General features: G+C 69.2%; 46 protein-coding genes (2 of these 46 cut by a window edge). 23 read left to right on the top strand and 23 right to left on the bottom strand.

Going from position 1 to position 57,671, the window contains the following annotated elements:
- The 3 genes from OC490_RS05885 to OC490_RS05875 all read left to right on the top strand — a co-directional run.
- Window positions 1–1,789, top strand: partial view of an acetate--CoA ligase family protein gene (locus tag OC490_RS05885; protein ID WP_262056706.1) — the 3' portion only. Its footprint begins 356 nt before the window's first position; the window shows 1,789 of its 2,145 coding nt (coding positions 357–2,145); its start codon lies beyond the left edge, outside the window; its stop codon occupies window positions 1,787–1,789.
- A 120-nt stretch (window positions 1,790–1,909) separates the two neighbouring features.
- Window positions 1,910–3,298 carry an OFA family MFS transporter gene (locus OC490_RS05880; RefSeq protein WP_262056705.1) on the top strand — a complete coding sequence of 463 codons (1,389 nt, stop codon included), beginning with the start codon at window positions 1,910–1,912 and terminating at the stop codon, window positions 3,296–3,298.
- Between the two features lies 1 nt (window position 3,299).
- On the top strand, window positions 3,300–4,697 hold the full coding sequence (locus tag OC490_RS05875) for an OFA family MFS transporter (protein ID WP_262056704.1): 1,398 nt from the start codon (window positions 3,300–3,302) through the stop codon (window positions 4,695–4,697).
- Window positions 4,698–4,787: 90 nt separating this feature from the next.
- On the opposite strand, the gene OC490_RS05870 is transcribed toward OC490_RS05875, so the two are convergent.
- From OC490_RS05870 to OC490_RS05855, 4 genes are all read right to left on the bottom strand, one after another.
- A complete protein-coding gene (locus tag OC490_RS05870; RefSeq protein WP_262056796.1) occupies window positions 4,788–5,465 on the bottom strand; it encodes a GntR family transcriptional regulator in 678 nt (225 codons plus the stop codon).
- Window positions 5,466–5,694: 229 nt separating this feature from the next.
- Entirely contained in the window at window positions 5,695–6,633 is a 939-nt protein-coding gene (locus OC490_RS05865) for a beta-ketoacyl-ACP synthase III (RefSeq protein WP_262056703.1), read from the bottom strand.
- A gap of 149 nt (window positions 6,634–6,782) precedes the next feature.
- Complete coding sequence (locus OC490_RS05860) at window positions 6,783–6,917, bottom strand: hypothetical protein (RefSeq protein WP_262056702.1); 135 nt, start codon at window positions 6,915–6,917, stop codon at window positions 6,783–6,785.
- Window positions 6,886–8,229: an OFA family MFS transporter gene (locus tag OC490_RS05855; protein WP_262056701.1), complete on the bottom strand. Its 1,344-nt coding sequence runs from the start codon at window positions 8,227–8,229 to the stop codon at window positions 6,886–6,888. The genes OC490_RS05860 and OC490_RS05855 overlap by 32 nt, the downstream gene beginning before the upstream one ends.
- Window positions 8,230–8,491: 262 nt before the next feature.
- On the opposite strand from OC490_RS05855, the gene OC490_RS05850 reads away from it, so the two are divergent.
- Window positions 8,492–9,463, top strand: a complete 972-nt coding sequence (locus OC490_RS05850) for a 2-dehydropantoate 2-reductase (protein WP_262056700.1) — start codon at window positions 8,492–8,494, stop codon at window positions 9,461–9,463.
- Window positions 9,464–9,598: 135 nt separating this feature from the next.
- On the top strand, window positions 9,599–10,447 hold the full coding sequence (gene fdhD, locus OC490_RS05845; RefSeq protein WP_262056699.1) for a formate dehydrogenase accessory sulfurtransferase FdhD: 849 nt from the start codon (window positions 9,599–9,601) through the stop codon (window positions 10,445–10,447).
- 73 nt (window positions 10,448–10,520) lie between these two features.
- Here the strand turns inward: fdhD and OC490_RS05840 are convergent, their stop codons facing one another.
- Entirely contained in the window at window positions 10,521–11,351 is an 831-nt protein-coding gene (locus OC490_RS05840; protein WP_262056698.1) for a LysR family transcriptional regulator, read from the bottom strand.
- A 146-nt stretch (window positions 11,352–11,497) separates the two neighbouring features.
- Between OC490_RS05840 and OC490_RS05835 the strand changes: the two genes are divergently transcribed.
- Window positions 11,498–12,217 (top strand): SDR family oxidoreductase, encoded by a 720-nt coding sequence (locus tag OC490_RS05835; RefSeq protein WP_262056697.1) that lies wholly within the window; start codon window positions 11,498–11,500, stop codon window positions 12,215–12,217.
- 42 nt (window positions 12,218–12,259) lie between these two features.
- Here the strand turns inward: OC490_RS05835 and OC490_RS05830 are convergent, their stop codons facing one another.
- Both OC490_RS05830 and OC490_RS05825 read right to left on the bottom strand, forming a co-directional pair.
- The gene (locus tag OC490_RS05830) at window positions 12,260–12,808 is read right to left on the bottom strand and encodes an isochorismatase family protein (protein ID WP_262056696.1); all 549 of its coding nucleotides are present in this window, start codon (window positions 12,806–12,808) and stop codon (window positions 12,260–12,262) included.
- A gap of 19 nt (window positions 12,809–12,827) precedes the next feature.
- The gene (locus OC490_RS05825; protein ID WP_262056695.1) at window positions 12,828–13,265 is read right to left on the bottom strand and encodes a MarR family winged helix-turn-helix transcriptional regulator; all 438 of its coding nucleotides are present in this window, start codon (window positions 13,263–13,265) and stop codon (window positions 12,828–12,830) included.
- Between the two features lie 83 nt (window positions 13,266–13,348).
- Between OC490_RS05825 and OC490_RS05820 the strand changes: the two genes are divergently transcribed.
- The 3 genes from OC490_RS05820 to OC490_RS05810 all read left to right on the top strand — a co-directional run bounded on the left by OC490_RS05820 (window position 13,349) and on the right by OC490_RS05810 (window position 17,553).
- Window positions 13,349–14,266, top strand: coding sequence for a zinc-binding alcohol dehydrogenase family protein (locus OC490_RS05820; protein WP_262056694.1), 918 nt, complete (start codon window positions 13,349–13,351; stop codon window positions 14,264–14,266).
- A 163-nt stretch (window positions 14,267–14,429) separates the two neighbouring features.
- Complete coding sequence (locus OC490_RS05815) at window positions 14,430–16,304, top strand: sialidase family protein (protein WP_262056693.1); 1,875 nt, start codon at window positions 14,430–14,432, stop codon at window positions 16,302–16,304.
- A gap of 10 nt (window positions 16,305–16,314) precedes the next feature.
- Window positions 16,315–17,553: a hypothetical protein gene (locus tag OC490_RS05810; RefSeq protein ID WP_262056692.1), complete on the top strand. Its 1,239-nt coding sequence runs from the start codon at window positions 16,315–16,317 to the stop codon at window positions 17,551–17,553.
- Here OC490_RS05810 and OC490_RS05805 read toward each other — a convergent pair.
- Entirely contained in the window at window positions 17,486–18,502 is a 1,017-nt protein-coding gene (locus tag OC490_RS05805; protein WP_262056691.1) for a bile acid:sodium symporter family protein, read from the bottom strand. The two genes, OC490_RS05810 and OC490_RS05805, sit on opposite strands and share 68 nt — an antisense overlap.
- Before the next feature lie 183 nt (window positions 18,503–18,685).
- Here OC490_RS05805 and OC490_RS05800 point away from each other — a divergent pair, with 183 nt between their 5' ends.
- On the top strand, window positions 18,686–19,555 hold the full coding sequence (locus OC490_RS05800) for a LysR substrate-binding domain-containing protein (protein ID WP_262056795.1): 870 nt from the start codon (window positions 18,686–18,688) through the stop codon (window positions 19,553–19,555).
- Between the two features lie 150 nt (window positions 19,556–19,705).
- On the opposite strand, the gene OC490_RS05795 is transcribed toward OC490_RS05800, so the two are convergent.
- Both OC490_RS05795 and OC490_RS05790 read right to left on the bottom strand, forming a co-directional pair.
- Window positions 19,706–20,851 (bottom strand): DUF3500 domain-containing protein, encoded by a 1,146-nt coding sequence (locus OC490_RS05795; protein ID WP_262056690.1) that lies wholly within the window; start codon window positions 20,849–20,851, stop codon window positions 19,706–19,708.
- 234 nt (window positions 20,852–21,085) lie between these two features.
- The gene (locus OC490_RS05790; protein WP_262056794.1) at window positions 21,086–22,090 is read right to left on the bottom strand and encodes an Lrp/AsnC family transcriptional regulator; all 1,005 of its coding nucleotides are present in this window, start codon (window positions 22,088–22,090) and stop codon (window positions 21,086–21,088) included.
- A gap of 117 nt (window positions 22,091–22,207) precedes the next feature.
- On the opposite strand from OC490_RS05790, the gene OC490_RS05785 reads away from it, so the two are divergent.
- On the top strand, window positions 22,208–23,707 hold the full coding sequence (locus OC490_RS05785) for an MFS transporter (protein ID WP_262056689.1): 1,500 nt from the start codon (window positions 22,208–22,210) through the stop codon (window positions 23,705–23,707).
- A 240-nt stretch (window positions 23,708–23,947) separates the two neighbouring features.
- The gene (locus OC490_RS05780) at window positions 23,948–25,774 is read left to right on the top strand and encodes an AMP-dependent synthetase/ligase (protein WP_262056688.1); all 1,827 of its coding nucleotides are present in this window, start codon (window positions 23,948–23,950) and stop codon (window positions 25,772–25,774) included.
- Between the two features lie 12 nt (window positions 25,775–25,786).
- Here OC490_RS05780 and OC490_RS05775 read toward each other — a convergent pair whose 3' ends face one another.
- From OC490_RS05775 to OC490_RS05760, 4 genes are read right to left on the bottom strand one after another with little or no spacing between them, the layout of a single operon-like run.
- Window positions 25,787–27,820, bottom strand: coding sequence for a PQQ-dependent sugar dehydrogenase (locus OC490_RS05775; protein ID WP_262056687.1), 2,034 nt, complete (start codon window positions 27,818–27,820; stop codon window positions 25,787–25,789).
- Window positions 27,817–32,373, bottom strand: coding sequence for a glycosyl hydrolase family 28 protein (locus OC490_RS05770; protein ID WP_262056686.1), 4,557 nt, complete (start codon window positions 32,371–32,373; stop codon window positions 27,817–27,819). Before OC490_RS05770 ends, OC490_RS05775 begins: the two co-directional genes overlap by 4 nt.
- Window positions 32,374–32,385: 12 nt before the next feature.
- On the bottom strand, window positions 32,386–33,174 hold the full coding sequence (locus OC490_RS05765) for a polysaccharide lyase (RefSeq protein WP_262056685.1): 789 nt from the start codon (window positions 33,172–33,174) through the stop codon (window positions 32,386–32,388).
- 4 nt (window positions 33,175–33,178) lie between these two features.
- On the bottom strand, window positions 33,179–34,354 hold the full coding sequence (locus OC490_RS05760; protein ID WP_262056684.1) for a glycoside hydrolase family 105 protein: 1,176 nt from the start codon (window positions 34,352–34,354) through the stop codon (window positions 33,179–33,181).
- 587 nt (window positions 34,355–34,941) lie between these two features.
- Here OC490_RS05760 and OC490_RS05755 point away from each other — a divergent pair.
- Together OC490_RS05755 and OC490_RS05750 are read left to right on the top strand one after the other, a co-directional pair.
- Window positions 34,942–35,778 (top strand): aldo/keto reductase, encoded by an 837-nt coding sequence (locus OC490_RS05755; RefSeq protein ID WP_315986655.1) that lies wholly within the window; start codon window positions 34,942–34,944, stop codon window positions 35,776–35,778.
- A 165-nt stretch (window positions 35,779–35,943) separates the two neighbouring features.
- Window positions 35,944–36,636 (top strand): glycoside hydrolase family 75 protein, encoded by a 693-nt coding sequence (locus tag OC490_RS05750; RefSeq protein WP_262056683.1) that lies wholly within the window; start codon window positions 35,944–35,946, stop codon window positions 36,634–36,636.
- A gap of 94 nt (window positions 36,637–36,730) precedes the next feature.
- Here the strand turns inward: OC490_RS05750 and OC490_RS05745 are convergent, their stop codons facing one another.
- Both OC490_RS05745 and OC490_RS05740 read right to left on the bottom strand, forming a co-directional pair.
- A complete protein-coding gene (locus tag OC490_RS05745; protein WP_262056682.1) occupies window positions 36,731–37,435 on the bottom strand; it encodes an SDR family oxidoreductase in 705 nt (234 codons plus the stop codon).
- Between the two features lie 100 nt (window positions 37,436–37,535).
- Complete coding sequence (locus OC490_RS05740) at window positions 37,536–38,423, bottom strand: class I SAM-dependent methyltransferase (RefSeq protein WP_262056681.1); 888 nt, start codon at window positions 38,421–38,423, stop codon at window positions 37,536–37,538.
- Window positions 38,424–38,547: 124 nt separating this feature from the next.
- Here OC490_RS05740 and OC490_RS05735 point away from each other — a divergent pair, with 124 nt between their 5' ends.
- Entirely contained in the window at window positions 38,548–39,333 is a 786-nt protein-coding gene (locus OC490_RS05735; RefSeq protein WP_262056680.1) for a phytanoyl-CoA dioxygenase family protein, read from the top strand.
- A 116-nt stretch (window positions 39,334–39,449) separates the two neighbouring features.
- On the opposite strand, the gene OC490_RS05730 is transcribed toward OC490_RS05735, so the two are convergent.
- Both OC490_RS05730 and OC490_RS05725 read right to left on the bottom strand, forming a co-directional pair.
- Window positions 39,450–41,159, bottom strand: a complete 1,710-nt coding sequence (locus OC490_RS05730) for a glycoside hydrolase family 6 protein (protein WP_262056679.1) — start codon at window positions 41,157–41,159, stop codon at window positions 39,450–39,452.
- Window positions 41,160–41,234: 75 nt separating this feature from the next.
- Window positions 41,235–42,716, bottom strand: coding sequence for a cellulase family glycosylhydrolase (locus OC490_RS05725; protein WP_262056678.1), 1,482 nt, complete (start codon window positions 42,714–42,716; stop codon window positions 41,235–41,237).
- 278 nt (window positions 42,717–42,994) lie between these two features.
- Between OC490_RS05725 and OC490_RS05720 the strand changes: the two genes are divergently transcribed.
- Window positions 42,995–45,913, top strand: a complete 2,919-nt coding sequence (locus OC490_RS05720) for a glycoside hydrolase family 48 protein (RefSeq protein WP_262056677.1) — start codon at window positions 42,995–42,997, stop codon at window positions 45,911–45,913.
- Between the two features lie 244 nt (window positions 45,914–46,157).
- The gene (locus OC490_RS05715; protein WP_262056676.1) at window positions 46,158–48,827 is read left to right on the top strand and encodes a cellulose binding domain-containing protein; all 2,670 of its coding nucleotides are present in this window, start codon (window positions 46,158–46,160) and stop codon (window positions 48,825–48,827) included.
- A gap of 46 nt (window positions 48,828–48,873) precedes the next feature.
- Here the strand turns inward: OC490_RS05715 and OC490_RS05710 are convergent, their stop codons facing one another.
- Both OC490_RS05710 and OC490_RS05705 read right to left on the bottom strand, forming a co-directional pair.
- Entirely contained in the window at window positions 48,874–50,781 is a 1,908-nt protein-coding gene (locus OC490_RS05710) for a rhamnogalacturonan lyase (RefSeq protein ID WP_315986654.1), read from the bottom strand.
- A gap of 39 nt (window positions 50,782–50,820) precedes the next feature.
- Window positions 50,821–51,783 (bottom strand): helix-turn-helix transcriptional regulator, encoded by a 963-nt coding sequence (locus OC490_RS05705; protein WP_262056675.1) that lies wholly within the window; start codon window positions 51,781–51,783, stop codon window positions 50,821–50,823.
- Window positions 51,784–51,822: 39 nt separating this feature from the next.
- On the opposite strand from OC490_RS05705, the gene OC490_RS05700 reads away from it, so the two are divergent.
- A complete protein-coding gene (locus tag OC490_RS05700; RefSeq protein WP_262056674.1) occupies window positions 51,823–52,302 on the top strand; it encodes a hypothetical protein in 480 nt (159 codons plus the stop codon).
- Window positions 52,299–52,766, top strand: a complete 468-nt coding sequence (locus OC490_RS05695; protein ID WP_262056673.1) for a hypothetical protein — start codon at window positions 52,299–52,301, stop codon at window positions 52,764–52,766. The genes OC490_RS05700 and OC490_RS05695 overlap by 4 nt, the downstream gene beginning before the upstream one ends.
- Here the strand turns inward: OC490_RS05695 and OC490_RS05690 are convergent.
- Together OC490_RS05690 and OC490_RS05685 are read right to left on the bottom strand one after the other, a co-directional pair.
- Complete coding sequence (locus tag OC490_RS05690; protein WP_262056672.1) at window positions 52,744–53,493, bottom strand: class I SAM-dependent methyltransferase; 750 nt, start codon at window positions 53,491–53,493, stop codon at window positions 52,744–52,746. The two genes, OC490_RS05695 and OC490_RS05690, sit on opposite strands and share 23 nt — an antisense overlap.
- Window positions 53,494–53,552: 59 nt before the next feature.
- Window positions 53,553–53,858 carry a 4a-hydroxytetrahydrobiopterin dehydratase gene (locus OC490_RS05685; protein WP_262056671.1) on the bottom strand — a complete coding sequence of 102 codons (306 nt, stop codon included), beginning with the start codon at window positions 53,856–53,858 and terminating at the stop codon, window positions 53,553–53,555.
- 172 nt (window positions 53,859–54,030) lie between these two features.
- Here OC490_RS05685 and OC490_RS05680 point away from each other — a divergent pair, with 172 nt between their 5' ends.
- From OC490_RS05680 to narJ, 4 genes are all read left to right on the top strand, one after another.
- A complete protein-coding gene (locus OC490_RS05680; protein ID WP_262056670.1) occupies window positions 54,031–54,852 on the top strand; it encodes a helix-turn-helix domain-containing protein in 822 nt (273 codons plus the stop codon).
- 85 nt (window positions 54,853–54,937) lie between these two features.
- Entirely contained in the window at window positions 54,938–55,801 is an 864-nt protein-coding gene (locus tag OC490_RS05675) for a helix-turn-helix domain-containing protein (RefSeq protein ID WP_262056669.1), read from the top strand.
- 65 nt (window positions 55,802–55,866) lie between these two features.
- Entirely contained in the window at window positions 55,867–56,682 is an 816-nt protein-coding gene (locus OC490_RS05670) for an SAM-dependent methyltransferase (RefSeq protein WP_262056668.1), read from the top strand.
- A gap of 181 nt (window positions 56,683–56,863) precedes the next feature.
- On the top strand, window positions 56,864–57,361 hold the full coding sequence (gene narJ / locus OC490_RS05665) for a nitrate reductase molybdenum cofactor assembly chaperone (RefSeq protein WP_262056667.1): 498 nt from the start codon (window positions 56,864–56,866) through the stop codon (window positions 57,359–57,361).
- Here narJ and dnaK read toward each other — a convergent pair.
- Window positions 57,358–57,671, bottom strand: partial view of a molecular chaperone DnaK gene (gene dnaK, locus OC490_RS05660; protein WP_262056666.1) — the final stretch only. 1,561 nt of this gene lie beyond the right edge of the window; only the last 314 of its 1,875 coding nucleotides appear in the window; the start codon falls outside the window, past its right edge; it ends in the stop codon at window positions 57,358–57,360. The genes narJ and dnaK overlap by 4 nt on opposite strands.

Here is a 57,671-nt window from a genome sequence, read left to right as displayed (position 1 = left end):
GCTGCCGCAGGGGCAGGAGGTCATCGTCGGGGCGGTCACCGACCCGACGTTCGGGAAGGTGGTCGCGTTCGGGCTCGGCGGGGTGCTCGTCGAGGTGCTGAAGGACGTGACGTTCCGGCTGGCGCCCGTGAGCGCGGACGAGGCGTTGTCCATGCTGGACTCGATCCGAGCGGCGGAGATCCTGCGCGGAGTGCGCGGCGCACCGGCCGTCGACCGATGGGCGATCGCCGAGCAGATCCGCCGCGTGTCCCAACTGGTCGCGGACTTCCCGGAGATCGCCGAGGTGGACCTCAACCCGGTGATCGCGACTCCGGAGGGCGCGGTCGCCGCGGACATCCGCGTGATCCTCGCCGAGTCGCAGCCGGTACCCCGTCGACGGTATACACGCGACGAGATCCTGACGACCATGCGCCGCCTCATGGAGCCGACCTCCGTCGCCGTGATCGGCGCCTCCAACGAGCAGGGCAAGATCGGCAATTCGGTGATGCGCAACCTTGTCGACGGTGGCTTCGCCGGCGAGATCCACGCGGTGAACCCCAGGGCCGATGACATCCTCGGCCGCAAGGCGTACAAGAGTGTCACGGACGTTCCCGGTGAGGTGGATGTGGCCGTCTTCGCCATTCCCGCCAAGTTCGTGGCAGCGGCACTGGAGGAGGTGGGTCGCAAGAACATCCCCAACGCCGTCCTCATCCCCTCCGGGTTCGCGGAGACCGGTGAGGTCCGACTCCAGGAGGAGATAGTCGAGATCGCCGAACGCTACGGCGTCCGTCTCCTCGGGCCGAACATCTACGGCTACTACTCGACCTGGCAGGACCTGTGCGCCACGTTCTGCACGCCGTACGACGTGAAGGGCGGGGTGGCGCTGACCTCGCAGTCCGGTGGCATCGGCATGGCCATCCTGGGGTTCGCGCGGACCACGAAGACGGGTGTGTCGGCGATCGTCGGGCTCGGCAACAAGTCGGACCTGGACGAGGACGACCTGCTGACCTGGTTCGGGGAGGACCCGCACACGGAGTGCATCGCGATGCACCTGGAGGACCTCAAGGACGGGCGCGCGTTCGTCGAGGCGGCCCGAAAGACCGTGCCCCGCAAGCCGGTTGTGGTCCTCAAGGCCGGTCGTACGGCGGCGGGCGCGAAGGCCGCGGGCTCGCACACGGGCGCGCTGGCCGGCGACGACGCCGTGTACACGGACATCCTCAAGCAGGCCGGTGTCATCCGTGCCCCCGGGCTCAACGACATGCTGGAGTACGCGCGTGGCCTGCCGGTGCTGCCAACTCCCCAGGGCGACAACGTCGTTATCATCACGGGCGCCGGCGGCAGCGGTGTGCTGCTCTCGGACGCGGTGACCGACAACGGCCTTTCCCTGATGGAGATTCCGCCGGATCTCGACGCGTCCTTCCGGGAGTTCATCCCGCCCTTCGGGGCCGCGGGCAACCCGGTCGACATCACCGGGGGCGAGCCGCCGTCGACGTACGAGGCGACGATCCGGCTCGGGTTGGAGGATCCCCGCATCCACGCGCTGGTCCTCGGCTACTGGCACACCATCGTCACTCCCCCGATGGTCTTCGCGGAGCTCACCGCGCGCGTGGTCGCCGAGTTCAAGGAACGCGGCATCGAGAAGCCGGTGGTGGCGTCGCTCGCGGGTGACGTGGAGGTCGAGGAGGCCTGCCAGTACCTGTACGAGCGCGGGGTCGTGGCGTACCCGTACACGACGGAGAAGCCGGTGGCCGTGCTCGGCGCGAAGTACCAATGGGCGCGTGCGGCAGGGCTGTTGGGCGGTGGTTCATGACGTGATTCGACGCGGGGCCGGCCGACAGTGCGGTCGGTCGGCCCCGGGGACCCGTGCGCACACGAAAGGCATTGGACAGGGGGCGCTGGCCAGAACTTTCGACGCAAGGGGCACTGAGCGATGGCAACAACGGACTTCCCGACGTCCGTCTCCTACAGGGAGGTGACGGACCGTCACGGCCGCGTGTACCGCATCGGTGAATCCGATGTCGACATCATGGGCCGGGCGCGCAAGTGGATGGTCGTCCTGCCCTGGGTGGGCATGATGGGCATCAGTTCCGCCGAGTACGCGTTCACGTCGGCGGAGGACACGCTTCACGACGCGCATCTGTGGAGCAGTGGACACATCTTCTGGCTGATGGGCGTCTGGATCTTCTTCCAGGCGGCCGTCGCCTTCCCGGCCGGGCAGCTGCGCGAGAGCGGCAGACTCCCGGCCCGTACGGCCATGTTGATCGGCGCGCTCGGCACACTGCTGGGCTATCTGGCGCTGGCGTTCGCACCGAACGTGCTCGTCGCATACCTGGGATTCGGTATGTGCAGCGGTATCGGCGCCGGTCTTGTGTATGCGACCTGCGTGAACATGGTCGGCAAGTGGTACCCGGAGCGCAAGGGCGGCAAGACGGGCTTCGTGAACGGCGGATTCGCCTACGGGTCGGTGCCGTTCGTGTTCCTGTTCACCTCGGTGCTGGATCTCGGCAACTACAAGGTGCTGCTCAGCCTGGTCGGCGTCGGACTGTGTCTGGTGGTGGCGTCGGCGGGCTGGTTCTTCCGCGATCCGCCGAAGAACTGGTGGCCCGCGCACGTCGATCCGCTGAAGGCGGCCCAAGACCCCAGGATCCGGCGGGCGTTGGAGAAGAACCCGCCCGCGATCAAGCAGTACACACCCAGGGAGGCCGCCCGTACTCCCGTGCTCTGGATGATGTGGTTCTGTCTGCTGTGCACGGCCGGCATCAACATCTTCGGCATCGCCTTCCAGGTGCCGTTCGGCAAGGACATGGGCTTCGCGGGCGGGATCGTGGCCACAGCGATGTCCCTCAAGGCGATCGTCAACGGCACCGGGCGCGGGGTCATCGGCTGGATCTCCGACCGTTTCGGCCGCCGCCACACGCTGATCATCGTGTGTCTCGTGCTCGGTACGGCCCAGTTCGGTGTGCTGGTCTCGGGCCAGATGGGCAGCATGCCGTTCTTCCTGTTCTGCTCCATGGTCTCGGGTTTCGGCGGCGGGGCGATCTTCCCGCTGTTCGCGGCCATGACGGCGGACTACTTCGGTGAGAACAACAACGCCGGCAACTACGGGATGGTCTACAGCTCGAAGCTGATCTCGGGGCTCGTCGGCTCCGGTCTGGGCGCGGTCGTCGTCGGTGAGTGGGACTACCACGGCGCGTTCGTGCTGGCCGGTTCCGTGGGTCTGGCCTCCGCGGTGCTGGCGCTCTTCCTCAAGGCTCCGGGCAGGCCCAGCGCCCGGCGTATCGCCCCCAACCCGCACCCGCTCGGCGAGGAGATGGCGTGACATGACCGCAGATCCCATCACCACGAACGAATCCGGCGCCGCGAACCGTCCCTACCGTGAAGTGACCGACGCCAACGGCCGCGTCTACCGCGTCGGGGAGACCGACCGCGACATCCTCGGCCACTCACGCAAGATCATGATCTATCTGCCGTGGATCGCCATGATGGCGATCAGCGTCTTCGAGTACGCGTACGGCTCCGCGGAGGACACCCTGTCCAGCGCGCACGGCTGGACGCAGAGCAACACCTTCTGGATCCTGAGCATTTGGGTCTTCTTCCAGGCCGGCATCGCCTTCCCGGCGGGCTGGCTGCGGGAGAAGGGCATCCTGACGGCCCGCAAGGCGATGTACGTCGGCTCCGTCATGTGCGTGATCGGTTTCCTCGCACTGTCCCACCTGGACAATGTGTGGCTGGCGATCGTCGGCTTCGGCGTCATCGGCGGTGTCGGTGCCGGTCTGGTCTACGCGACCTGCATCAACATGGTCGGCAAGTGGTTCCCCGAACGGCGGGGCGCCCGCACCGGGTTCGTCAACGGCGGCTTCGCGTACGGCTCGCTGCCGTTCATCTTCATCTTCAACTACGCCTTCGACACCGGGAATTACCATCGGGTCCTGGATCTGATCGGCTGTTACATCCTGATCGTGGTGTTCGGGTGCGCGTTCTTCTTCAAGGCCCCGCCGAAGAACTGGTGGCCCGCCGACATCGACCCGCTGACCTACGGCGGCAACGACAAGAGCGCGACGAGCCTCGCCAAGAACCCCCCTGCGGTACGGCAGTTCACGCCCAAGGAGGCCATCCGCACCGGCATGCTGCCGTTGATGTGGCTGTCGATCGTGCTGACCGCCGGGGTGTCGATCTTCGGGATCTCCTTCCAGGTCGACTTCGCCAAGGACGTGGGCTTCGGCCCGCTGGTGGCGGCCTCCTCGATGGGCGTCATGGCCGTCATCAACGGCATCGGCCGCGCGGTGGTGGGCTGGCTGTCCGACCTGTGGGGCCGCAAACTCACCCTGGTCTTCGTCATCCTGGTCCTGGGCTTCGCCCAGTTCGGCGTGATCTGGGCCGGGCATCTGCGCAGCGAGTGGCTGTTCCTGTTCTTCGCGTTCCTGTCCGGTTTCGGCGGCGGCGCGTTCTACCCGATGTTCGCGGCCCTGACCCCGGACTACTTCGGCGAGAACTTCAACGCCACCAACTACGGCCTGGTGTACAGCGGCAAGCTGATCAGCGGCCTGTTCGGCGGCGGTCTCGGCTCCATGGTGGTCGCGGCCTGGGGCTACAACGGGGCGTACGCGCTGGCCGGCGGGGTCTCGATGGTGGCGGCGGCGATCGCGTTGCTGTTGCGCCAACCGGGGCGCGGGGACAGGGAGTTGGCTCCCGTTCCCCAACCGCAGCCCGCGACCTGACAGTTCACCTCACGGCACCGGCGCAGACCTGCCTGGACCCACCCGATGGCCCTCCTCGATGCGGGAGGGCCATCGCCCGGCTCAGGCGGCTCAGGACTTCTCGCGCTCGTGGTACGACCGCCGGGTGTGCTCGGTGTGTTCCCGCATCAGAAGGCTCGCGCGCAGTTCGTCGCGGGCCGCGATCGCGTCGATCAGGTGCCGGTGCTCGATCCAGGACGTCAGACCGCGCTGCCGTGCCACCGGCGTGTAGTACCAGCGCACCCGGCGGTCGACCTGCGCGGCGAGTTCGGCGAGGACGGCGTTGCCGGCCAGTTCCATGACCTTCGCGTGGAAGCGGGCGTTCATGGCGACGGCGGCGTCCACGTCGTCGGCGTCGACGGCCCGCTCCCCCTCCGCGCACAGCTCCTGAAGGACGGCGATGCCGGCGCTGCCCGCGTTGGCGGCGGCGAGGCGGGCGGCCTCGGCCTCCAACAGGGTGCGTACGGTGAGGAGTTGGTCGGCCTCCTCCTCCGTCGGCTCGTGCACGAACGCGCCCTGCGCGGGCCGCAGATCGACCCAGCCCTCGGTGTTGAGCCGCTGCAACGCCTCCCGCACGGGCTGCCGGGACACCCCGAGGTGCCCGGCGAGTTCACTCTCGACGAGATGCTGGCCGGGCTGCAGGGCGCGCGTGGTGATGAGTTCGAGCAGCGCCTCGTAGACACGGTCGCGCAGCGGGCCCGGGCGTTCGAGCTTGGGCACCGCTCCCTGCGGCAGTCCTGCGGACAACATCACGGTCCCCTCCTTGGCGGCGCCCGGCCTTGTGCATATGGACCCGCGTATACGGGTCGGTGCATGCGGGCTTGTGCATACAGACGTGTGCAGACGAGTTTTCGCATACGGGCGACACGGCCACAACAGCCGGAAATCCAGTATGGATTGTCTTTCGTCTACAGTCTACGGCGCACAGTAGCCAGAGGGTATGCCGGTCGGTCTCGTCACACCGGGACGTATGCGCAGGTCAGGGGCATCGGACGACCTGACCGGCGTACGACAGATTCCCGCCGAAGCCGAACAGCAGGACCGGATCGCCGGTGCGGACGGCGCCCTGTTCGACGAGCTTCGAGAACGCGAGGGGGATGCTGGCGGCGGAGGTGTTGCCCGATTGGACGACATCGCGGGCGACGACCGCGTTGACGGCGCCGATCTTCTCGGCGAGGGGTTCGATGATGCGCAGGTTCGCCTGGTGGAGGACGACGCCGGCGAGGTCGGCGGGGGTCAGGCCGGCCTTCTCGCAGGCCTTGCGGGCGATGGGCGGGAGTTGGGTGGTGGCCCAGCGGTAGACGCTCTGGCCCTCCTGCGCGAACCGCGGGGGCGTGCCCTCGATCCGTACCGCGTGTCCCATCTCGGGCACGGATCCCCACAGGACCGGTCCGATGCCGGGTTCGTCCGCGGCCTCGACGACGGCGGCGCCCGCTCCGTCGCCGACGAGGACGCAGGTCGTCCGGTCGGTCCAGTCGGTGACCTCGGACATCTTGTCGGCGCCGATGACCAGGGCCCGTACGGCCGCTCCCGCGCGGACGGCGTGGTCGGCGGTGGCCAGGGCGTGGGTGAAGCCGGCGCACACGACGTTGACGTCCATGGCGGCGGGCGAGGGGATGCCGAGGCGGGCGGCGACGCGGGCGGCCATGTTCGGGGAGCGGTCGATGGCCGTGGAGGTGGCGACCAGGACCAGGTCGATGTCCCCGGGCGTCAGGCCCGCGGCGGCGAGGGCCTTGGCGGCGGCGTGCGCGGCCAGCTCGTCGACGGGTTCGTCGGGCCCGGCGATGTGGCGGGTCTTGATGCCCACGCGAGAGGTGATCCACTCGTGACTCGTGTCGACCATGCCCGCCAGGTCCTCGTTGGTGAGTACCTTGGCGGGCTGGTAGTGGCCGACGGCGGCGATCCGCGTGCCGTTCATGGGTGGTCCCCCTCGTTGCCTTGGGTAGCGGGATCCACCAGTCTTGCCAGTGACTCGCGGGTACGACGGCAGGTGATGCCACAGGAAACTACCGTCCGGGTTGTCGGCTTCTGTCATCCATCCTGTGATTGACGGTGTCGCCCGAACATTCAGCCGGTGAACAGCTGCTTCGCCTTGAGGACGAGTTCGTACAGGCCGTACGCAAGGGGCGCGCCCACCCAGAGCCAGGCGAAGGCGACGAGCGGCCGTCGGTCAGGCGGACTCTGGCTGGTGTCGTTCGACATCGACGGCCTCCCTCTGGGCGGGGATGTGGTGGCGGGGGTTGACGGGCCGGACGAGTTCGTTGGCGACGAAGCCGATGACGAGGAGTCCGATCATGATCAGGAAGGAGGTGTCGTAGAGGGCGGCGCCGTGTTTGCCGGCGTCCTTCTGGTGGTCGGCGATCCAGTTCACGATCAGCGGTCCGAGGACACCGGCCAGGGACCAGGCGGTGAGGAGCCGGCCGTGGATCGCGCCCACCTGGTAGGTCCCGAAGAGGTCCTTCAGGTATGCGGGTACGGTCGCGAAGCCGCCGCCGTAGAAGGAGAGGATGACCAGCGCGCACAGGATGAACAGCGGCTTCGAGGAGTCGCCGAACAGTGCGATGAGCGCGTACATGACCGCGCCGACGCCCAGGTAGACGCGGTAGATGTTCTTGCGTCCGATCAGGTCGGAGGTCGACGACCAGCCGATACGGCCGGCCATGTTGGCCGCGGAGAGCAGCGCGACGAAGCCGGCGGCGGCCGACACCGTGACCGGTGTGGAGGTGTCCGCGAAGAAGTCCGTGATCATCGGGGCGGCCTTCTCCAGGATGCCGATGCCCGCGGTCACGTTCATGCACAGGACGACCCACAGGCACCAGAACTGCGGGGTGCGCACGGCGCTGTTGGCGGAGACCTGGACGCCGGTGAGGGCGGGGGCGCCGGGCGCGTTCGCCGGGTCCTGGGAGCCTTCGGTGCGCGGCACCCGCACGAGCAGCACACCGAGTGTCATGAAGACCGCATACGAAAGACCGAGTACGAGGAACGTCTGCGCGATGCCGGAGTTGTCGGAGCCGAACGACTTCAGCATCTGGGCAGTCCACGGGGAGGCGATGAGCGCGCCGCCGCCGAAGCCCATGATGGCGATGCCGGTGGCCATGCCCGGCCGGTCCGGGAACCACTTGATCAGGGTCGAGACCGGCGAGATGTAGCCGATGCCGAGGCCGATGCCGCCGACGAAGCCGTAGCCGAGGACGATCAGCCAGAACTGCTTCGTCTCCGCGCCCAGCGCGGAGATCAGGAAGCCGGAGGAGAAACAGATCAGGGCGACGGTCATCGCCCAGCGCGGTCCGTTGCGCTCGACGAGGGTGCCGCCGAACGCGGCCGACAATCCGAGCATGACGATGGCGAGTTGGAAGGGCAGCGCGCTCTGTGTGCCGCTGAGATTGAGTGAGGATTCGAGCGGCGGCTTGAAGACGCTCCAGGCGTAGGCCTGGCCGATGGAGAGGTGCACCGAGAGGGCGGCGGGGGGAACCAGCCAGCGGCTCCACGCCGGGGGTGCTACTGGGGGACTCATGATCCCGGACGGTAGGGAGTGGCAAGGGAGTTGAGAAGGCGGCGCGTCGACCGTGTGCGATGAGCGGTATGCAGAATGCGCCGAACGGTCGCCGCTGGAACGGGCGTTGACGCAACGGGCGCTGTCCGAACCCTTGCCGACCCTCGACTCCATACTGTAGACAATATTTCGTCGACACTGTTTTTCTGCCGTCCGTACTGGCCGGACGGCAGCAACGGCAGCCACCTCCGCGGTACTCCCTCGACCGAACGGAGAGTTCCCAGTGAAAGTCGCAGTCCTCGGCGCCGGTGCGATCGGTGCCTATGTCGGCGCCGCACTCCACCGTGCGGGCGCCGATGTGCATCTCGTCGCCCGTGGACCGCATCTCGCGGCCATGAGGCAGCACGGCGTCCAAGTCCTCAGCCCGCGCGGCGACTTCACCGCCCGCGTCCATGCCACCGACGACCCGGCGGAGATCGGCCCGGTCGACTTCGTCCTCCTCGGTCTGAAGGCCAATGCGTACGCGGCGTGCGGGCCGCTCATCGCGCCCCTGTTGCACGACACCACGGCGGTGGTGGCGGCCCAGAACGGCATCCCCTGGTGGTACTTCCACGCGCACGGCGGCCCCTACGACGGGCAGCGCATCGAGAGTGTGGACCCGGACGGCGCGGTCAGTGCGGTGCTCGCGCCCGAACGGGCCGTCGGCTGTGTCGTCTACGCGGCGACGGAGCTCGCAGGCCCGGGAGTCGTGCGCCATCTCGAAGGCACCCGGTTCTCGATCGGGGAGCCCGACCGGAGCGTCTCGGCACGCTGTCTCGCGCTGAGCGAGGCCATGCGGGCCGGCGGATTGAAGTGCCCGGTCGAGCCGGAGTTGCGCAACGACATCTGGCTCAAGCTGCTCGGCAACATCTCGTTCAACCCGATCAGCGCGCTGGCCCGCGCCACCATGCGGCAGATGTGTCTGCACGGCGGAACCCGCAGGGTCATCGAGATCATGATGACCGAGACGCTCTCCGTCGCCGAGGCCCTGGGGTGCGAGGTCGGCGTCTCCATCGAGCGGCGGCTCGCGGGCGCGGAACGCGTCGGTGACCACCGCACCTCGACGCTCCAGGACCTGGAGCGCGGCAAGCCGCTCGAACTCGACGTGCTCCTCGCTGCCGTCGTCGAGTTGGCGGAGATCACCGGCGTGGAGGTGCCCACCCTGCGCACCGTGCACGCCATCTCGGACCTGCTCGCGCTGAGAAGTGCCGCATGAGGGGTGCCGTGCGAGGAGACGTGGGTGGGCCGCCGACTCGCTCCGCACGTGCAGGACAATGAAGGCGTGAGGGTCACCTCTGCAGCAAGGGCCGTTTCGGCCACCAGCACGTACAGAACCGGGGCTGATCAGGACATGGGACGAGTCACGGAACGACGCAAGGTGATCCGGATCCGGGACGGCGCGGTCTCCAGCCGCCCGGACACGCTCGTCGCCGAGGAACCCCTGGAGATCCGGCTCAACGGCAAGCCGCTCGCGATCACCATGCGCACACCGGGCGACGACTTCGCGCTCGCGGCCGGGTTCCTGGTCAGCGAGGGTGTACTGGCGAACGCATACGATCTGCAGAACATCGTGTACTGCGCGGGGGCGACCGTCGACGGTTCGAACTCCTACAACGTGGTGGACGTACGGACCTCCCCCGACGTGGTGATTCCGGACATCACGCTGGAGCGGAACGTGTATACGACGTCGTCGTGCGGTCTGTGCGGCAAGGCGAGCCTGGACGCGGTCCGTACGACGACCCGCTGGCCGATCACCGACACTCCCCCGGTCCGTGTCGAGCCCGCGCTGCTCGCGAGCCTCCCCGACCGGCTGCGCGCGGCCCAGCGGGTCTTCGACCGGACCGGGGGTCTGCATGCGGCGGCCCTGTTCAGTGAGGAGGGTGAGCTGCTGGACGTACGGGAGGACGTGGGCCGGCACAACGCGGTCGACAAGCTGGTCGGCCGTGCCCTGCAGAACGGGGACCTGCCGCTGTCCCGGGTGATCCTGCTCGTCTCGGGCCGGGCCTCCTTCGAGCTGGCGCAGAAGGCCGTGATGGCCGGGATCCCGGTGCTGGCGGCGGTGTCGGCGCCCTCGTCGCTGGCCGTGGACCTGGCGGCGGAGACGGGGCTGACCCTGGTGGGCTTCCTGCGGGGCAGCAACATGAACGTGTACGCGGGCGAGGACCGCATCGCCCTGACGGCCACGGCCACCCAGGGCTGACGCCCCCGCCCCGCGGCACGGCGGCGGGGCCCCGGCCGGCGGGGAGCGCCCCCTGCGCCGCAGGGGCCCCGCCTCAGTCCTGACCCTCGACGCCCTGTGCGGCCCGTACGAACGCCGTGACGAGGGGTGAGCGGCGGGTCGTCTCCCAGGCGAGGATCACCTCGTCGGGTTCGGCGTCGGTCACGGGGACGTAGGTGATGTCGGGGCGGGAGTACTGCTCGGCGACGGAGACGGGGACCATGGTGATGCCCGCTCCGGAGGCGACGTTCTCGAACTTCTCCTCGATGCTGCGGATCGGTACGTCGTCGGGGTCGGGGTGGGGGTTGAGGTAGCGCAGCCAGGTCTCGCCGTCGAGGTCGGCCAGGACGAGGTCCGGTTTGCCGGCGAGCCGGTGGTCGGCGGGGAGCATGGCCACCCGGGTCTCGGTGAAGAGCGGGAGCAGGGTGAGGCCCTGTTCTCGGATGGGGCGGCGCAGGTAGGCGAGGTCGACGGTGCCGTCGAGGATCAGCTGTTCCTGGTCGTCCCATTCGACCCGCCGGGCCTTGACCTCGGCCTCGGGGTGGGCGGCGGCGAAGGCGCGCAGTGCGGGGGTGATCACGACACCGGCGCGGAAGCCGACGACGAGGCGGTGCGGCCCGTGTGCGGCGCGTTGCACCCTGCGGCGGGTGGCGTTCGCGGAGGCGAGCAAGGTCCGTGCGTCGTCGAGGAGTTGGCGTCCGGCGGCCGTCAAGGTCGCGCCGTGGCTGTCGCGTTCGAAGAGGGTGGCGTCCAAGTCCTTTTCCAGGGCCCTGATCTGACGGCTCAACACCGGCTGCGCGATGTGCAGTTGTTCGGCCGCGCGCCCGAAGTGGAGCAGTTCGGCCACCGCCACGAAGTAGCGGACCTTCCGCAGGTCGAGGTCCATGGGTGCCACCGCCTCCCTGCCGTTGCCGTTGCCGTTGCCGTCGGCGATGCCTTCAGGGTATCGCCGTCGCCGAAAGAGGTCTTGGACGGCGGGGTGGCGGCGACCGCAGGCTGGACGGCGTCACAGCAATGCGAAAGGGGCAGGACATGGGACTGCGAGGACAGCGGATCGTCGTCATCGGCGGTACGGCGGGTATCGGGCTCGCGGTGGCGGAGGCGGCCGGGCGGGAGGGCGCCCGGGTGGTGGTCGCCTCGCGTCGGCAGGAGAGTGTGGACGCGGCGCTGAAGCGGCTCCCGGAGGACGCGGAGGGCCGGGTGCTCGACGCGGGTGACGCGGACGCGGTGCGGGACTTCTTCGCGGCGCTCGGCGGATACGACCACCTGGTGTACACGGCGGGTGAGGCGCTGCTGATGGAGAGCGTGGCGGAGTCCGACCTCGGGCGGGCCCGGGCGTTCCTGGACACGCGGTTGTGGGGTGCGTACACGGCGGTGAAGTACGGTGCCGGGTCGATCCGGGAGGGCGGTTCGGTGGTGCTGACCACGGGTACCGCCGGGCGCAGGCCGATGCCCGGTACGTCCGTCGCCGCCGCGCTGTGCGGGGCGATGGAGTCGCTGACCAGGGCGCTGGCCCTGGAGCTGGCGCCGCTGCGGGTCAACGTGGTGGCGCCCGGCCTCGTGCGCACCGAGTTGTGGCGGGAGTTGCCCGAGGAGGACCGGGACGGCCTGTTCGCGTCCGTCGCCGGGTCGCTCCCGGTCGGCCGGATCGGGGAGCCGGCCGATGTCGCCGAGGCGTATCTGTATCTGATGCGCGGCGGCTACACCACCGGTTCGACGGTGGTCGTGGACGGCGGCACGCTCCTCGTCTGACAGCGGGGCCGCACTTCTCAACTCCCCTGCTCACAGGGCGTCTCAGCCTCTCGGTGTGAAACCCGCCTCCGCCGCCGTCACGACCGTCCCCAGCCGTGGGAAGTCGAGCCTGACCGACGCCTGGTGCTCGGCCGCGGTGAACGCGCTCATCGCGTCCTCGACGAAGACGAGGTCGTAGCCGAGGTCGCCGGCGGCGCGGGCGGTGGACTCCACGCCGAGGTTGGTGGCGATCCCGCCGAACACCAGGGTGTCGACGCCCCGTTGGCGCAGGCGTTCGTCAAGTCCCGTGCCCTGGAAGCCGCCGATCGTCCGTTTCACGATCTCCAGGTCGCCCTTCTCGGCCAGCCCGGGGGCGAGTCCGCTGCCGGAGGGCTGTTCGGTGATGCCGGGGCGTTCGACGCGGATCAGTACGACGAGCGCTCCGGCCGAGCGGAAGGCGGCGGCCAACTCCTGGGCCACGGAGAGGACTTCGGTGCCCTTGTAGGGTTCGAGCGGCAGCGCGACGATGCGGTCCATCAGGTCGACGAGGACCAGGGCGGTGCGCGCGGGGTCGAGGGCGAGCCGGGGTTCGGGAGTCTGCGGTGGGGTCATGACGGAACGTTAGCTCCCGTCAGCCGTCCGTACCGGAGATCCGGATCAACAGGTCCATGAACCGGTCGCGTTCGGCCGCCGCCAGCGGTGCGAGGAGCTGTTCGTTGGCCTCGCGGGCCGCCTGCTCGCAGCGCTTCAGCAGCCGTGCGCCCTCCGGCGTGAGCGACACCGCGTTCTTGCGGCGGTCCTTGGGGTCCGGCTCGCGGACGACCAGGCGGGCGGACTGGAGGTCGTTGAGGACGCCGACGAGGTCCTTGGGGTCGAGTCCGACACCGCGGCCGAGGTCGGCCTGGGCGACGGGGGCGAGGTCGCGGACGGCGGAGAGGACCACGTGGTGCCACATCTTCAGGCCTTCGGCGGCCAGGGCGTCGGCGACGAGGGCCCGGCCCCGGGCGGCGGCTCGGCCGAGGAGCCAGCTGGGCAGGGAGCGGATCGCGGGAAGGGGTGCTTCGGCCATGGAGGCAGCCTAGCGAAAAGTCGTTGGACTTCCCAATGAAATGACAAATATCATTGGGACCCCCAACGATTCCTGGAGGTGCGATGCGTCGCGTCCGCTACGAGTCCACCGGCGGCCCGCTGTTCCTGGAGGAGGCCCCCGTACCGGACCCCGGACCCGGTGAACTCCTCGTCCGCGCCGAGGCGATCGGCGTCACCCTGCCCGTCGTCCGCAAGGTCACCGAGGCCGCCGAGCCGATCCAGCTCGGCGGTGAGATCGCGGGCGAGGTGGTCGCCGTAGGACAGGGTGCGACCGGATTCCGGGTGGGCGAGCGGGTGACGGGGCTGTGCTTCGGCCACGGATACGCCGACTTCGCCGTCCTCCACGAGGTCATGGCCTCCCCCGTGCCCGACACCGCCTCCGCCGTCGACGCGGTCGCGCTCGTCCGCAGCGGGCTGGTGGCCCTGGGCGCGCTGGACGCGGCCCGCCCCGAGCCGGGCGAGGCCGCGCTGATCACGGCCGCGGCGAGCGGAGTCGGCCATCTCGCCGTGCAGTTGGCGAAGGCACGGGGTGCGGGGCGGGTGGTGGGCGCGGTCTCCGATCCGGCGAAGGGTGACTTCGTGCACGCCCTGGGCGCCGACGAGGTGATCATCTACGACGCGTTGGGCTCGGTCGAGCCCGTCGACTTCGTACTCGACGCGGTGGGCGGCGAGTTGCTCACCCCGGCGGTGGCGGCGCTCGTCCCGGGCGGGCGGCTCGTGGCGTACAGCTCGGGCGGCGGGACGATCCGGGCGTACGACCTGCTCGTGGGCGCGAAGTCCGTGATCGGGTTCCAGATGGCGCGGATCGCGCGCGGGAGGCCGGAGTTGTACGAGCGGTGGCGGCGGGAGCTGTGGCGGCTGTTCGCCGAGGGTGCCCTGAAGCCGTTCGTGCACGGGGAGTTCGGGCTGGCGGAGGCGGCGAAGGCGCACGAGGTGATCGAGTCGCGGGGCAATCTGGGCAAGGTCGTGCTGCGGCCCTGAGACGCCGATCCGTCTCTGGCGCTCCTGTCCCCGTCAACTTCCGTGACACCGACCGCTGCACGCTTCTTGTGAGGCTCCGGATGCCCCAACTAACGTCTGTGGCGTGCCCGTTGGACGTGGGATGTCCGGATGTCAAGACGAATGAAGGGCAGGTTGCACCACCATGCCGTCAAGTCTTCGCGCACGTCTGAGATCCACCCTCACCGCCGTACTCACCCTGGCCGCGCTGCTCGTTCTCCCGAGCCCGGCCCACGCCGCCGCCGCCCAAACCACCAGCCCCACACCGGAGTTCGCGCAACAGGTCCTCTTCAAGGCGTCCCAGGACCCGGGCTACGCCTGCTTCCGGATCCCGGCCGTCGTGCGGACGAACGACGGGACGCTGCTCGCGTTCGCCGAGGGCCGGGTCCTCAACTGCGGTGACGCCACCGACATCGACATCGTCGTGAAACGCTCCACCGACGACGGCGCCACCTGGAGCCCACTGCAGGTCGTCAACCACGGCGGCGGCGACACGCACGGCAACCCGGCGCCCGTCGTGGACCGCGAGACGGGCCGTGTCCTGCTCGCCGAGACGTACAACACGGGCCGTACGGACAGCGCCAGTTGCTCCGTCCCCTGCGACCGCACCCCGCATCTGCAGTACAGCGACGACGACGGTCTCAGCTGGTCGCAGCCGCGTGACCTGAGCGACGAGATCCTGCCCCCGAACTGGAACTCCTGGTACGCCACCGGACCCGTGCACGGCACCCAGCTCACCCGCGGCAAGCACCGGGGCCGGCTCGTGTTCGGCGTCAACACCGAGACCTGGGACGGGAGTCGGGTCACCGCGAACAACGCGGCACTGATCGTGAGCGACGACGGCGGCGACCACTGGAGGATCGGCGCGACCGACTCGTACCCGATCGCGGCCGACGGGACCTGGCGGCAGAAGCCGTCCGAGGTGACGCCGACCGAGCGCACCGACGGCTCCATCCTGGTGAGCGGCCGTGAGCAGGACGGCACCGCCCTCGGCCACCGCACCCAGGCGGTCAGCCGCGACGGCGGCGACAGCTTCGCGGCGCCCTTCCGGGACCTGCCCGACCTGTACGCCCCGCAGGTCCAGTGCTCGACGCTCGGCGTCGGCTCCCGGATCCTGCTGTCCTGCGACGCGGATCCCGACCGCCGCCGGACGATGATGATCCGCTCCTCCTACGACGGCGGGCGCACCTGGGACAGCGTGGACCGCGGCACGGTGGTCACGAAGGACTGGTCCGGCTACTCCGACATGGCGCGCATCGACGGGGACACGGTGGGGCTGCTCTACGAGGGCGGTGCCGTGTCGGCGACCGACGAGATCCGCTTCGCCCGCTTCAACGGGGCCTGGCTGCAACCGCGTCGGGGCCCGGACCCGACGACCGCCGACCTCGCCGACCACGCCCGCCGGGCGGCCGTGCTCGGCGGCGCCCAGGAGACGGACGGGGTGTCGGGCGGCGCGCTGTCCTTCGACGGTGTCGACGACGCCGTACGTCTGCCGTACAGCGACCGACTGCCCCTGGGGGCGAAGGACTTCACGGCGTCCCTCTGGTTCCGCTACACCGCCACGACCGGCGATCAGCCGTTCCTGTGGATGGGCGGGGTCGGCACCAGCCAGCCGCAGGTGTGGCTGCGCGGCGAACCCGCCGGCAACCACGTGCGGGCGCTGATCACCACCCGGGACGGTGCGACGGCCGTCCACACCACCTCCGTGGTCACCACCGGCGCCTACAACGACGGGCAGTGGCACCACGCCGTAGTGCGGCGCGGTGGTGGACAGTTGACGCTGTCCGTGGACGGTACGACGGTGAGCACGGCGGACGTCGTGGGGTCCGTCAGCCGCAACTCGCCGTTCGGCGTGCACCTCGGTCAACGGGTGGACAGCCTGCAGTACTTCACCGGGTCCCTCGACGAAGTCCACGTCTGGGACCGCCTGTTGACGGACGACGAGCTGGCCGCACAGCAGCCGCCGACCGCGGGGACCGTGCTGTGGCTGCCCATGGACCGGGTGAGCGGCAGCCACTAACGTCCCGGGCGTGCCCGAGGACCGACGAGCACGACAGCGGACGGGAGCCGGGGTCGGCCTGCTGCTGACCCTGGCTCTCGCGGCCGTGCTGCTCACCGCCCTCCCGAAGGACCGCGACCGGGAGGGCGGCGCCGCGTGCCCGGCCCGTACGGTGCGGTCCTGGTCGGCCGACGCGCCGCTCACCAACTCCTTCGCCGCGTACGGCGACGACGCGACCCGCACCGACGACTGGACCGGCGGTGACGGCACCCACTCGGTGCGGCTGCCGGACGGGCGGGTGCTGTGGCTGTTCTCCGACACCTATCTCGGCCAGGTGCACGGCCCGCCCAACCCGGTCGGCGAGTCCTACGTCTGGCGGGACACCACTGCGCCGCTGGTGCGCAACTCGGCGGTGGTGATGCGCGGCGGACACCCCCAACTCACGCTCCCCGCGCCGCTGTTCCCCGATCCGGGCCCGAACGAGTGGCGTTGGCCGGTCGCGGCCCGTGTCGAGCCCCGCTCCCCCGGCTCGGCCGAGTCCGTCGTCCGGGTGCTGCTGTGGACGCGGACGGCGGGGGCGTATCCGTGGATCTACGGGGTGCCGACCGCGACCGAGGTGGCCACGCTGTCGCTGCCGGACCTGCGGGTGGAGTCGATCGTGAAGGTCTTCGACCAGCGGTTGGTCCAAGACCCGTCCCGGCGGGTGCAGTTCGGGACGACGTTGGTCGCGGTGGGCGGGTGGACGTATGTCTTCGGCGGGAACGACGCGCAGGCGGCGGCGCGTCCGACGTCCTCGGCGTATGTGGCGCGGGTGCCGGAGGGGCGGCTCGGGGAGCCGACTGCCTGGGAGCACTGGGACGGTTCGGCGTGGACGGCCCGGGCCGGGCCGCGGGCGATGCTCGGGGACGGTCGACACACCGGTGTGGGGAGCGCGTTCTCGGTGGTGCGGGACGGGGGGACGTACGTCCTGTTCACGATGGCCGCGGGGAGCCGGGGGTTGACCACGGTGACCTCGTACTGGGCCTGTTCGCCCGTCGGGCCGTGGCACGGGCCGACCCGGAGTTTCCGTCCGCCGCTGCCGCCGGGGCAGGTCGCCGCGTACAACCCGCAGGTGCATCCGGCGCTCGGCGGCGACGGGCGGATCGTGCTCAGTTACGACGTCAACTGGCTGGACGCGACGGCCAGTTCGGCGGCCTGGAATCTCAGCCGGAATGTGTCGCTGTACCGACCGCGGTTCGTGACCCTGCGGCTGGGGCCGCCGTCCCTGTGACCTCGGGCTGCGGATCGCGGGCGCGGCGCTTGGCGATGACCGCGCACACCATCAGCTGCATCTGGTGGAACAGCATGAGCGGCAGTACGGCGAGGGAGGCGTGGGCGCCGAACAGGACGCTGGCCATGGGGAGTCCGGAGGCGAGGGACTTCTTCGAGCCGGCGAACTGGATGGCGATCCGGTCCTCCCGGTCGAAGCGCAGCGCCTTGCCGCCGTACCAGGTCAGGGTGAGCATCACGGCGAGGACGACGGCTTCGACGGCGAGCAGTCCGGCCAGGCGCAGCGCGCTGACCTGGTGCCAGATGCCCTGGACCATGCCTTCGCTGAACGCGGTGTAGACGACGAGGAGGATCGAGGCGCGGTCGACGTAGCCGAGGACCTTCTTGTGCCGGGTGATGAAGCCGCCGACCCAGCGTCGCAGCAGTTGCCCGGCGAGGAACGGCACGAGGAGCTGGAGCACGATCTTGACGACGGAGTCGGTGGAGAAGCCGCCCGCGTTGCCGCCGAGCAGGGCGGCGGCGAGCAGCGGGGTGATGACGATGCCGGCGAGGGAGGAGAAGGAGCCGGCGCAGATCGCGGCGGGCACGTTGCCGCGCGCGATCGAGGTGAACGCGATCGAGGACTGGACGGTCGAGGGGACGAGGGTGAGGAAGAGCAGTCCCTGGTAGAGGGGGTGGGTCAGGAGCACCGGGACGAGGCCGCGGGCGGCCAGACCGAGCAGCGGGAAGACGACGAAGGTGCAGGCCAGGACGGTGGTGTGCAGTCGCCAGTGCTTGAGGCCGTCCAGTGCCTCGCGGGTCGAGAGGCGGGCGCCGTAGAGGAAGAAGAGGAAGGCGATGGCGGCCGTGGAGGCGCCCGAGGCGACCTCGGCGCCGGTGCCTCGGGCGGGGAGGAGTGCGGCGATGCCGACGGTCCCGAGGAGCAGCAGGATGTAGGGGTCGATCGGCATCCGACTGGGCCATCGCAGGCGTTTCACTGTGCTCCACTGTCTCGCTGTACGTCCGCCCGTCCGGCGCGGACCGGTGCCCTCCCCATCGTCCTCTTCCGCCTCTTGATCGGGAATCCGTCATACCGCTCTGACTGTCATCACGGTTCGCGATGACCGGCTACCGTGTATGCCATGGTGTATGCCATGTACGACCTCTCTCACCTGCGGACTTTCCTCGCGGTGTCCCAGACGCTGAGTTTCACGCAGGCCGCGCGGCGGCTCGGGCTGCGTCAGTCCACGGTGAGCCAGCATGTGCGGCGGCTGGAGGACGCGACGGGGCGGCAGCTGTTCACCCGGGACACGCACTCCGTGGAGCTGACGGAGGACGGCGAGGTGATGCTCGGCTTCGCGCGCCGGATCCTGGAGGTGCAGGAGCAGGCGTCGGCGTTCTTCACCGGCACCCGGCTGCGCGGCCGGCTGCGCTTCGGGGCGTCCGAGGACTTCGTGCTGACCCGGCTGCCGGAGATCCTGGAGGGCTTCCGGTACGACCATCCCGAGGTCGACCTGGAGCTGACGGTGGAGCTGTCCGGGACGCTGCACGAGCAACTCGCGGCCGGGAAGCTGGACTTGGTGCTGGCGAAGCGACGGGCCGAGGATCCCCGGGGTGAACCGGTGTGGCACGACAAGCTGGTGTGGATCGGTGCGGAGCGGCTCCGCCTGGACGCGGATCGCCCGGTGCCGCTGATCGTCTATCCGCCGCCGGGGATCACTCGGGCGCTCGCCATGGAGGCACTTGAGCGGCAGGGGCGGGCCTGGCGGATCGCCTGCACGAGCGGGAGTCTGAACGGGCTGATCGCCGCCGCCCGGGCGGGACTCGGGGTGATGGCGCACTCGAAGGGGCTGGTGCCGCCGGGACTTGTACGGGTCCCGGAGCGGGCGGGGCTGCCGGAATTGGGCGAGGTCGATTTCGTGCTGGTGCACGGGCGGCGGCGGGTTTCCGCACAGGAGGCGGCGGACGCGCTGGCGGCGGCGATTCTGGCGGGTGGGGATCGGCTGCATCGGCGCGGTCCGTAATACCGACGGTATCGGCGTTCCATTGCGGGGCGATGCCGATATCGAATTCCGCGACGGCGGGAAATGAAGCCGTACAAGAAATATCGACCGAGAGAACATGCGACAGCGGGCGGCACTGTCGGTCAGGAGCAGCGCCGCCCGTTGGGCGGTTCAGGAGAACGAGAACTCTCCTCCGTAGTCGGTGTCGTGGTCGCGGTAGACGCTGCTGTAGCCGAGTTGGCTGGTGTCGACCACTCCGTCCTCGACCGAGAACTCGATCCAGACGCCGGGTCCGTCGATGCGTACGTAGTCGCCGGCGGTGTCCAGTGCGGTGGTGCCGGAGTACGAGATGTAGGTGTCGTCGAGCTCCGACTTGTAGGTGCTCAGGGTGGACGCGGCGGTCGTGTCGTCCGCGGCCTCGACCCAGGGCGTGATGGCGTCGAGGATCAACTGCTGCTGGTCGTCGGTGAGTTCGCTGGCCGCGATGCCTTCCTTGGTGGTGGGGAAGTCGCCGTCGTCGTCCGGGCCGAGCACCACGTCGGAGGTGGTGTCGGAGAGCTGCGCCTCGGTCAGCTCGTCGTCGGTCAGGCCTTCGAGCATCGAGACCATGCCGTCGTGCATGCCGGACAGGGGTGCGTAGGTGGTGCTGTCGTCGGTCCAGCTGACGGGTTCGACGCCGGCGAAGTACGGGGTGGCGCCCACGACGTCGCCGTCCTTGTAGGTGAGGTTGACGGCCAACTGGTCGCCGCCGAAGTGGAGTTGCCAGGTGCCGGTAGTGCTCGGGGTGCCCAGGAAGGCGAGGTAGTAGTTGCCGCTGCCGTAGCTGCTGTCGGTCTCGCCGAGGACGTCGTCGGCCGCGAGGATCTGGGAGATCTGGTCGTAGCCGGTGTCGCTGCCGGTGCCCGTGGCGGCCTCGACCACCGCCTTGGCCGCGGCGAGCTGGCTGTCCGTGAGCGAGCCGAGTTCGATGCCGACCCGGCAGGTCGCGCCGCACGAGAGGTTCGACCAGGCGACGACGTTGGCCTGGGTGAAGTCGAGGAGTACGTCGGCCTGTTGGTCGTCGTCCAGGGTGTCGAGGAAGGTGTTGGCGGCGTCGACCACGTCCGAGACGGAGGTGCCGGTCCCGGCGGAGTTCGAGGGCACTATGGAGGACGGGCGGGCGGATCCGGGAGTGGACGGGGAGGTGGATCCGGGGGTGGTCTGGGACGGTGTTCCGGGGTCCGACGCAGAGGCGCTGCTGGACGGGTCGGACTGGACGGACGCGGCGTTCGCGTTGGCGTACAGGCCGCCGCCGAGGAGGGCCGTCGCCGCCGCCAAGGCCCCCACCACCTTCCTGTGTCGTCCCAGGGACCTGCGGTGAGCGTTTTTGGTCTTCAATTCGATATCCCTTTCATGGGTCTCGCCCTGAGGATTTCCGAAGATTTTTTCCAGCACCGGAAAAGATCTTCGGGGAAATCCCTGCGGCATCGGTTTGGACGAGCCACATTCGATCGCCGAACACTGTGATTCACGCCTCCGAGTGCTTGGTATTGAGCATGATTTATCTTGAACTTACTTTGAGGGGGCGCGAGTTGGGGGCGAGTTGAGAGGAAGCGTCCGGTACGTCAGCTGTTTGACCCGGCGCAGGAAGGGGCTCGCCTCCACGTGCCGCACTCCGTCGAGTTGGCCCAGGGGTCCGCTGAGGTAGTCGTAGAGCCCCGCCGTGTCCTTCACTACGGCCGTCACGACGATGTTGGACGGGCCGGCCGTGGCGGACGCGTAGGCGATCTGGTCGTGCGTGGCCAGTGCCTCGCCGACCGAGTGCAGTGCCGCGGGGGTCGCCGTGATCCACAGCACGGCCGCACGCGCGTATCCGAAGACCTCGGAGTCGTACTCGATGTCGATGTACACCGCTCCGGAGCCGATCAGCGTGGCGAGGCGGCGTTTGACGGCGGACTCGGAGCGGCCGGTGGCGCGCTGGAGTTCGGGGTGGGTGGCGCGTCCGTCGCGTTCGAGTACGGCGATCAGGGCCTCGTCCTCCGCGTCGATGCGGGCGGGGCCCGGTGTCGGCGCCGGTTCGGGCAGCAGCGCGGTGACCTGGTCGTCGGTGAGGATGTCGAAGCGGCGGAGCCAGCCCGTGGGGCCGCCGTAGAAGCGGTGCAGCATCTGGTGGGCGCGGATGTCCAGGACGCTGGGGGTGCGCGGGAGTTTGCCGAGCAGGAGGTCGTCGTAGTCGGCGGGGTTGCGCGGGCGGGTGAGGCAGACGATCTCGGTGCCGCCGGAGGCGAGGCCGATCCAGGCGGTGTCGGGGCGTCTGGCGAGGGCATCGGCGATGTTGAGGGCGTTGTCGGGGGCGCAGCGCAGGCGCAGCATCCACTGGTCCTGGCCGAGGCGTTCGGCGTCCCGGATGGCGACGACGCGCAGGCCGGCCTCGGCGGTGAGTCTGCGGAAGCGGCGGGCGATCGTCTGGTCGGAGGCGCCCAGCACCGCGCCGAGGCGGCTGAAGGAGGCGCGGCCGTTGATCTCCAGGGCGGTGAGCAGCTGCATGTCGAGCCGGTCGAGGATGTCGGATTCCATCTCCAGCACGGCTGCTCCTGTCGGATTCCGGCGATGGGGCGCCCGATACGGCGGTGATCGTCCGGGAGGGGCCCATCGTACGGAGAACTGGTCATCCCGGACAGGGGAGTTGAGGGCATGCGTACATGGGGGCCGCTGACGGCGGTGTGCCTGGGCACGTTCATGTTGTTGCTGGATGTGACGATCGTGGTGGTCGCGCTGCCGGACATGGCGCGGTCGTTGCACGCGTCGCTGAGTGATCTGCAGTGGGTGGTCGACGGGTACGCGCTGGCGTTGGCCGCGCTGCTGCTGGGGTTCGGGGCCGCCGCCGACATTCTGGGGCGCCGGCGGCTGCATGTGGTGGGTCTGGTGGTGTTCGCGGTGGCGTCGCTGCTGTGCGGGCTCGCGGGCGGGCCGGGCGGGCTGGTGGCCGCCCGGGCCGTGCAGGGTGTGGGGGCGGCGGCGATGCTCGCGACCACGCTGCCGTTGCTCGGCTCGGTGTATCAGGGGCGGCGGCGGTCGGTGGCGCTCGGGGTGTGGGGCGCGGTCAGCGGTGGGGCCGCTGCGGTCGGGCCGGTGCTGGGCGGGGTGCTCACCGAGGGGCCCGGCTGGCGGTGGATCTTCTTCGTGAACCTGCCGGTGAGTGTGGCCGCGGTGTGGCTGACGCTGCGGGTGGTGCCGGAGTCGAAGGGGCCGCGCGGGATGCGCATCGACGGGGCGGGGACGGTGGCGTTCGCCGGTTTCGCGGGCGGGGTGACGTACGCGGTGGTGCGGGCCGGGGAGGACGGCTGGGGTGCGGCGCCGACGCTCGTGTCCTTCGCGCTCGCGGCTCTCGCGCTGGTCTGTTTCGTGCTGGTGGAGCGGCGGGTGGCGTATCCGCTGCTCGATCTGGCGCTGCTGCGGAAGCCCGCGTTCGTGGGGGTGATGGCGGGTGGGCTGGCCTTCAACGGGGTGGCGTTCGGCGGGATGCCGTATCTGTCGATCTGGCTGCAGACGGTGCTCGGAATGAGCCCGGTGCGCGGCGGGCTGACGCTGTTGCCGCTGACGGGGGCGGCGGTCGTGGTGTCGGTGCTCGCCGGGAAGCTGCTGCACGGGGTGCCGGCCCGGCTGACCATCGGCGGCGGGCTGCTGCTGATCGGCACGGGCTGCTTCTGTCAGGCCGTCCTGGGCGCCGGTTCGGACTGGACGGCGCTGGTGCCGGGGCTCGTCCTGGTGGGGGTCGGTACGGGGCTGGTGGCGCCGGGCATCGCCGGGGCGGCGCTCGCGGCGGTGCCCGCCGAGCGGGCGGGCATGGCGGGCGGCGCGGTGAACACCGTACGGCAGCTGGGGTACGCGCTCGGTGTCGCCGTGTCCGGGACCGTACTCACCTCGCGGATGCGGGACACGCTCCCGCACGACGCGGCGCACACGCTCGCGGGGGGCGGGGCCGGGGCGTTGCGCGGGGCGTTCTCCGAGCACGCGCTGCGGGCCGCGTTCGCGTCGGGGCTCGACGCGGCGTTCGTGACGGCCGGGTTCGTCGGGACGGCGGCGGGCGCGCTGGTCCTCGTGCTGGTCGGGGCCGGTCGCGCGGAGCGGGGCGGGGTGACGGAATCGGCCGCGCGGACGCTGAGCGAGGAGGAGACGGCGTCGTCCGGGTGACGTTGTGCGAGGGGGACGGCGGGGGTAATCGGGTCGTACAGATTCAGTGGAGATTACGGGGCCGAAACCTACGGAACCGTAAGGATTTCTGTCCGACCCTTCCCCTTGTGAGCGCATTTTCCGGCGCTGACCTGTGCGGACGTGAGGACTGCTCTGGTTCCGGCCCCCTCCCGCCCTTCCGTCCGGTGGGGTAGCTTTCACCGCGCTGTGGGGAGCGTCGACGAGAGCGGGGAGCGGGGTTTGCGCGAGTTCACCAACCCTCCGTTGGCGTTGGCGCCGCCGGTGGGCGGTCTGGCCGACGTCGTGTTCGAGCGTGCCCAGGAAGACCCCCTGCACGTCTCCCTCGGCCGCAAGGACGAGCAGGACACGTGGCGGGACGTGACCGCCGCCGAGTTCCGCGACGAGGTCCTCGCCCTCGCCAAGGGGCTGCTGGCCCGGGGCGTCCGCTTCGGCGACCGGGTCGCGATCATGTCCCGCACCCGCTACGAGTGGACGCTGTTCGACTTCGCGCTGTGGACGATCGGCGCCCAGGTCGTGCCGGTCTACCCCACCTCGTCGGCCGAGCAGTGCTTCTGGATGCTGCACGACGCGCAGGTCACGGCGGCCATGGTCGAGCACGAGGACCACGCGATGACCATCGCCACCGTCATCGACCGCCTCCCCGCGCTGCACCAGCTGTGGCAGCTGGACACGGGCGCCGTGCAGGAGCTGTACGACGCCGGCGCGCACATCGAGGACGAGGTGGTGCACCGGCACCGGCAGGCCGTCACCCCGGACTCGACCGCGACGATCATCTACACCTCGGGCACCACGGGCCGCCCCAAGGGCTGTGTCATCTCGCACGGCAACTTCATGTACGAGGCGGACACGGTCATCGACCGCTGGGAGTCCGTCTTCCACTCGAAGAAGGGCGACGAGGCGGCGACCCTGCTGTTCCTGCCGCTGGCGCACGTCTTCGGGCGGATGGTGCAGGTCGCGGCGATCCGCGGCGGGGTGCGTTTCGGCCACCAGCCGCAGCTCAACGCCGCCGCTCTGCTGCCCGACCTGGTCGCCTTCAGACCGACGTTCATCCTCGCCGTGCCGTACATCTTCGAGAAGGTCTTCAACGCGGCCCGCCGCAAGGCCGAGAAGGACGGCAAGTCCGGGCCGTTCGAGAAGGCCGTGGAGATCGCGGTGAAGTACGCGGACGCGGTCGAGGAGAAGGCCTGGGGCATCGGCCCCGGCCCGTCCGCCGGACTGCGGATGCAGCACCAGCTCTTCGACAAACTCGTCTATTCCAAGGTGCGGGCCGCGATGGGCGGCCGGATCCGCAACGCCATGTCCGGCGGTTCGGCCATGGACCGGCGGCTCGGACTGTTCTTCGCCGGGGCGGGCGTGCAGATCTACGAGGGCTACGGCCTCACCGAGTCGACGGCCGCCGCGACCGCCAACCCGCCCGAACGCACCCGCTACGGCACCGTCGGCCAAGCGGTCCCGGGTGTGACCGTGCACATCGCGGACGACGGCGAGATCTGGCTGAACGGCCCCAACGTCTTCCAGGGCTACCTCAACAACCAGAAGGCGACCGACGAGACCCTGCACGACGGCTGGCTCGCCACCGGTGACCTGGGCTCCCTCGACGAGGACGGCTATCTCACCATCACCGGGCGCAAGAAGGAGATCCTGGTGACCTCGGGAGGGAAGAGTGTCGCGCCGGGTCTCCTGGAGGAGCGGGTGCGGGACCATCCGCTGGTCTCGCAGTGCATCGTCGTCGGCAACGACCGCCCCTACATCGCCGCCCTCGTCACCCTCGACCACGAGGCCGTCGAGCACTGGCTCACCATGCGCGGCAAGCAGCGGATGACGCCGGCGGAGTTGGTGCGGGACGTCGACCTGGAGACCGAGGTGCGGCGCGCGGTGGTCGCCGCCAACACCCTGGTCTCGCAGGCCGAGTCGATCCGCACCTTCCGTATCCTGGCCCAGCCGTTCACCGAGGAACACGGTCTGCTGACCCCGTCCCTGAAACTGAAGCGCAAGGCCATCGAGAACACGTACGCGGGCGAGGTCGAGGCGCTGTACCGGGCCTGAACTCCCGCAGCTCTAGCCGATGTTGACGCGGAAGAGCTTGTCGGAGCCGTCCGGCTGGTTGCCGTTGTTGTCGCAGTTGGTGGTCGACAGCCACAGCTGGTCGGCGCCGGGGACCTTGGTGACCGTGCGCAGGCGGCCGTAGGTTCCGACGTAGTACGCCGTCGGGGTGCCGACGTTCTCGGTGTCGCCGTTGATCGGTATGCGCCAGAGGCGTTCGCCGCGCAGGGACGCCATGTAGACGACGTTGCGGACGATGGCGATCCCGCTGGGCGAGGCCTCGTTGACGTTCCAGGTGGCCTTGGGGTTGGTCATGCCGGCGACGCTGCACGTCCCTTCGCAGGTGGGCCAGCCGTAGTTGGCGCCCGGCTTGATGAGGTTGAGTTCGTCCTTGGAGCTGTTGCCGAACTCCGCTTCCCACAGGCGGCCGTTGCGGTCGAAGGCGAGGCCCTGTGGGTTGCGGTGGCCGTAGGAGTAGACGTAGTTGCCGAACGGGTTGCCGGGGGCCGGTTTTCCGTCCGTCGTCATGCGCAGGATCTTGCCGTTGAGGGAGGTCTTGTCCTGGGCGAGGTCGGGGGTCTGGGCCTCGCCGGTGGAGACGTAGAGGTAGCCGTCGGGGCCGAAGGCGAGGCGGCCGCCGTTGTGGTAGCGGTTCTTCTTGATGCCCTGGAGGAGGACCGTGTAGTCGGTGAGGGTGGTGCCGTTGTACGTCATGCGGACGACGCGGTTGCCCTCGGACGCGGTGTGCATGAAGTAGACGTAGTGATTGGTGGCCCACTTCGGGTCGACGGCGACGCCGAGGAGGCCGCCCTCGCCGTTGGTGGTGACCGCGTTGGGCACGGTGCCGACCTGGGTCCGGGTGCCGTCCTTGGTCGTCTTCCAGACCCGGAAGTCGTCCCGCTCGGTGACGAGCGCGCTCTGGCCGTCGGGCATCCAGTACGTGCCCCACGGGATGGTCCAGCCCGTGGAGAGCGTCGCGATGGACGAGGGGACACCGCCGTCGCCCGCGCAGGCCTTCGTGGTGAAGGTGACCGTGTTGCTCGGCGCGGAGAGGTTGCCGGCCGCGTCGCGGGCGACGACGTTCAGCGTGTACGGGCTGTCGCAGGCGAGGCCGGTGAGAGTGGTCGAGGTGCCGGTGGTGACCGTCTTGTAGACGGTGTCCCCGCTGCGGATGTCGTATGCGACAACCGCACGGTCGTCGGTGGAGGCGCCCCAGGCGAGGCCGACCGTATTCGATGTGATGTCGGCGGTCGACAAAGTACCGGGCTCGGTGGGCGGGGTGGTGTCGGAGCTGGGTTTCGTCGTGCAGTCGACGACCGGGCTGGCGGGCGAGGTGTTCCCGGCCGCGTCCCGGGCGATGACGGTGAGGTCGTAGGTGGTGTTCGGGGCGAGCCCGGTGAGGGCCTTGCTCGTCGAACTCCCGGGCGCCTCACCGATCTTGTTGCCGTGCTCGTAGAGGTCGTACGCCGTGACGCCCACGTTGTCGGTCGAGGCGCCCCAGGTCAGGGTGAGGCCGTCCTCGCCGATGTCCGGGCAACTCGGCTGGCCGGGGCGGGTCGGGGCCTGTGCGTCGGTCGCGGTGCCGACGCTGATGCGGTCGAGGTTGGGGCCGCCGTTCGCGGTGGTCGCGGTCGCCCTGATCCTGTCGGTGCCGGCCGTCAGCGGGACGTTCACCGTCTTCGTCGCCCAGGTGTTCCAGTCGGCGGTGGCCGGGAAGGAGACGGCGGGCGCGACGACCGTACCGTTGACGGAGATGTCCAACGGGCGGTCGACGGCGGTGCCGTTGGCGTAGCGAAGGGCGACCGACGCGGTGCCGGTGGCGGTGGCGCTCACCGTGAACTCCACGGAGGAGCCGGTCACGTTGGTGTAGTCGACGAAGCCGGTGCCCGTGTAGCCGGTGTGGTTGGTGGCCACGGTGCCCTGGACGACGGTGGCGTCCTCGGCCTGGTAGTCGGTGGTCGCGGCGTGCGCGGTGGCGCCGGTGAGACCGGCGAGCGGCACGGCGAGGGCCAGGGAGAGGCCCCACGCCAGGATTCTGTCGCGTTTCATGACTGTCCCCTCAGTCCGTCGTCGACCGGGTTCACCCGGATCAGGCGGGTCTCGCCCGGACGCAGCGTCGCGCTGTACGAGTCCGCGATCGTGCCCTTGTGGGAGCCGGACCAGAGGTCTGTGACATCACCGGAGCCGGTGAAGCCGACCTGCGACCAGTTCACGGAGACCGTCGCGCTGCCGGACGTACCGGTGTTGAACAGCGCGACCACGTAGGCGCCGCTGCTCTCGTGCTTGCTCCAGACCTGCTTCACTCCGCTGTTCACCACGCGTTTCGCGGCGACGCCGTCCTGATCGACGCCGATGAGGCGGTCGTTGGTGAGCATCGCCTTGTCGACGGTGTCGAGGTGCGTGAGATCGGTGCCGAGCAGCAGGGGCGAGCCCGCCATCGCCCACAGGGTGAAGTGCGAGCGCCGCTGGTCCGCCGTGAGACCCACCTGGTCGCCGTTGCCGACCTCCAGGGAGTCCAGGTCGTTCCAGCCGCCCGGCCCGGCGTAAGGCTGCCAGGAGGCGGCGGTGTTGAAGCGAGCGGAGACGTGCGACCAGTCGGTGAGCGGATAGCCGCTGCCGTTGGCGCCCGGTCCGCAGTAGCACTCGACATCGCCCTGGGTGCGCCAACTGTTCGCGTACTGACGCCAGGTGGCGGCGTCCGCGATCGGAAGGTTGTTGGAGAGCGCGAAGTTGATGGGACGGCCGGTCGCCCGCAGAGCCTTGTCCCAGGCCTGGACGTCGGGGATGTCGGCGCTGCCCACGCCGTCGATCTTCAGGTAGTCGACACCCCAGGAAGCGAACTGCTTCGCCCACGAGTTGACGAACTCCTGCGCGCCCGGCTTCCCGTAGTCGATGTAGTACATGTTCTTGCAGTTGTAGTTCTTCTCGGTCCTGGTCGTGTCCGCGATGTCCTTCGCGTGGTACGGCGTGCCCTCGATCGGGGTGTTGGCGGTGACCGCGTTCTTGGCGATGCCCGGGGTGACGTAGAAGCCGAACTTCAGTCCCTTGGAGTGGATGTAGTCGGCCAACGCCTTGATCCCGGACGGGAATTTGGCCGGGTCGACGGCCCAGCGGCCGTAGGAGTCGACGGTGAAGCCGTTCGTGTCGCACTTCTGCCAGAAGTCGTCGAGGTTGACGTACACGAAGCCGTGGTTGTCGAGGCCACTCGCCACCAGGGCGTCGGCCTGGGCCTTGATCTTCGCCTCGGTGGGGGTGCGACGGACGTAGCTCCAGCTGCTCCAGCCCATGGCGGGGCGCAGGGACTGGCCGTTGTCCGACATGGGGGTGAGGGTCGCGGGGGTCGCGTAGGACGTGCCGATCCAGGCCTCGTCGATCCGCAGCCGCTTGTAGCGGGTGGTGTCGGTGGCGGCGGCCCAGGTGGAGTCGACTTCGAGGCGGACGTAGCGGGCGTTGGCGGCGGTGAGGTCAATGCCCTGTATGCCGCGCCGACTTGGCAGCTCGCCGGTCTTGACCGCGCTTCCCCAGGTGGTGCCGTCGTTGCTGAGGAACACCTTGTACGCCTTGATCCGCGCCGACTGCTCGGTGTCGGAGCGGGCGTAGGCCACCGAGTCCTCGCGCTGGTTGAGGCCGATGTACTGCGCCTTCTTCGAACTGCCCAGGTCGAAGGTGAGGTTGACGGGCAGTGTCTTGTCGTTGTCCCAGTAGGTGAGGTAACTCCCGTCCCCGGCGGCCGAACCCGCGTGGCCGCTCGCCGAGGCGCTCGCGCTCACGGTGACTCCGGACAGGATGCCCTGGCGGCCGGCGGTGGTGACCTTGAAGACGGTGTCGTAGGGGTCCCAGCCGCTGAGCCCGCTGAGGGTGAGGACTCCGCCGGACTGGGACCACGAAATCGCCGCTCCGGTACGGAGGTTGGTGACGGAGGCGATGCGGTAGCCGTTGTCTCGGACGCGCAGGGTGCTGGTGCTGGGCGGGGTCAGGACGTGGATGTACTGGAGGTCGGGGTCGGTCCGGCTGATCGTGGTGACACCGTGGGCGCCGTCGTTCCAGAAGCCGGGTTTGAGGCCGCCGTGCAGGTAGCCGCCGCCCTCGGTGCCGTGCAGGGACTCCCAGATGGGGTCGAGGTAGGAGTTCGCGAAGGTGTTGAAGGCTGCCTGGTTGGCCGGGAACTTGCCGTTGACCTGGGCGGTTTCCGCCATCAGCGCCTTCACCGAGGAGCCCGCGTTGGTGACGAGGCGGCCGAGGGTGAGGGCTCGGTCGACGGACGGGTCGGAGCCGTCGTACCACCAGGCGCCGGTCGACGGGAGCTTGAAGTCGGCTTCCGTCAGGCGGGGTTGTGCGGTGTATACAGCCTGCGGGTAATCGTATGCGGGCGACATTCCCGTCTTCTGCTCATTGCTGATCATGTCCATGATCGGCGTGTCTTCGTTGTTGTTGCTGAGCGTGTAGTTGGGGCGCTTCTGGTAGATCTGCTGGTAGAGGTCGTGGCTCTCCCAGTACGCGTTGTCGTTGTCGATCCAGAAGCCGCCGAGGTCGGGATAGCGGTCCATGACCTCGAAGAAGTTGTCGTAGCTGAACTGCCCGAAGCCGTCGCGGGTGGTCAGGTCGACGTTCTTGCCCTTGTAGGCGGAGTAGGCGGCCGAGTCGAGCCACTCGTGGCCGCCCTCGTCGTGCCACTGGGGGTCGTCGGTCATGTAGAGGACGACCTTCAGGCCCTTGGCCTTCGCGGCGGTGATCAGCTCGCCGAGGAAGTCCCGCTTGGTGGAGCAGGATCCGGGGATCTTCGAGGGCCAGGGGCGGGCGTAGCCGAGGCGGCTGTGGAAGGTCGCCAGTACGAGGTATTGCGTATGCAGTTTCCGGGCCTCGTTCACCCAGTAGTCGGGGGTCCAGCCGCCGCCCGTGACGTCGTTCTCCCAGGCGGTGCAACTGGTGTGAGCGGGCGCGGTGCGCAGGCCCCAGTGCAGGAAGAGGCCGCCGACGGAGCCCCGGAGGAAGTCCTGGCGGGGGTTCTCCAGGTCGAGCGGGCGGGCGGCGACACCGGACGGGCGGGTGCGCGTGGTCGCGTCGGTCGCGCAGTTCTCGGTGGAGCCGGTGCCGGAGACGCGGGGCGCGCCGGCGCCGCTGACGCAGTAGCCGTTCACGTCCTGGAAGCCCAGGTCGTAGGGCGAGTTGGTGCCTCGTTGTGCGGTGAAGCCGGTGAAGCGGATGCCGCTCGCCGCGTTGGCGATGACCGCGGGCCGGCCGTCGTTCGCCGCGAACTTCACCGAGCTGTCGGTGAATTGGACGTTGTCGGCGTTGTGCAGATACCAGCCGTAGGCCGGACGGGTGCCGATGGCCTTCGGGTTGTAGTCCTTGGGGTCGTTGCTCGGTACCCCGGTGGACAGGGTGCCGTTGCCGCCGGGGACGGTGATGTCGACGTTCGTGAACGTGATCCCGCTGATCCGGTGGCCGGTCTCGCCCCACAGGGTCGGGCTGAAGGAGGGGCTGTTGCCGGTGGCCGTGATGTTGTCGTAGGTGACATCGCTGATCGAACCGACGCCCGGACTGTTGCCGCAGCGCTTCCGGGTGCCGATCTTCTGCATGATCGGTGAGTGGACGCCGGTCATGGTGATGTCGCGGTAGTGGACGTCGGAGATCTTCGCGCCGTCCATGGAGACCATGCCGAGGCCGGACTTGTCGGCGCCCTCGATCCGGATCTTCTGGAACTGGTAGTCCGAGAAGTCGCCGCAGGTCTCGGAGCCGAACATGAGCGCGTTGCAGCACTTGGCCGACAGATACGAATCGCTCACCCGCACATGGCCGTTGGGGAGTTTGGCGCCGAGCGCGTAGTCGCTCTTGAAGACGAGGGCGTCGTCGTTCGCCTTGATGCTGGCGTTGGTGACGGTGACGTTCGTCGTGGAGATGATGTTCCAGCCGTCGCGGTCGCTCGCGGTGTCGATGGTCAGCCGGTCCGAGGTGACGTTCGTGCAGCCGTTGATGAGCGCGGCGAAGTGGCCGCCCCGGCGCAGGGTGAGGCCGTCGCCGATCCGGAGTCCGTCGCAGCGCGTCAGCGACAGGATCTTGTCGGCCTCACCGGACTTGGGGTTGCCGGTGATCAGGTTGCCGAGCCCGTCGATGACCCCGCCGCCGACGAAGCCGATGTTCGTGAGCCGGTCGCCGTAGATCATCGCGTTGTGGAAGTGGCTGTGCCCGTAGTCCTGGTACTGGTCGTTCGGGTTGGCCTCTGGGGCGTCGTAAGTGTCGGCGGACGAGCCCTGGATCGTGGCGCCGGTGTCGACCTGGAGCGTCACGTTGCTCTTCATGTGGATGGTGTTCTTGGACTTGTAGCTGCCGGCGGGGAAGCGGACCGTGCCGCCGCCGGCCGAATTGGCCGCCGTGATGGCCTTGTTGACGGCGGGGGTGTCGTTGGCGGAGCCGTCGCCCTTGGCGCCGTAGTCGCGTACGTCGTAGACGGCGGCGGAGTGGCCCGGTGCCGCGGGAGGTGCCGCCGCGAGGGCCGAGGGGTGGGCGAGGCCGAGGACGACGGCGAACGCGAAGAACACGCTCGCCGCCCAACTGCGTTTGTACATCGGGGGTTTCATGCGGGATCTGGTGGGGGGTTCCATGGAGCGTGCTCCTCACACGAGTTGGTAGCCGCGGAGATCGGTGAGCAGGAGGTAGGTGTCCTGCAGGGATCCGGAGGTGTCGCCGAGGGAGCGGTAGATGCCCCACTTGGGGCGGACGCGGTCGGCGAGCAAGGTGTCGACGCCGGTCCTCGACTCGTCGATCACGGTCGTGGAGCCGGACTTGAGGATCCAGCGGACCGAACCGGCCGTGCCGTTGCCGACCTTGATCTGGAAGTCGACGTCGGTCCAGCGGTCGTGCAGCGGATCGAGGTCGGTACGGCCGACCAGGACCCCGGCGATCGGCAGGTTCAGCTCGATGGTCTGCACGCCGTTCACGCGCCGGAGCGACTGCACGACGATCGGCGAGGTGCCGTTGCCGGGCTGCTTCATCTGCATGATGTGCGTGAAGGTCGTGGTCGCCTTCAGGGAGCTGGGGATGTACATCGAGTACGTGATCCGCCAGGTCTGCCCCTGGGTCCACTTCAGGTAGCTGCTGCTGCCGGTGCGCAGACCGGTGACCTCTTGGCGCTGCCGGTCGGTCGACGTGTCGCGGTCGACCGTATGCATGGTGAAGCGCCAGTTGTTCCCGGTGGCGTAGATGTGCGGGTGCCCGGCCGGATGCGAGTCGGCGCGGTCGTCCTCGACGGTCTCGAAGGCGCCGAGGCCGTCGCCGGTCGCGGTCGGCGCCCACTTCTGCTGCCAGGAGGCGGCGTGCGCGGGGGTGGCGGCGGACAGGCCGGCCGCCGCGCCGGCGGCTCCGCCGAGGGCGGCTCCGAGAACCGCCCTTCTGGACGTACTCATGACGCTATTCACCTCGCAGTTGTTCGTTCATGATCAGGAAGGCGCCCAGGCCGTGGAAGTCGTTCGTGGCCCGGGTGCGGGCGACGTAGTACGCGTAGTCGCCGACGTTGGTGCCGATGGAGATGTCCGTGAGGTCGGTGCGGCCGTCGCTGCCGACCGAGAGTCGCGCGAGGACGCCCTCGTAGCCGCGCCGGGCGACATCGGCGAAGTGCCGGTCCAGGTAGCCCTGTTGGGCGCCGCGCGAGAGGGCGTAGGTGAACATGCTGGAGCAGGACGTCTCGGTCCAGTTGTCGCTGCGGGCGCCCTTGTCCATGACCTGGAACCAGCGGCCGGTCGCCGGGTCCTGGTACTTCTCCAGTCCGGCCGCCAACCGGCGGAGGATGCCGAGGAGTTGGGGCCGTCGTGGGTGGTCGGCGGGGAGGGCGTCGAGGACGTTCGTGACGGCCATCGCGTACCAGCCGACCGCGCGGCACCAGTGTTCCGGTGCGAGTCCGGTGCCGGGGTCGGCCCAGCTCGCGGTGCGCGATTCGTCGTAGGCGTGCTTCAACAGGCCGTTCGCGACCTGGAGATGGCTTCCGTAGACGTAGAGCTGCTTGGACGCCTCGTCGTTCGTGTAGGCGCTGTCGCCGAACTCCTTGCCGTACTCGACGAGGAACGGGTTCACCATGTAGACGCCGTCCGCCCAGAGTTGATGGGCGCGGCTGCTGCTGTCGGCGTGCCAGAAGCCGCCGTCGCTCGTGCGCGGGTAGGTGTCGAGGCGGTCGCGGATTTTCTTGGCGGCCTTGCGGTAGCGGTCCTGGCCGGTCTCGTGGTGCAGGATCACCAGGAGGCGGCCGGCCTGCATGCTGTCGAGGCTGTTGAAGGACTGGTCGATCGAGCCGTCGCTCTTCACGAAACGGTCGACGTAGCTCTTGATGTAGGTCAGGTAGCGGGCGTCGTGGGTGCGTTTGTAGGTGAGGTACTGGCCGTAGAGGTAGAGGCCGACCGGGTAGGACCAGCCGCCGATGGTGCTCGGTGTGTAGCGGGCCGTGGTGGAGTCGACCACGGCCACGGACCAGTCGGGGGCGGCGGCCGGGCGGCTCGCGGCCACCGTCGTTTCGAGCGGCGGGACCGCTCCGGTCAGGGTGACGGTGGCGAGGGCTGCCGCGGTCAGGGCCGCTCGCAGTCGTCGGCGTCTCATGTTCCTCCCTTTCGAGTGGGGGTCGGTTCGGGCGGGCGCGACGGCTTGGGCGCGTTCGGGCGGAGTGCATGGGGCCGTCGCCTGGATGGGCCGTTGCCTCGGCCGCCGCCGCTGTTGACCGACTGATCAGTTTGAACGGGGCCGAGAAACGACCGCCCGGCATCAGCGGTCCGTGCGCCGTGCGGCCGTGGTGGACGAGGCCTTCACCACACCTTTTCATCCGATGTTTCCTGCATACGATGTTCCGTCGGGAGGATCCCGGGCAGTGTCCTGCCCATGCGCGCATACCTGCCCTCCTGAGGGTGGGGGGTCTCGGAGCCCAGACAGGTGCCGGTGTTCACAGGGTTGTTCACATGGACGCACCACGTTCACGGACACGTCCGGTGGCGTGCTTCAGCGTCGCGGCATGACGGTCCGCGGTCAATGGTCCGGACCGAATAAGGTCGGATGCATTTCTCGCCAATCTTGAGCCGACGACACCGGACGGCCGCTCGGTCCGGACGGATTTCGCGGTCAGGAATGCACCACGGCCCGTGATCGTTGACGATGGGGAGTACCCACCCGACGACTGAAGGATCGAGAGCTTCGTGAGCAGCAAGGTCCCCCCGATCATCCTCAACAACGGTGTCGAGATGCCCCAGCTGGGCTTCGGCGTCTGGCAGGTGCCGGACGACGAGGCGGAGCGGGCGGTGGCCACAGCGCTGGAGACCGGGTACCGCAGCATCGACACAGCGGCGATCTACGGCAACGAAGAGGGCACCGGAAAGGCCATCGCCTCCTCCGGCGTCCCGCGCGAGGAACTCTTCGTCACCACCAAGCTCTGGAACGCCGACCAGGGCTACGACGCCACCCTGCGCGCCTTCGACGTGTCGCTGGCGAAGCTCGGCCTGGAGTACCTGGATCTGTATCTGATCCACTGGCCGACGCCGGCCCGGGACAAGTACGTCGACAGCTACAAGGCGTTCGAGAAGCTGCACGCGGACGGCCGGGTGCGCGCCATCGGCGTCTCCAACTTCGAACCCGACCACCTGGAGCGGCTGATCGCGGAGACCTCGGTCATCCCGGCGGTCGACCAGATCGAGCTGCACCCGCAGCTCCAGCAGCGGGCGGGGCGCGAGTACCAGGCGGAGCAGGGCATCGCGACCGAGGCCTGGTCGCCGCTCGGCTCGGGCCGGGGTCTGCTGGAGGTGCCGGCGATCGTCGCCATCGCCCAGAAGCACGGCCGTACTCCCGCCCAGATCGTGCTGCGCTGGCACATCCAGCTCGGCAATGTGGTGATCCCCAAGTCCGTGACGCCGTCGCGGATCAAGGAGAACATCGAGGTCTTCGACTTCAGCCTGGACACCGAGGACCTCGCGGCGATCAGCGCGCTCAACGAGGACCGACGCCTCGGTCCCGACCCGTCGACGTTCAACGCGGCCTGAACGAAGCGAGCCGCCTGAACCAAGCGGTACGAGGCGCCCCGGAGTCCAACTCCGGGGCGCCTCGCGTTACTTGGTTCGGACCAGGGTCTTGACGCGGGCATGCCTATGGGGCCACCTTGTTGCGCACCCGGTAAGGAAACTTTCCTAACAGAAGGGTCCCCCACAGTGCGCATCCGAACACTGACCCTCGCCGCGGCCTCAGGCGCCGCCCTCCTCGCAGCCGGAGTGCTCCCCGCGAGCGCCTCCGGCGCCACCCCGAAGTCCGCCCAGGAGGGCACGGTCAGCGCGGCCGACCTGCTCTCCAAGGTGACGTCCTGCTCGCAGATATCGAACGGCAAGTACCGCACCGACGACGAGACTTCGGCCACCATCCCGGTCTGCGGCAAGAACGGCGCCGTGTTCTGGAAGGCCGACATGGACATCGACTGCGACGGCCAGCGCACCTCGAACTGCAACGAGAACGCCGACCCCTGGTACCAGGACGACACCGCGTTCCACCAGTCCAACGGCAAGCCACTGAAGGCCGATTCACTGCCCTACATCGTGGTGCCCAGCTCCAGCAGCATCTGGAAGTACTCCAGCTACGGCATCAAGGGCGGCGGCGTGGTCGCCGTGATCTACAACAACAAGGTCGAGTACGCCGTCGTCGGCGACACCGGCCCCACCAACATCATCGGCGAGGCCTCCTACGCCACCGCCAAGGCCCTCGGCATCGACCCCGACCCGGCGACCGGCGGCGCCGACTCCGGCGTGACGTACATCCTGTTCAAGAACTCGACGGTCTCCCCCATCGAGAGCCACAGCGCGGCGGTCTCGCTCGGCGACCAGCTGGCGAAGCAGTTCCTGCAGAACAACTAGCGTGCGGGTGAGGCCCGTTGCCACGAGGCCCGTCGTCGCGATCGGTCGGGTCGCGGCAACGGGCCTCGCTCGTGGGCGAGTTGAGCGGGCTACGTCAGTTGGGCTGCCCGATCGGCCGTACGACGACGGTGTTGATGTCGACGCCGGCGGGCTGGCGGATCGCCCACAGGATCGTGTCGGCGATGTGGTCGGCGGTGAGCAGACGGCCGGGCGGCGGGCTGCCGTTGCCGTCCCAGAACGGGGTCTCCACCCGGCCCGGCGCGACCAGCGTCACCCCGATGCCGAACTCCGTCACCTCGCGCCGGGTGTTCTCGGCGAGACCGGTCATCGCCCACTTGGTGGCGCCGTAGATGTTGCCCGGCGTGTGCACGAACCCGGCGACGCTGCCGATCAGCACGATCCGTCCGTGCGTCTGCTTCAGCGCGTCGACGGACGCCCGGATCAGGAGGGCGGGCCCGAGGACGTTGGTCAGCACCATCTCGGTCCACCCGGCCGGGTCGCCCTCGGCGACCGAGTCGTGCGTGGCGATCCCTGCGTTGGCGACGACCGCGTCCAGCCGCCCGAACTGTTTCAGCGTCGTCTCTACGGCGGCCTGCACCTGGTCGTACTCGGAGGCGCTGCCGGGAATCGTCAACAGGCCCGCAGGATCTCCCAGTTCACCGGCGAAGGCCTGCAACCGCTGTTCGCTGCGGCCGGTGACGGCCACCCGGCCGCCGGCGCTGAGGAGTTGTCTCGCGACGGCCGCGCCGATCCCGCTGCCGCCGCCGGTTATGAGCGCGACATGAGAGTTGTCGTTCATGGTGAAGGTTCCCCCGTGGGTCGGTGAACTCCGCATTTTCGGAAGGGCAGTTCATCACCTACAGCACTCTCGAAGTCAAGCCGCCGAGTTCACGGGCCGTTCACACCGGCCGCACCGCCGTGTGCACGGTGTGCGCGGCGAGCACGAACACATCGGCGCGCCGGTGCACGCCCGCCGGGTCCTGCGGGTCGACCAGCCGGTCGAGGGTCGCCCGGTCCTCGGCACCCAGGGCGTCGCCGTAGACGTCACGGACCCGGGTCAGCCAGGTCGCGACATAGCCGCGGACGCGGTCCGGGGCCGGGGCGGGCAGGTCGAGGAGGAAGCTGCGGCTGCCGGTGTACTTCAGGCCCGCCGAGGTCAGGAGGGCGGACCAGTCCTCGGTCTCGGTGACGGCGCCGGGGAGGTCGGCGCGCATCTGCGCGAACCACTCGGCCTCGACCGCGTCGATCCGCGACTCCAAGCCCGGGCGGCCGATACCGAAGTCGCGCGGCAGGAACCGGGAGGGCAGACCACCCTCCATGATCGCGAGGGTGCCGCCGGGGGCGAGCCGCCGCGCGAAGGCGGCCAGCCCGGCGCGCTGGTCACCGAGGTGATGCAGGCTGCGACTGGCCCACAGGAGATCGGCCGGGTACTCCAACTCCCCCAGGACATCGGGCAGTTCACCGGTCAGCGTGCCGAAGCGGTCACCGAAGCCCAGCCGCTCGGCACGGGCGCGGGCCCGGTCCAGGAGCGGTGCGGAACCGTCCACCGCCACGACCCGGGCGCCCGGGAACGTCTCCGCGAACAGACACGCGACCACACCCGGCCCACTGCCCGCGTCGACGATCAGCCCCGGGTCGGTCCGCTCCTTCGCCAGCCACGCCATGGCCCGCTCGTACAGCGGCGCGAACAGCTCCGCCTGCGTCTCCAGCAGGGGGCCCATGACGGCCCAGTCGAGGTCGGTGTGGTCGTGGTGGTGAGCGTGCTTCTCGTTGTGCTCGTGCGCCATGGTGGTCAGCCTCTCGTCCGGGTGCCGTCAGCCTGCGCCGACGCACCGTCCGGCGGCCACTTCCGTTGCCGAAGCGGCAAAAAATCGGATGCGATGCGGGCTGCCCGTCGCCGACCATGCCCGTATGGACGACACGGACGACGTGATGGTGGAACGCTTCCTCGAAGACGGGTTCGTGAAGATCGAAGGGGCCTTCCCACCGCGGGTCGCCGAGCACTGCGCTCGACTGCTGTGGTGGGAGACGGGCTACGACGCGGAGGATCCCGGCACCTGGAAGGACCCCGTGGTGCGGGTGAGCGACATGGCCCAGGGGCCGTTCGCCGCCTCGGTCAACTCCCCTGCCCTGCATGAGGCGTTCGACCTCCTGGTGGGCGCCGGCCGCTGGCAGGCCCGGTATTCGGTGGGCAGTCTTCCGCTGCGCTTCCCGCACGCGACGGAACCGGACGACGCCGGCTGGCACATCGAGGGCAGCTATGCGGCGGAGGGCGCGGAGAACGAGTGGCCGTATGCGAACCTGCGCTCGCGCGGCCGGGCCCTGCTGATGCTGATGCTGTACACCGAGGTCACCGAGGAGAACGCGCCGACGCGTATCCGGGTCGGCTCCCACCTCGACGTTCCGCGCGTCCTCGAACCGTACGGCGAGCGGGGCGCCTCCTCACTGACGCTCGGCCCGAAGGTGGCCGAGGCGTCCGCCGGGCGCCCCCTCGCGTACGCCACCGGCAAGCCCGGTGACGTGTACCTCTGCCACCCCTTCCTGGTCCACGCGGCCCAGCCCCACCACGGCGACCGCCCCCGCTTCATGGGGCAGCCGCCGCTGTTGCCGGCGGTGCCCTATGAGCTGGAGCGGTCGGACGGCGACTATTCGGCGGTGGAGTTCGCTATCCGCCGGGGACTGGCCGGCGAGGGGTGACCCCCACGCCCCAGGGTGCGGGGCGCGGGGGCGGGGGCTGGGCGGGGGTGTATGCCATGTGCGATGCGGTATGCGATTACTGTCGGCGTTTTCTGCAGACGCCTTCTGTATGCGATCTACAGGGGCGGGTACGCGTTCGCCATCAACTGCTGGAACTGCGCCGAGAACCAGTGCCCGGACAGCGGAGCGTTCGGCAGAGCGCCCGACATGTTGTTCCCGTTGCGTGCGTTGCCCGTGTACGTCGGGTCGCACATGCGGTCGAAGCCCTTGCCCTCGTCGTTGGCGATGGCGGTGCTGGATCCGTCCGACTCACCCGGCGGCTTCATCCACACGTACGCGTCGATCCCGGTCGCGGGTGCGGCCTGCGGGCGCTCGCCGAGGCCGGCACCGGACTGGTTGCACCAGTTGCCGACCTGGATACGACGGTCGTAGCGGCCACCGTCGACATACGTGTCCACGCTGGTCGTCGCACCCGGACCGGTGGGCCGGGCCGAGCCGCCCCAGCCGTTGCGGGAGGTGTCGATCAGCATGCCGATACCGGAGTTGAAGCCCACGGACACCAACTGGTTGCGGAACGCCTGGGCGTACGACAGCTCGTCCACGTAGCGGTTCCAGTCGACCCACTTGGACTGGCGTACGGAGACACCGTTCACGCTGTCGTTGATGGTGAAGTTGTTCTCCTTCAGGGCGCTGTAGTTGGCCGTGTTGGTGATGAAGCCGGCGACGTCGTTGACGGTCGCGCCCTCGGCGTTGGCCGCCTGGTAGAAGAGGTTCGCGGCGGGGGCGAAGTTGTCGTCCCAGCCGAGCCAGCCGTGGTGGCCGGCGTCGATGTAGTTGTAGACGTTGGGGATCGCGCCGAGCTTGTTCAGCGCGTAGCCGACGCCCTTCACGTAGTTGCCGTTGGCGAGCATGGTGTCGCACTGCGGGGTGGCGGTGGCCTTGCTGCCGGTGTTGGTCACGAGGTTGGGCAGCGAGTCGATCTCGATCGTGGTGACGATCCGCAGCGAGGCGTACTTGGTGTCGGCGAGGATCGTGGCGATCGGGTCGATGAACTCGGTTTCGTAGCGGCCGATTTCGGTCGGGCCGAGTTCGCCGTTGGAGGCGAGGGCCGCGCAGTCACGTCCGGGCAGGTCGTAGACGACGAGCTGCACGACCTCTTGACCAGTGCCCTTCTGGGCGAGCGCCGCGTCGAGGTGGGCGCGCAGGCCCATGCCGCCGTTGACTCCGTTGATGGCGGCGATGCGGTCGAGCCAGACGCCGGTGGGCTGGTTGGAGATCCGGCTGCCGCCGGTCTCGGCGGCGGCCTTGGCGGACCACTCCGGGTTCACGTACACCTTGGCGCCCGCGTAGGGGTTGTCGACCCGCGTGCCGGGATCGGTGCCGCCGCCTCCCCCACCGCTGCCGTCGTCGACGTTGCAGGCCACGCCGTCGAGGGTGAAGGTGGTCGGGAGCGCGTTGGTGCCGCTGTAGGAGGCGTTGAAGCCGAAGCTGACCGAACTCCCGGTCGGCAGGCTCGCGTTGTAGGTCTCGTTGGCCGCCGTGACGGCGGTCCCGCTCTGGCTGATCTTCGCGTTCCAGCCGCTGGTGACCTTCTGGTTGCCGGCATACGCCCACTTCACGGCCCAACTCGACTTGGCGGCCGAGTTGTTGGTGATCGTGACGGCGGCGGTGAAGCCGGTGTCCCACTGGTTCTGCACCTTGTAGTCGACGCTGCACGGGATCGCGGCGATGCCGACGTCCGAGGAAGGGGTGACGGCGACCGCCGTCCCCGAGGCCCCGGCGACGAGCACCAAGGCAGCGAGCAACGCTGTTCTGGTACGGCTCATGAGTGCGGGTTTCCTTGTCTGGTAAGGAAGTTGGTTGCGGGTGCTGTGGTGTGCGCTGTTGGTGTGCGGGGGCGCCTATCCGTTGAGGGCGCGCAGGTGGTCGCGCAGCCCGATGCCGTACGCGGTGGGCGTACCGGTGTAGTCGGAGATCAGCGACGGACCGGCGGAACAGTCCCAGGTGTTCCAGGTCCAGCCGAGATACGAGAGCCCACGGTCGTCGAACCACTTCATGACCTGGTCGACGAAGGCGTGCGAGCAGGTGTTCTCGCCGATCTCCCCTGCCACCAGCGGCACTTGGGCCGCGACGGGGGCGAGTGTGGAGTTCCAGCAGCTCTCGCTCGCGCAGGTGTTGAAGTTGTACACGTGGTACGCGGCGACGAGATTGCCGGTCGGATCGGTCGGCTTGTAGGCCAGCCACTGGCTCAGGTCGTTCGAGTACGCGAGCCCGCCGGCCATGATCACGTTCTTGGCGCCGGTCGACCGTACGGCGTCGACGAGATCCTGCATACCGGCGACTTCGTACCCGATGCCGGGGCAGGTGCCACCGTCCCGCCAGCACTGCCACGCCTGGGTGGTCGTGGAGGTCGCACGGTCCGGATACGGCTCGTTGAACAGGTCGAACGCGACCGCCTGATCCGCCTTGAAGGTGCTGGCGACCGAGGACCAGAACGACGGGGTGTACTGCGCGTCGGGCATCGGTTTCTGGCAGGTGGCGTGCACGTCGGAGCAGCCCGCCGAGTTGCCGGTGTACTGGCCGTAGGTCCAGTGCAGTTCGACGATCGGTGTCATGCCGTGCGCCTCGACCTTCGCCACCAGGTCCTTGACGGCGGCGATGTAGTTGGCGCCCGCGTACTCGGGCTTGATGTTCGAAAGGCCCAGCCAGCACTCCTCGTTGAGCGGAATGCGGACCGTGTTCGCCTTCCAGTCGGCGATCGCCGCGACGGCCGCGTCGTCCACCGGACCGTCCCAGATGCCGTAGCCCTGCACGCACATGAACTCGCCGCCGGACCGATTGACGCCCAGCAGGCGCCGGTTGGTGCCGCCTGCGTCCACGAGCTTGTTCCCGGAGACGTGCAGCGTGGGCGCGCTGCCGCTCGGCGGCGGTGAGGTCGGAGGCGGCGAGGTCGGTGGTGTCGGCTCCGAATCGACGTTGCAGGTCGTGCCGTTGAGCTTGAACGCGGACGGTACGGCGTTGCTCCCCGACCAGTTGGCGAGGAAGCCGGCACTCACGCTCGCGCCGGTGCCGAGCGAGCCGTTCCAGCTCTCGTTGGTCGCGGTGACCGTTGTGGCGGACTGGGACCACTTGGCGTTCCAGCCCTGGGTGACCTTCTGACCGCCGGTGAAGTCGAAGCTCAGGCTCCAACTGCTCACCGGTGCCATGTTGTTGGTGATCTGCACTGCGCCCTGGAATCCGGTGCTCCACTGGCTGGTGACCGAGTACTCCACCGTGCACGCGGGGGTGGCGCCGGACGCCGTGACCACCGGAACGACCATGGCCCCGACAAGGGCGGTCGCGCCGGCGACGGCTAAAAGGATTGAACGCGGGGGGTGTCGCATGAGCGACTCCTTGCAGCTCGGGCGCGTCGCACGGACGCGTCGACTGACGGAATCGCTCCCACTGGTGTCCAGGAAGGTAGCGCCAAGTGACGGCAAAGGACAGGGGAGTCACAGACTTTCGCTGACTTTCCCTCAATCCACGTTCGTCGAAATCTTTTCGACCCCGTAAGCACCTTGACGACTCCCACCCCCGTCCTCACGATGGGAGCGCTCCCACTGGTTCAAGGCTTGTTGCTGTTCCGCCCCCACCCCTCCGAGCCGCAAGGAGGAACCAGCACATGCACCCCAGAAGGAGACGCCGTTTGACGCGGCGACTGTGGACCGCTGTCGTGGCGGCCCTCGCACTTCCCGTCTCGATGCTCGCGACGGGTACAACTCCCGCCCAGGCGGCGACAGTTCAGTGCAGCGTGGACTACAAGACGAACGACTGGGGCTCCGGCTTCACCGCGGATCTGACCCTCACCAACCGGGGTACGGACGCGATCAACGGCTGGACCCTGACCTACGCCTACGCGGGCAACCAGAAGCTCAGCAACGGCTGGAACGGCACCTGGTCCCAGTCCGGCAGCGCGGTCACGGTGACGAACGCGTCGTACAACGGGACGATCGCCGCGGGCGCGGCCGTCTCGACCGGCGCGCAGTTCGCCTACAGCGGTACGAACACCGCGCCCACCTCGTTCGCGATCAACGGCACCACCTGCGTCGGCGCCCATCAGCCGCCGATCACCGTGCTGACCAGCCCGAGCGCGGGCGCGATCTACACGCAGGGGGCCGCGATCCCGTTCGCGGCGACCGCGGCTGCGGCCGACAACGCGACGATCAGCAAGGTCGAGTTCTACGACGACACCACGCTGCTCGGCACGGACACGACCTCGCCGTACTCGTTCTCGACCTCCGGTTTGACCGTGGGCAGTCATTCGCTGGTGGCGAAGGCGTACGACAGCCTGGGCGCGTCCGGCACGTCCGCTCCGGTCGGCATCACGGTCGCCTCGGGACCCGCGATCGTGGCCTCGCCGACCCAACTGGGCGTCCAGCAGGGCAAGTCGGGCACGTACGCGGTGTCGCTGTCCTCGCAGCCGTCGTCGAACGTGACCGTGACGACGGCTCGAGCAAGCGGCAACACGGGGTTGTCGGTCACCGGCGGCGCGTCGCTCGCGTTCACGCCGTCGAACTGGAACACCGCGCAGACGGTGACCCTCACGGCCGACGCGTCCGGCACCGGTTCGGCGTCCTTCGAGTCGACGGCGACGGGCTTCACCAAGGCGACGGTCACGGTGACGGAGCTGGCGGCGGCGAACGCGTACGACGCCCGCTTCCTGGATCTCTACGGGAAGATCACCAACCCGGCGAACGGCTACTTCTCGCCCCAGGGCATCCCCTACCACTCGGTGGAGACCCTGATCGTCGAGGCGCCGGACCAGGGGCACGAGACGACGTCGGAGGCGTACAGCTATCTGCTGTGGCTGCAGGCGATGTACGGCAAGGTGACGGGTGACTGGTCGAAGTTCAACGGCGCCTGGGCTCTCATGGAGAAGTACATGATCCCGACCCACGCAGACCAGCCGACGAACTCCTTCTACAACGCCTCGAAGCCGGCGACGTACGCGCCCGAGCTGGACACCCCGAACGAGTATCCGGCGAAGCTCGACACCTCGGTGCCGGTGGGATCGGATCCGATCGCCGGTGAACTGAAGACCGCATACGGTACGGACGATGTCTACGGTATGCACTGGCTGGAGGATGTCGACAACACCTACGGCTACGGCGACACGCCGGGCGGTGGGTGCGAGGCGGGGCCGACGGCGAGCGGACCGTCGTACATCAACACCTTCCAGCGCGGAGCGCAGGAGTCCGTGTGGGAGACGGTGCCGCAGCCGACCTGCGACGCCTTCAAGTACGGCGGTACGAACGGCTACCTGGACCTCTTCACCGGTGACTCCTCGTACGCCAAGCAGTGGAAGTACACCGATGCTCCGGACGCCGACGCGCGGGCCGTGCAGGCCGCGTACTGGGCCGACACCTGGGCCAAGGAACAGGGCAAGGGCGGTGACGTCTCCGCGACCGTCGGCAAGGCGGCCAAGATGGGCGACTATCTGCGCTACGCCATGTACGACAAGTACTTCAAGAAAATCGGCAACTGTGTCGGGCCGTCCACCTGCCCGGCTGGCACCGGCAAGGACGCCTCGGACTATCTGCTGTCCTGGTACTACGCGTGGGGCGGCGCCAACGACACCAGCGCGGGCTGGGCATGGCGCATCGGGTCCAGCCATGTGCACGGGGGCTATCAAAACCCCCTGGCTGCCTACGCGTTGAGTTCGTACGCGGACCTGAAGCCCAAGTCCGCGACGGGCGCGGCGGATTGGGGTACCTCGCTGACCCGGCAGCTGGAGTTCTACCGCTGGCTGCAGTCGAGCGAGGGCGCCATCGCCGGTGGAGCGACGAACAGTTGGCAGGGGCGGTACGCGAGTCCGCCGGCCGGGACGTCGACGTTCTACGGCATGTACTACGACCAGCAGCCCGTCTACCACGACCCGCCGTCCAACCAGTGGTTCGGCTTCCAGGCGTGGTCGATGGAGCGGGTCGCCGAGTACTACCAGCAGACGGGGAACGCGAGCGCGAAGGCGGTCCTGGACAAGTGGGTGGCGTGGGCGCTGTCCAAGACCACGATCAATCCGGACGGCACGTATCTGATCCCCTCGACGCTGCAGTGGTCGGGGCAGCCCGACACCTGGAACGCGTCAAGTCCCGGTGCCAATGCGGGACTTCATGTCACCGTCGCCGACTACACCAATGACGTCGGTGTCGCGGCCGCGTATGCCAAGACGCTGACGTACTACGCCGCGAAGTCCGGTTCCGCTGCGGCGAAGACGACGGCGAAGGCTCTTCTCGACGGGATGTGGAGCAACTACCAGGACAGTCTGGGGATCGCCGTTCCGGAGACCCGCGCGGACTACAACCGGTTCGACGACAGTGTGTATGTGCCGAGCGGGTGGAGCGGCACGATGCCGAACGGCGACGCGGTCAACTCCGCTTCCACGTTCGCCTCGTTGCGGTCCTTCTACAAGAACGATCCGGCGTGGTCGAAGATCCAGAGCTATCTGGCGGGCGGGGCCGCGCCCGTCTTCACGTACCACCGGTTCTGGGCACAGGCGGATGTCGCCTTGGCCATGGGGTCGTACGCGGAGCTTCTTGAATAGCCCCCGCGAGGCGCTCCGCGGGTTGGGCGGTTGTTTGTCTGCGGGTCCGTTGTGGCTGGTCACGCAGTTCCCCGCGCCCCTGAAAACAGGGGAGTTGGGCCCGCCGTTTCTCGGAGAGTGCCCGGAGTTCCGCGTGCGTGGTCTCGTCACCTGACGGCGAGGCCTACCAGCCGGGCGGCCCCCACCCGCACTGGGGGTCGCCCGGTGTTTGTGTCTTGAACCCCTCTTCACGAGAGGACCCCTCGTGCGAAGAACCCGAATCCTCACGGCCGTGCTGGCGCTCGCCGCCAGTCTGTTGGCGGGCAGTCCGTCCGCCCTTGCCGCGAACCCGAACGCGCCGGAAGTGACCGTCGCCGCCGACACCTACACCTGGCACAACGCCCGGATCGACGGCGGTGGGTTCGTGCCCGGCATCGTGTTCAACCGGAGCGAGAAGAACCTCGCCTACGCCCGTACCGACATCGGCGGCGCCTACCGGTGGCAGCAGGCGACGAAGACCTGGACGCCGTTGCTGGACTCGGTCGGGTGGGACGAGTGGGGGCACACCGGCGTGGTGAGTCTCGCGTCCGACTCGGTCGACCCGAACAAGGTGTACGCGGCCGTCGGCACGTATACGAACAGCTGGGATCCCACGAACGGGGCCGTGCTCAGGTCGGCGGACCGGGGCGCGAGTTGGCAGAAGACCGACATGCCGTTCAAGCTCGGCGGGAACATGCCGGGGCGCGGTATGGGTGAGCGGCTGGCCGTCGACCCCAACAAGGACAGCGTGCTGTATCTGGGCGCGCCCAGCGGGAAGGGTCTGTGGCGGTCGACGGACTCCGGGGTGACCTGGTCGCAGGTGACGAACTTCCCGAATGTCGGCAACTACGTGCAGGATCCGACCGACACGAGCGGCTACGCCAGCGACAACCAGGGCATCGTGTGGGTCACCTTCGACGAGTCGACGGGTACGTCCGGCAGCGCGACGAAGACGATCTATGTCGGTGTCGCGGACCAGGCCAACGCCGTGTACCGGTCGACGGACGCGGGCGCGACATGGAGCCGGGTGACCGGGCAGCCGACCGGGTATCTGGCGCACAAGGGTGTACTGGATGCGGTCAACGGCTATCTGTACATCGCATACAGCGACAAGGGCGGTCCGTACGACGGCGGCAAGGGCCAGCTGTGGCGGTACGCCACGGCGACCGGCACGTGGACGAACATCAGCCCGGTCGCGGAGGCCGACACCTACTACGGCTTCAGCGGTCTGACCGTCGACCGGCAGCATCCGGGGACCGTGATGGCGACGGCGTACAGCTCCTGGTGGCCGGACACACAGATCTTCCGCTCCACGAACAGCGGGAGCACCTGGACGAAGGCCTGGGACTACACGTCGTATCCCAACCGGTCGAACCGGTACACCATGGACGTGTCCTCCTCGCCCTGGCTGACCTTCGGGGCGAATCCGTCGCCGCCCGAACAGGCCCCGAAACTGGGCTGGATGACGGAGTCGTTGGAGATCGACCCGTTCGACTCGAACCGGATGATGTACGGGACGGGCGCGACGCTCTACGGCACGGAGAACCTGACGAACTGGGACAGCGGCGGCCAGTTCACCGTGAAGCCGATGGTGCAGGGGCTGGAGGAGACGGCGGTCAACGACCTCGCCGCTCCCCCGTCCGGCGGGGCCCAACTCCTCAGCGCGCTGGGCGACATCGGCGGGTTCCGGCACACGGATCTCACCAAGGTCCCCTCGATGATGTTCACTTCGCCGAACTTCACGACGACCACGAGCCTCGACTTCGCGGAGACCAACCCCAACACGGTGGTGCGCGTGGGCAATCTGGACTCGGGGCCGCACATCGCGTTCTCGACGGACAACGGCGCCAACTGGTTCGCGGGGACGGACCCTTCGGGCGTGAGCGGTGGCGGAACGGTGGCCGCGGCGGCGGACGGGAGCCGGTTCGTGTGGAGTCCGGCGGGTGCCGGGGTGCAGTACACGACCGGGTTCGGTTCGTCCTGGTCGGCGTCGAGCGGTATCCCGGCGGGCGCGGTCGTCGAGTCGGACCGGGTCGACGCCAAGACCTTCTACGGTTTCAAGTCCGGGAAGTTCTATGTGAGTTCGGACGGCGGGGCGACCTTCACCGCGTCCTCGGCCACCGGGCTGCCCAGTGGTGACAGCGTGCGGTTCAAGGCACTGCCCGGTACGAAGGGCGACGTGTGGCTGGCGGGCGGGGCGAGCGACGGGGCGTACGGGCTGTGGCATTCCACGGACGGCGGCGTCACCTTCGGCAAGCTCGCGAACGTCGACCAGGCCGACACGATCGGCTTCGGGAAGGCGGCGACGGGCGCCTCGTACCAGACGCTCTACACGAGCGCGAAGATCGGCGGTGTCCGCGGCATCTTCCGTTCCACCGACAAGGGCGTGAGCTGGACGCGGATCAACGACGATGCTCACCAGTGGGGTTGGACGGGCGCGGCGATCACCGGTGACCCGCGGGTGTACGGCCGGGTGTATGTGTCGACGAACGGGCGCGGGGTCGTCTACGGCGACTCCTCCGACGCCGGCGACGGAGGCGGCGGGGGTGGTGGCACCGATCCGACGCCTCCCACGGGCGCCTGCTCGGTCACGTACAAGATCACCAACCAGTGGGCGGGCGGCTTCCAGGCCGACGTCCAGGTGACCAACACCGGCTCAACCACCTGGAGCGGCTGGTCACTTGGCTGGTCCTTCGCGGACGGGCAGCGGATCGCCCAACTCTGGAACGCCGACTGGACCCAGTCCGGCGCGACCGTGACGGCGAAGAACGTGAGCTGGAACGGGACGGTGGCCGCGGGTTCGTCGGTGGGGTTCGGGTTCACGGGGAGTTGGTCGGGGGTGAATACGAAGCCGGCGTCGTTCAAGGTGGGCGACCAGGCCTGCACGGTCGCCTGAGTGCGGAGGGCGGCTGCGCGCGCCTCGGCGCGCGCAGCCGCTTGTCTCACGGTGTGTAGACAGTCGGCCGGGGTGCCGTCGGCATCCCGTCGCCGATGTAGAAGCTCGGGTGGGGCGGTTGATTGTATGCAGTGTTCTGCCAGGCCAGAGCCGTGCGGTACTGGGTGTCGTGGAGGAGCGTCGTGATCCTGGTGGTCGTCTCGTACGGCGTGGAGTAGATCCGTAGCGCCGTGTTGTCGGTGGTGGGCCAGACGACCTCTTCCCGCCAGTCGCCGAGGATGTCGCCGGACAGGGTCGGGGTCGCCTTGGTGCTGTTGTTGGAGTGGACGTCGGAGCCGGTCAGCAGGCGGGTGTCGGCGGTCGTTCCGTACTTGTCGATGTGGGTGGCGTCGAGGAGTTCACGCACCGGGTCGCCGTCCCACCAGGACAGGAAGTTGGTGCTGGAGGGCTTGCGGGTGGAGACCACCGTGCCCTGGGGGTTGCGGACTCCGCTCTCCGATGCCGACCAGGACTCGGCGCCGGGGCTGCCCGCCCAGATGTCCCCGGAGACGCCCCGGCCGTTGTCGCCGTTGGCGGGTGTGGACCAGATGATCGCGCCGGTCTTCGCGTCCGCCATCCACGAGGACGGTTTCGAGGAGTCCTCGTCGACCTTGAACTCCTCCAGGCCCGGGCGGGCGGGGTCGAGGTCGCCGACGTGCAGGGCGTCGCCGTGGCCGTTCTTGGTGGTCCACAGGCCGGAGCCGTTGTCGTCGACGGCCATCGAGCCGTACACGATCTCGTCCTTGCCGTCCCCGTCGACGTCGGCGATCGCCAACTGGTGGTTGCCCTGGGCGTCGTAGCCCTTGCCGGTGTTGGTCGAGGAGTTGGTGTCGAAGGTCCAGCGGCGGGTGAAGGCGCCGTTCCGCCAGTCCCAGGCGGCGATCACGGTGCGCGTGTAGTAGCCGCGCGCCATGATCAGGGAGGGTCGGCTGCCGTCCAAGTAGGCGGTACCGGCGAGGAATCGGTCGACTCGGTTGCCGTAGGAGTCGCCCCAGGAGGAGACCGTGCCGCGGGCCGGGACGTAGTCGACGGTGCTCATCGCCTTGCCGGTCCGGCCGTTGAACATGGTCAGGTACTCGGGTCCGGACAGGACGTAGCCGCTCGAATTGCGGTAGTCCGCGGCCGAGTTGCCGATGACCGTACCCGCGCCGTCGACCGTGGCGTCGGCTGTTTTCATGGCGACCTCGGCCTTGCCGTCGCCGTCGTAGTCGTACACCTGGAACTGCGTGTAGTGGGCGCCGGAGCGGATGTTGCGGCCGAGGTCGATGCGCCACAGGCGGGTGCCGTCGAGTTTTACGCCGTCGAGGATCGTGTTTCCGGTGTAGCCGGACTGGGAGTTGTCCTTGGCGTTCGTGGGCTGCCACTTGAGGACGAAGTCGAGTTGTCCGTCGCCGTCGAGGTCGCCGACGGAGGCGTCGTTGGCCTCGTAGGTGTAGGCGACTCCGTCGGGGGTGGTGCCGCCGGCGGGCGGGGTGATGGTGACGTCCTTGTAGCCGGTGCGGAACTGGATGGCGTGGACGGAGTCGGCCTGTTCGACGCCGCCGACGATCGCGCGGACCGTGTAGTCGGCCTGGGCGGGCGCGCCGGCGTGGAAGTAGTTCGTGGAGCCGGTGATCGGGGCGGAGTTGACCTTCGTACCGGCGCGGTAGACGTTGAAGGAGACGGTGTCGGGGTCGGTGCCGAGCCAGCGCCAGCTGACCAGGTTGCCGCTGTCGGTATGGACGCTGACAACGCCGCGGTCGAGGGCCTCGACCTGGCGGGCGGTGGCGGCCTGGGCGGTTCCGCCGGTGGTGAGTTGGGCGAGGACCAGGGCTGCGGCGGCGGTCAGTGCGGAGAGTACGGCCCTTCGTCTGCGGGACCGGTGCCGCGGGCGCGGATGCGGGGGCACTTGCGGGTGCGGGTGCGGGTAGCTCACGTGACGTACCTCCTGGGAGGACGGACGGGTTCCGTGCCCTCAGTCGCCGCTGCCGGTGAGCAAGTTGCCGTATCTTTCGGCCAGTTCGGCGACCGTGCGGGTGATCCGGTCGCGGAGTTCGGGTGGTGAGAGGACCTCGATGTCCGTGCCGAGGCGCAGGAACTCGCCGTGCGCGTGGTCGATGGACTCGATGGGGACCGACATCAGGGTCCAACCGTCCGGTTCCGGCCGTCCGTTGAGGGGGACCGCCCGGGCGAGGTTGGCTCCGGGTGCGAGCCGGACCACCGCCTCGCCGCGGTGGAGGCGGTCGTGGAAGTCCTGTTGGTGGGCGGTCCAGTACGCGGCGAGGTCGAAGTCGTCGGGGCGGATGAACTTCTCGTCGGAGTCGGAGGCGGTGAGTTCCAGGATCTGGTCGACGCGGAAGGTGCGCGGGCCGGGACCGGCCACGACATACCAGCGGCCTGCCTTCAGGACGAGCCCGTACGGCTCCAGTCGGCGTTCCACGTCGGTGGGCTCGCGCCAGCGTCGGTAGATCGCATACAGGACGCGGTTGTGCCATACGGCGTCGGCGACTGTATGCAGGAACGGTGTCTCGTCGGCGTCCGCGTACCAGCCCGGCGCGTCCAGATGGAACCGGCCGCTGATCCGGTCGGCGTGCTCGCGCAGCTCGGCCGGCAGGGCCGCGCGCACCTTCAGCTGGGCGGCGGCCAGGACCGGGCCGAGGCCCAGCTCGGCGGCCGGTCCCGGTACGCCCGCGAGGAACAGGGCCTCGGCCTCGTCCGTGGTGAGGCCGGTCAGGCGGGTGCGGTAGCCGTCGAGGAGGCGGTAGCCGCCGGCGTGGCCCGCGTCGCCGTACAGCGGGACGCCCGCCGTGCTCAGGGCCTCGACGTCCCGGTAGACCGTGCGGACCGAGACCTCCAGGGCCTCGGCGAGCTGGGCGGCGGTCATCCGCCCGCGGGTCTGGAGCAGGAGCAGGATCGAGAGGAGTCTGCTGGACTTCACTGACACAGGATGTCAGTGAAGCGGCCCTAGCGTCCTGTCATGCCTTTCACGGAGAAACTGCTGACCGTGCCGCCGCCGATCGAGGTGGCCGGGCGGCACATCAAGCGCTACCACGTCACCGCCGACCCGGCCGGGATCGCTCCCGAGGTGGAGGCGGCGGCGTACGCGATCCTGCCGGAACTGCTGCCCGAGCCGGACGGCACTCCGCCGGCCGGCTTCGTGGTCCTGCATCGGGGCGGTGACGACGGCGCCTATCTGAACGCGTACAGCTGGGTGTGGGACAACGTCCTGCACTTCCGGGGCGCGTCGGCGGGCCAGCCGGTGCTCGGCTGTCCCGACCTCGACCCCACCCACTTCGTCGCACCCGATCTGCCGTGGATCGGCTGCGTGTGGGAGCTGCCGCCGATCCTGCACGAACGGAACTCCTGGGTGCGGCATCTCCTCGCGCCCGAAGTCCCGGACCTCGACGCCTACTTGGCGGACTGCCTGCCCGCCGGAACCACTGGAGACCGCTCATGAGCAGCCCGCGCGACTTCGACTTCCTGCACGGGGAGTGGGAGGTCGTGAACCGTCGTCTCACCGACTTCCTCCGACCCGGCAGCGGTTGGGAGGAGTTCGGAGGGGTCAGTCGTTGTCGGCCGTTCTTCGACGGCGCGGCGAACGTCGACGAGATCGACATGCCGTACCTGGGGTCGAAGGGGCTGACCCTGCGGCTCTTCGACCGGGAGGCCGAGGAGTGGTCCCTGAACTGGTCGTCGAGCCGCAGCGGGAAGCTGTTCCCGCCGGTGACGGGCCGGTTCGAGGGCGGCCGGGGCGAGTTCTACGGCGAGGACACCCACGACGGGAAGGACGTGCGGGTGCGGTTCGTGTGGTCGGGGGTCTCCGTGAGCGGCGCACGCTGGGAGCAGGCGTTCTCGGTGGACGACGGGGCGAGTTGGGTGACCAACTGGACGATGGACTTCACCCGGCCGGAGGTTTCCTGAAGGCCAGGATCGTGAACTCGGGGTCCCTGCGCGGCCGTTCCTGGTCCGGCAGCGACTCCAGTCGCTCGACGAACCGTTCGGTGAGCGGTTCCCCGGGCGGCAGCATGGTGAACCAGCCACGTCGCAGGTCCGCGACGGTGCTGCGGGGACTGCGGCCCTGACCGTGGCCGCGGAAGCGGGCCGTGCCGGCCGGGTGCAGGCCCTGTTCGGCGGCGTAGTCGTGGACGTGGTCCGGTCGGTCCTGGGCGGGGCGGCGCGGGCGCGGGGCGAGGACGGCGTCGATGTCGCTGCCGACGTCGTGGGCGGCGGCCTTGTCGACCGTGGTGATGTACACCCCGCCCGGTCGCAGTACCCGTGCGCACTCCGCGACGATCGCCCCGGCGTCTTCGGGGCCCGCGACGAGGTGCAGTAGCCAGATGGTGGTGACGGCGTCGAACACCCCGTCGGGAAAGGGGAGTCGGCGGCTGTCGGCGAGGAGTACGGCACCGGGCAGCCGGGTCGCCGCCGTACGGGCCATGGCGGGTGCGGCGTCCAGGCCTGTGACCCGCAGGCCGGGGCGGGCGGTGGCCAGGCGGCGGGTGACGATGCCGGTGCCGCAGGCCACGTCGAGCAGGGCGCGGGCCTCCTGCGGAACGAGACCGAGTACGGCTTCGGCAGCGGCGGCGGCACGGGGCTCGCCGCCGCGTGTCGCGTCGTAGGCGTCGGCTTCCTTGTCGTAGTCGAGCACGCGCTTTCGTCCTGCCCTTTCCTGTGTCGCCGTCGTGGGCCCGTCCCTGTCCCGGGCGGTCAGGTCGCGCCGTGTCCGGGTGCCAAGTCCTCGACTCTGTGGGCGAGTTGGAAGTCGAGGTCGGTGATCGCGCCGCCGACGCTGTGGGTGTTCACGGCGAGGGCGACGGTGTTGTAGCCGAGGGTGAGGTCGGAGTGGTGGTCGAGTTCCTCCTGGACCTGGGCGATGTGGACGACCAGCGCGGTGGCCGCGAAGTGGGTGCCGAGCCGGTAGGTGCGGGTGAGGCGGTCGGCGTCGGCGGACCAGCCGGGGAGTTCCGCGAGGCGGTCCTCGATCTCCTTCTGCGACAGCGGTGCGACGGGCATGGCCTCGGTCCTTCCTGGTGGGCGGGTTCCTCTTCGGCCACTTCAGCGTGCCACAGGGGGTCGGCTGCGTGCCTGGTCAGAAGAGTGCCCCGGGGTGGGTCCGGTACGCGGCTCCCCCGGACGGGTTCCTCGGTTCGTTCACGGACGGGCGGCTTCGACTACGGTCGTGCGTATGACCATCGTCGCGACCGGTACCGACACCTCCGCGGGCAGGGGTGTCGGCCCGTTGCTGCGTGCCTGGCGGGAGCGGCGGCGGGTCAGTCAGCTGGAGCTGGCGTTGCGGGCCGACTCCTCGGCCCGGCACATCAGCTTCGTCGAGACGGGGCGGTCCCGGCCGAGCGAGGAGATGGTGCTGCGGCTGGCCGAGCACCTGGACGTGCCGGTGCGGGAGCGCAACTCCCTTCTGCTGGCGGCCGGTTACGCCCCGCGCTATCCGGAGACCCCGTTGGACGACCCCGCGTTGGGCGCGTTGCGCGAGGGGCTGGAGCGGCTGATCCAGGGCTACGAGCCGTATCCGGCGCTGGTGGTCGACGCCGTCTACACGGTGGTCGCGGCGAACCGGGGCATCACGATGCTGCTGGACGGTGTGCCGGAGTTCCTGCTCCAACCGCCGCTCAACGCCATGCGGTTGACGCTGCACCCCGAGGGCCTGGCGCCACGCATCCGCAATCTGGGTGAATGGCGCGGGCATCTCCTCGCGCAGATGGAGCGGCAGATCGCGCTGCACCGGTCCGAGCCGCTGCGGGCGCTGTACGAGGAGGTCGCCGCGTATCCGGTGCCGGAGGCGGCGGACGGCGAGGCCGAACGGGACGCTTCCGCAGCGTACTTCGCGCTGCCGATGCGGATCGAGCACGAGGGACGGGTGCTGTCGTTCGTCTCCTCGATCTCCACGTTCAACACTCCGATGGATGTGACGGTCTCGGAGCTGGCGATCGAGACGTTTCTCCCGGCCGATCCGGCGACGGCCAAGTATCTGCGTGGGCTGGGGGACTGACGGATGATCACCTCCGAACCGCTGAGACGACGGCCGGAACATGGCACACTTCCCCCAGACTTCGGCGCGTATGGGGAGGCGTGGCGTGAGTGAACGGCGGCCCGCGCCCACCGTGGGTCAAGTAGTGCTGGGCAGAAGGCTCCAGGAGTTGCGCGAGGCGGCCGGCATCAAACGCGAGGAGGCCGCGCAGGTCCTGCGGGTGGCTCCGGCGACCGTACGGCGGATGGAGATGGCCGAGGTCGCGCTGAAAGTGCCGTATGTGCAGGTGCTGTTGAGCACGTACGGGGTGGCCGACGAGGAGGCCGACGCGTTCGTCGCGCTCACCGAGGAGGCGAACGAGCCGGGTTGGTGGCAGCGGTTCCACGATGTGCTGCCGGAGTGGTTCAGCCTGTATGTGAGCCTGGAGGGCGCGGCCGGGCTGATCCGTTCGTACGAACCGCACTTCGTGCCCGGCCTGTTGCAGACCGAGGACTACGCGCGGGCCGTGATGGAGGCCGGGACGATCGGGCAGACCGGTCCGGAGACCATCGAGCGGCATGTGTCCCTGCGGATGGCACGCCAGGGGCTGTTGGAGCGGGACAATCCGCCGCACCTGTGGGTGATCATGGACGAGACGGTGTTGCGGCGTCCGGTGAGCATGCGCGGTGAGGTGATGCGCGAACAGCTGGACAGACTCCTGGAGTTCGGCGAGCGAGACCGGGTCACGCTCCAGGTCGCGGAGTTCGAGAGCGGCCCGCACCCGGGGACGTACGCACCGTTCTCGCTGTTCCGTTTCGCCGAACCGGAGCTGCCCGACATGGTGTTCACCGAGTATCTGACCGGCGCCCTGTATCTGGACTCCCGTACCGAGGTCTCCGCGCATCTGGAGGTCCTCGACCACATGACGGCGCACGCCGCGTCCGCACAGCGCACCAAGAAGATCCTGCGGGACTGTCGCGAGACCTTCTAGCCCGGCCCGGCAGCGCACAGCAGAGCCCGGCACACCGACCCGAACTCCAGAGGAGACGACACCGCATGACCGGATCCGAAGCCGCGCCCACCCGTATCGACACCAGCCGGCCGCATCCGGCGCGGGTGTACGACTGGTGGCTCGGCGGCAAGGACAACTACCCGGTGGACGAGGAGCTGGCGCGCCGGATCCTCGCCACGGACGGCACCGTGCTCCGTGGCGCGCGGGCCAACCGCCGGTTCATGCACCGGGCGACACGCACCGCCGCCGAGGCCGGGATACGCCAGTTCCTGGACATCGGCACCGGCATCCCCACCGAGCCGAACCTGCACCAGGTGGCGCAGGGTGTCGCCCCGGACGCGAAGGTCGTGTACGCGGACAACGACCCGATCGTGCTGCGGCACGCGGAGGCGCTGCTGCACGGCGCGCCCGAGGGCAGCACCGAGTACGTGCACGCCGACGTCCGTGACCCGGACACGATCCTGCGGCTGGCCGGCGAGACCCTCGACTTCACCCGGCCGGTCGCACTGTCGCTGGTCGCGCTCACCCACTATCTGGGCGACGATCCCGCCGGCGACGACGTGTACGGCCTGATCAAGCGGTACGTCGACGTCCTCGTCCCGGGCAGCTATCTGGTGATGTCGCAGGTCACCCCGGATCTCAGCCCCGAGGCCATCGCGCAGGCCGCCGAGCACTTCCGGCGCAGCGGCACCCCGTTCTACCCGCGCTCGCTGGCCGAGTTCTCGCGCTTCTTCGACGGCCTGCAGCTGCTCGGTCCGGGCGTGATCGCCGTCTACGGGTGGCGTCCGGAGCCGGAGGACGTGGCCGCCCAGGCGGAGGGCATCGTTCCGGTGTACGGCGGGGTCGCGCTGAAGGTCTGACCTCACTTCCCGCACCCTTCGCCCGCGCGTCGTGCCCCGTACGGCTGCCGTGAACGGGTGCGCTCCCCTGCCCCGCCCTAGGTTCGACACCACGGGCGAGCAAGGGAACGCACCCGTTCACGGCGCCCGGCGACGGGCCCGACCACCCGGACCGGCCGGACCACGACGCGAAGGATGTCTGATGCCCTCGGACGCTGTGCTGTACCAAGGGGCCGCGCTCTGCCTGACCTACCCCGACGACGACTTCCGCGCCCGGCTCCCGCTGCTGCGCGAAGCCGCTCCGCAGCTGCGGGAGTTCGTCGACCACGCGGCTCTCACTCCGGCCCAGGAACTCGCCGCGCACTACGTGCAGGTCTTCGACTTCGAGAACGGGCACAGCCTGTGCCTGAGTCGGTGGCACGACGGCGACACCCGGCGGCGCGGTATGTCCCTGGTCCGCTTCGAAGAGCTGTACCGCGCCCACGAGTTGGAGTTCACCCGGGAGGAACCGCCCGACTACCTGCCCGCGGTCCTGGAGTTCACGGCCCGCACCGGCAACCTCGACCTCCTCTCCGAGTACCGCGGCGCCCTGGACCGACTCCGCGCCCGGCTGGCCGGCTTCGGCACGCCGTACGCCTGCGTCCTCGACGCCGTCTGCGCCACCCTGCCGACCGCGGCCGGCGGGTGGACTGCGGGCTAGGCCGCGCCTCCCTTCGCCTCGTGTTCGTCGTCGACGATCTCCGCGTCGACGACGCCTTCCTCCTCCTGGGGCGAGGTGTGTTCCGTGGGGGTCTCCGTCTGTTCCGTGGGTGACTGCTCGGCGGCCTGGGCGTACATCGCCTGGCCCATGCGCTGGCTGACGGTGGCGAGTTTCTCCACGGCCGCGCGCAACTCCGCGGTGTCCGCCTCGTGTTCCAGAAGAGCTTTCACCTCCGTGGCCGCCGCCGCGACCTCGGACCTGGTGTCGGCCGGGATGCGTTCCTCGTTCTCGCGGACGAACTTCTCGGTCT

The organism is Streptomyces sp. STR69 (assembly GCF_024519455.1).
Taxonomy (GTDB): domain Bacteria; phylum Actinomycetota; class Actinomycetes; order Streptomycetales; family Streptomycetaceae; genus Streptomyces.
Note: the sequence above shows the minus strand (reverse complement) of the source record. Positions and strands in the feature narration are given on the sequence as shown.

Excerpts from the sequence above, each read along its gene's own strand:
- OC490_RS05880 (WP_262056705.1), top strand. The coding sequence starts at position 1,910 with ATGGCAACAACGGACTTCCCGACGTCCGTCTCCTACAGGGAGGTGACG.
- OC490_RS05875 (WP_262056704.1), top strand. The coding sequence starts at position 3,300 with ATGACCGCAGATCCCATCACCACGAACGAATCCGGCGCCGCGAACCGT.
- OC490_RS05870 (WP_262056796.1), bottom strand. The coding sequence starts at position 5,465 with ATGTTGTCCGCAGGACTGCCGCAGGGAGCGGTGCCCAAGCTCGAACGC.
- OC490_RS05865 (WP_262056703.1), bottom strand. The coding sequence starts at position 6,633 with ATGAACGGCACGCGGATCGCCGCCGTCGGCCACTACCAGCCCGCCAAG.
- OC490_RS05860 (WP_262056702.1), bottom strand. The coding sequence starts at position 6,917 with ATGTCGAACGACACCAGCCAGAGTCCGCCTGACCGACGGCCGCTCGTC.
- OC490_RS05855 (WP_262056701.1), bottom strand. The coding sequence starts at position 8,229 with ATGAGTCCCCCAGTAGCACCCCCGGCGTGGAGCCGCTGGCTGGTTCCC.
- fdhD (WP_262056699.1), top strand. The coding sequence starts at position 9,599 with ATGGGACGAGTCACGGAACGACGCAAGGTGATCCGGATCCGGGACGGC.
- OC490_RS05840 (WP_262056698.1), bottom strand. The coding sequence starts at position 11,351 with ATGGACCTCGACCTGCGGAAGGTCCGCTACTTCGTGGCGGTGGCCGAA.
- OC490_RS05835 (WP_262056697.1), top strand. The coding sequence starts at position 11,498 with ATGGGACTGCGAGGACAGCGGATCGTCGTCATCGGCGGTACGGCGGGT.
- OC490_RS05830 (WP_262056696.1), bottom strand. The coding sequence starts at position 12,808 with ATGACCCCACCGCAGACTCCCGAACCCCGGCTCGCCCTCGACCCCGCG.
- OC490_RS05825 (WP_262056695.1), bottom strand. The coding sequence starts at position 13,265 with ATGGCCGAAGCACCCCTTCCCGCGATCCGCTCCCTGCCCAGCTGGCTC.
- OC490_RS05820 (WP_262056694.1), top strand. The coding sequence starts at position 13,349 with ATGCGTCGCGTCCGCTACGAGTCCACCGGCGGCCCGCTGTTCCTGGAG.
- OC490_RS05815 (WP_262056693.1), top strand. The coding sequence starts at position 14,430 with ATGCCGTCAAGTCTTCGCGCACGTCTGAGATCCACCCTCACCGCCGTA.
- OC490_RS05805 (WP_262056691.1), bottom strand. The coding sequence starts at position 18,502 with ATGCCGATCGACCCCTACATCCTGCTGCTCCTCGGGACCGTCGGCATC.
- OC490_RS05800 (WP_262056795.1), top strand. The coding sequence starts at position 18,686 with ATGTACGACCTCTCTCACCTGCGGACTTTCCTCGCGGTGTCCCAGACG.
- OC490_RS05790 (WP_262056794.1), bottom strand. The coding sequence starts at position 22,090 with ATGGAATCCGACATCCTCGACCGGCTCGACATGCAGCTGCTCACCGCC.
- OC490_RS05785 (WP_262056689.1), top strand. The coding sequence starts at position 22,208 with ATGCGTACATGGGGGCCGCTGACGGCGGTGTGCCTGGGCACGTTCATG.
- OC490_RS05775 (WP_262056687.1), bottom strand. The coding sequence starts at position 27,820 with ATGAAACGCGACAGAATCCTGGCGTGGGGCCTCTCCCTGGCCCTCGCC.
- OC490_RS05770 (WP_262056686.1), bottom strand. The coding sequence starts at position 32,373 with ATGGAACCCCCCACCAGATCCCGCATGAAACCCCCGATGTACAAACGC.
- OC490_RS05765 (WP_262056685.1), bottom strand. The coding sequence starts at position 33,174 with ATGAGTACGTCCAGAAGGGCGGTTCTCGGAGCCGCCCTCGGCGGAGCC.
- OC490_RS05760 (WP_262056684.1), bottom strand. The coding sequence starts at position 34,354 with ATGAGACGCCGACGACTGCGAGCGGCCCTGACCGCGGCAGCCCTCGCC.
- OC490_RS05745 (WP_262056682.1), bottom strand. The coding sequence starts at position 37,435 with ATGAACGACAACTCTCATGTCGCGCTCATAACCGGCGGCGGCAGCGGG.
- OC490_RS05740 (WP_262056681.1), bottom strand. The coding sequence starts at position 38,423 with ATGGCGCACGAGCACAACGAGAAGCACGCTCACCACCACGACCACACC.
- OC490_RS05735 (WP_262056680.1), top strand. The coding sequence starts at position 38,548 with ATGGACGACACGGACGACGTGATGGTGGAACGCTTCCTCGAAGACGGG.
- OC490_RS05730 (WP_262056679.1), bottom strand. The coding sequence starts at position 41,159 with ATGAGCCGTACCAGAACAGCGTTGCTCGCTGCCTTGGTGCTCGTCGCC.
- OC490_RS05725 (WP_262056678.1), bottom strand. The coding sequence starts at position 42,716 with ATGCGACACCCCCCGCGTTCAATCCTTTTAGCCGTCGCCGGCGCGACC.
- OC490_RS05720 (WP_262056677.1), top strand. The coding sequence starts at position 42,995 with ATGCACCCCAGAAGGAGACGCCGTTTGACGCGGCGACTGTGGACCGCT.
- OC490_RS05700 (WP_262056674.1), top strand. The coding sequence starts at position 51,823 with ATGCCTTTCACGGAGAAACTGCTGACCGTGCCGCCGCCGATCGAGGTG.
- OC490_RS05695 (WP_262056673.1), top strand. The coding sequence starts at position 52,299 with ATGAGCAGCCCGCGCGACTTCGACTTCCTGCACGGGGAGTGGGAGGTC.
- OC490_RS05685 (WP_262056671.1), bottom strand. The coding sequence starts at position 53,858 with ATGCCCGTCGCACCGCTGTCGCAGAAGGAGATCGAGGACCGCCTCGCG.
- OC490_RS05680 (WP_262056670.1), top strand. The coding sequence starts at position 54,031 with ATGACCATCGTCGCGACCGGTACCGACACCTCCGCGGGCAGGGGTGTC.
- OC490_RS05670 (WP_262056668.1), top strand. The coding sequence starts at position 55,867 with ATGACCGGATCCGAAGCCGCGCCCACCCGTATCGACACCAGCCGGCCG.
- narJ (WP_262056667.1), top strand. The coding sequence starts at position 56,864 with ATGCCCTCGGACGCTGTGCTGTACCAAGGGGCCGCGCTCTGCCTGACC.